The 57,671-nt window shown below is 73.6% G+C and carries 46 protein-coding genes and 1 pseudogene (1 of these 47 running past the window's edge); 17 read left to right on the top strand and 30 right to left on the bottom strand.

Annotated features, from left to right (window positions below; genetic code table 11):
* Positions 1-1,122 carry the 5' portion of a malto-oligosyltrehalose trehalohydrolase gene (gene treZ / locus I3F54_RS00225; protein ID WP_240116391.1) on the bottom strand. The gene continues 624 nt to the left of window position 1, outside the view, so 1,122 of the gene's 1,746 nt are visible here — the first part of the coding sequence; its start codon is at positions 1,120-1,122; its stop codon lies beyond the left edge, outside the window.
* 174 nt (positions 1,123-1,296) lie between these two features.
* On the opposite strand from treZ, the gene I3F54_RS00220 reads away from it, so the two are divergent.
* Positions 1,297-1,848, top strand: a complete 552-nt coding sequence (locus I3F54_RS00220; RefSeq protein ID WP_240116390.1) for a DUF1707 and FHA domain-containing protein — start codon at positions 1,297-1,299, stop codon at positions 1,846-1,848.
* Positions 1,849-1,995: 147 nt separating this feature from the next.
* Positions 1,996-3,318 (top strand): M14 family zinc carboxypeptidase, encoded by a 1,323-nt coding sequence (locus I3F54_RS00215; RefSeq protein ID WP_240116389.1) that lies wholly within the window; start codon positions 1,996-1,998, stop codon positions 3,316-3,318.
* Between the two features lie 85 nt (positions 3,319-3,403).
* On the opposite strand, the gene I3F54_RS00210 is transcribed toward I3F54_RS00215, so the two are convergent.
* The 3 genes from I3F54_RS00210 to glgX all read right to left on the bottom strand — a co-directional run bounded on the left by I3F54_RS00210 (position 3,404) and on the right by glgX (position 9,886).
* Complete coding sequence (locus I3F54_RS00210) at positions 3,404-4,654, bottom strand: M14 family zinc carboxypeptidase (protein WP_240116388.1); 1,251 nt, start codon at positions 4,652-4,654, stop codon at positions 3,404-3,406.
* Positions 4,655-5,133: 479 nt separating this feature from the next.
* Positions 5,134-7,497: a malto-oligosyltrehalose synthase gene (treY, locus tag I3F54_RS00205; RefSeq protein WP_240116387.1), complete on the bottom strand. Its 2,364-nt coding sequence runs from the start codon at positions 7,495-7,497 to the stop codon at positions 5,134-5,136.
* 280 nt (positions 7,498-7,777) lie between these two features.
* Positions 7,778-9,886 carry a glycogen debranching protein GlgX gene (gene glgX, locus I3F54_RS00200; RefSeq protein WP_240116386.1) on the bottom strand — a complete coding sequence of 703 codons (2,109 nt, stop codon included), beginning with the start codon at positions 9,884-9,886 and terminating at the stop codon, positions 7,778-7,780.
* Positions 9,887-10,554: 668 nt separating this feature from the next.
* Between glgX and I3F54_RS00195 the strand changes: the two genes are divergently transcribed.
* A complete protein-coding gene (locus I3F54_RS00195; RefSeq protein ID WP_240116385.1) occupies positions 10,555-11,793 on the top strand; it encodes an SAV2148 family HEPN domain-containing protein in 1,239 nt (412 codons plus the stop codon).
* Between the two features lie 133 nt (positions 11,794-11,926).
* A complete protein-coding gene (locus I3F54_RS00190; RefSeq protein ID WP_240116384.1) occupies positions 11,927-12,640 on the top strand; it encodes an exonuclease domain-containing protein in 714 nt (237 codons plus the stop codon).
* A 496-nt stretch (positions 12,641-13,136) separates the two neighbouring features.
* On the opposite strand, the pseudogene I3F54_RS00185 reads toward I3F54_RS00190, so the two are convergent.
* Positions 13,137-14,027 (bottom strand): annotated as a pseudogene (locus tag I3F54_RS00185) (DMT family transporter); the annotation flags it as partial.
* A 94-nt stretch (positions 14,028-14,121) separates the two neighbouring features.
* On the opposite strand from I3F54_RS00185, the gene I3F54_RS00180 reads away from it, so the two are divergent.
* The gene (locus I3F54_RS00180) at positions 14,122-15,036 is read left to right on the top strand and encodes a LysR family transcriptional regulator (protein WP_240116383.1); all 915 of its coding nucleotides are present in this window, start codon (positions 14,122-14,124) and stop codon (positions 15,034-15,036) included.
* Positions 15,037-15,134: 98 nt separating this feature from the next.
* On the opposite strand, the gene I3F54_RS00175 is transcribed toward I3F54_RS00180, so the two are convergent.
* On the bottom strand, positions 15,135-15,998 hold the full coding sequence (locus tag I3F54_RS00175) for a phosphotransferase enzyme family protein (RefSeq protein ID WP_240116382.1): 864 nt from the start codon (positions 15,996-15,998) through the stop codon (positions 15,135-15,137).
* 131 nt (positions 15,999-16,129) lie between these two features.
* Positions 16,130-18,391: an MMPL family transporter gene (locus tag I3F54_RS00170; RefSeq protein ID WP_240116381.1), complete on the bottom strand. Its 2,262-nt coding sequence runs from the start codon at positions 18,389-18,391 to the stop codon at positions 16,130-16,132.
* Positions 18,392-18,805: 414 nt separating this feature from the next.
* On the opposite strand from I3F54_RS00170, the gene I3F54_RS00165 reads away from it, so the two are divergent.
* Both I3F54_RS00165 and I3F54_RS00160 read left to right on the top strand, forming a co-directional pair.
* The gene (locus tag I3F54_RS00165) at positions 18,806-19,357 is read left to right on the top strand and encodes a DUF1697 domain-containing protein (RefSeq protein ID WP_240116380.1); all 552 of its coding nucleotides are present in this window, start codon (positions 18,806-18,808) and stop codon (positions 19,355-19,357) included.
* 86 nt (positions 19,358-19,443) lie between these two features.
* Entirely contained in the window at positions 19,444-20,061 is a 618-nt protein-coding gene (locus I3F54_RS00160) for a DsbA family protein (protein WP_240116379.1), read from the top strand.
* A 17-nt stretch (positions 20,062-20,078) separates the two neighbouring features.
* Here the strand turns inward: I3F54_RS00160 and I3F54_RS00155 are convergent, their stop codons facing one another.
* Positions 20,079-21,383 carry an MFS transporter gene (locus I3F54_RS00155; protein WP_240116378.1) on the bottom strand — a complete coding sequence of 435 codons (1,305 nt, stop codon included), beginning with the start codon at positions 21,381-21,383 and terminating at the stop codon, positions 20,079-20,081.
* Positions 21,384-21,439: 56 nt separating this feature from the next.
* Between I3F54_RS00155 and I3F54_RS00150 the strand changes: the two genes are divergently transcribed.
* Complete coding sequence (locus tag I3F54_RS00150) at positions 21,440-22,420, top strand: helix-turn-helix domain-containing protein (protein WP_240116377.1); 981 nt, start codon at positions 21,440-21,442, stop codon at positions 22,418-22,420.
* Positions 22,421-22,793: 373 nt separating this feature from the next.
* Positions 22,794-23,675 (top strand): GNAT family N-acetyltransferase, encoded by an 882-nt coding sequence (locus I3F54_RS00145; protein ID WP_240116376.1) that lies wholly within the window; start codon positions 22,794-22,796, stop codon positions 23,673-23,675.
* 237 nt (positions 23,676-23,912) lie between these two features.
* Here I3F54_RS00145 and I3F54_RS00140 read toward each other — a convergent pair whose 3' ends face one another.
* The 17 genes from I3F54_RS00140 to I3F54_RS00070 form a co-directional block, all read right to left on the bottom strand.
* A complete protein-coding gene (locus tag I3F54_RS00140) occupies positions 23,913-25,100 on the bottom strand; it encodes a cutinase family protein (RefSeq protein WP_240116375.1) in 1,188 nt (395 codons plus the stop codon).
* Between the two features lie 25 nt (positions 25,101-25,125).
* Entirely contained in the window at positions 25,126-25,419 is a 294-nt protein-coding gene (locus tag I3F54_RS32470) for a peptidoglycan-binding protein (RefSeq protein WP_374205833.1), read from the bottom strand.
* 455 nt (positions 25,420-25,874) lie between these two features.
* On the bottom strand, positions 25,875-26,612 hold the full coding sequence (locus tag I3F54_RS00135) for a sirohydrochlorin chelatase (RefSeq protein WP_240116374.1): 738 nt from the start codon (positions 26,610-26,612) through the stop codon (positions 25,875-25,877).
* An 8-nt stretch (positions 26,613-26,620) separates the two neighbouring features.
* Positions 26,621-27,526 carry an ABC transporter permease gene (locus I3F54_RS00130; RefSeq protein WP_240116373.1) on the bottom strand — a complete coding sequence of 302 codons (906 nt, stop codon included), beginning with the start codon at positions 27,524-27,526 and terminating at the stop codon, positions 26,621-26,623.
* Positions 27,513-28,304, bottom strand: a complete 792-nt coding sequence (locus I3F54_RS00125) for an ABC transporter ATP-binding protein (RefSeq protein ID WP_240116372.1) — start codon at positions 28,302-28,304, stop codon at positions 27,513-27,515. Before I3F54_RS00125 ends, I3F54_RS00130 begins: the two co-directional genes overlap by 14 nt.
* Positions 28,305-28,340: 36 nt before the next feature.
* Positions 28,341-29,447, bottom strand: coding sequence for an aliphatic sulfonate ABC transporter substrate-binding protein (locus tag I3F54_RS00120; protein WP_240116371.1), 1,107 nt, complete (start codon positions 29,445-29,447; stop codon positions 28,341-28,343).
* A gap of 227 nt (positions 29,448-29,674) precedes the next feature.
* On the bottom strand, positions 29,675-31,009 hold the full coding sequence (locus tag I3F54_RS00115) for a sulfate adenylyltransferase subunit 1 (RefSeq protein WP_240116370.1): 1,335 nt from the start codon (positions 31,007-31,009) through the stop codon (positions 29,675-29,677).
* Between the two features lie 2 nt (positions 31,010-31,011).
* Positions 31,012-31,947, bottom strand: a complete 936-nt coding sequence (gene cysD, locus I3F54_RS00110; RefSeq protein WP_240116369.1) for a sulfate adenylyltransferase subunit CysD — start codon at positions 31,945-31,947, stop codon at positions 31,012-31,014.
* Complete coding sequence (gene cysC / locus I3F54_RS00105; protein ID WP_240116368.1) at positions 31,944-32,507, bottom strand: adenylyl-sulfate kinase; 564 nt, start codon at positions 32,505-32,507, stop codon at positions 31,944-31,946. Before cysC ends, cysD begins: the two co-directional genes overlap by 4 nt.
* A complete protein-coding gene (locus tag I3F54_RS00100; RefSeq protein WP_240116367.1) occupies positions 32,504-33,214 on the bottom strand; it encodes a phosphoadenylyl-sulfate reductase in 711 nt (236 codons plus the stop codon). The genes cysC and I3F54_RS00100 overlap by 4 nt, the downstream gene beginning before the upstream one ends.
* Complete coding sequence (locus I3F54_RS00095; RefSeq protein WP_240116366.1) at positions 33,211-33,399, bottom strand: hypothetical protein; 189 nt, start codon at positions 33,397-33,399, stop codon at positions 33,211-33,213. Before I3F54_RS00095 ends, I3F54_RS00100 begins: the two co-directional genes overlap by 4 nt.
* Positions 33,396-35,093, bottom strand: a complete 1,698-nt coding sequence (locus I3F54_RS00090; RefSeq protein ID WP_240116365.1) for a nitrite/sulfite reductase — start codon at positions 35,091-35,093, stop codon at positions 33,396-33,398. The genes I3F54_RS00095 and I3F54_RS00090 overlap by 4 nt, the downstream gene beginning before the upstream one ends.
* A gap of 127 nt (positions 35,094-35,220) precedes the next feature.
* Positions 35,221-35,304 carry a putative leader peptide gene (locus tag I3F54_RS32465; RefSeq protein ID WP_310887545.1) on the bottom strand — a complete coding sequence of 28 codons (84 nt, stop codon included), beginning with the start codon at positions 35,302-35,304 and terminating at the stop codon, positions 35,221-35,223.
* 127 nt (positions 35,305-35,431) lie between these two features.
* Positions 35,432-36,004, bottom strand: a complete 573-nt coding sequence (locus I3F54_RS00085) for a GNAT family N-acetyltransferase (RefSeq protein WP_240116364.1) — start codon at positions 36,002-36,004, stop codon at positions 35,432-35,434.
* Between the two features lie 17 nt (positions 36,005-36,021).
* Positions 36,022-37,362, bottom strand: a complete 1,341-nt coding sequence (locus tag I3F54_RS00080) for a hypothetical protein (protein WP_240116363.1) — start codon at positions 37,360-37,362, stop codon at positions 36,022-36,024.
* Positions 37,363-37,537: 175 nt separating this feature from the next.
* A complete protein-coding gene (locus I3F54_RS00075) occupies positions 37,538-38,836 on the bottom strand; it encodes a GAF domain-containing protein (protein WP_240116362.1) in 1,299 nt (432 codons plus the stop codon).
* Positions 38,837-39,121: 285 nt separating this feature from the next.
* Positions 39,122-40,771, bottom strand: coding sequence for an acyl-CoA dehydrogenase family protein (locus tag I3F54_RS00070; protein WP_240116361.1), 1,650 nt, complete (start codon positions 40,769-40,771; stop codon positions 39,122-39,124).
* 124 nt (positions 40,772-40,895) lie between these two features.
* On the opposite strand from I3F54_RS00070, the gene I3F54_RS00065 reads away from it, so the two are divergent.
* Entirely contained in the window at positions 40,896-42,065 is a 1,170-nt protein-coding gene (locus I3F54_RS00065; RefSeq protein WP_240116360.1) for a YihY/virulence factor BrkB family protein, read from the top strand.
* A gap of 387 nt (positions 42,066-42,452) precedes the next feature.
* On the opposite strand, the gene I3F54_RS00060 is transcribed toward I3F54_RS00065, so the two are convergent.
* Entirely contained in the window at positions 42,453-43,301 is an 849-nt protein-coding gene (locus I3F54_RS00060) for an NmrA family NAD(P)-binding protein (RefSeq protein ID WP_240116359.1), read from the bottom strand.
* A 126-nt stretch (positions 43,302-43,427) separates the two neighbouring features.
* Here I3F54_RS00060 and I3F54_RS00055 point away from each other — a divergent pair, with 126 nt between their 5' ends.
* Complete coding sequence (locus I3F54_RS00055; protein ID WP_240116358.1) at positions 43,428-44,114, top strand: DUF6597 domain-containing transcriptional factor; 687 nt, start codon at positions 43,428-43,430, stop codon at positions 44,112-44,114.
* Here I3F54_RS00055 and I3F54_RS00050 read toward each other — a convergent pair.
* Positions 44,097-44,498: a VOC family protein gene (locus I3F54_RS00050; protein WP_240116357.1), complete on the bottom strand. Its 402-nt coding sequence runs from the start codon at positions 44,496-44,498 to the stop codon at positions 44,097-44,099. The two genes, I3F54_RS00055 and I3F54_RS00050, sit on opposite strands and share 18 nt — an antisense overlap.
* Positions 44,499-45,095: 597 nt before the next feature.
* Here I3F54_RS00050 and I3F54_RS00045 point away from each other — a divergent pair.
* Entirely contained in the window at positions 45,096-46,739 is a 1,644-nt protein-coding gene (locus I3F54_RS00045; RefSeq protein WP_240116356.1) for a carboxylesterase/lipase family protein, read from the top strand.
* A 262-nt stretch (positions 46,740-47,001) separates the two neighbouring features.
* Here I3F54_RS00045 and mmuM read toward each other — a convergent pair whose 3' ends face one another.
* Both mmuM and I3F54_RS00035 read right to left on the bottom strand, forming a co-directional pair.
* The gene (gene mmuM, locus I3F54_RS00040; RefSeq protein WP_240116355.1) at positions 47,002-47,928 is read right to left on the bottom strand and encodes a homocysteine S-methyltransferase; all 927 of its coding nucleotides are present in this window, start codon (positions 47,926-47,928) and stop codon (positions 47,002-47,004) included.
* A 375-nt stretch (positions 47,929-48,303) separates the two neighbouring features.
* On the bottom strand, positions 48,304-48,915 hold the full coding sequence (locus tag I3F54_RS00035; RefSeq protein WP_240116354.1) for a TetR/AcrR family transcriptional regulator: 612 nt from the start codon (positions 48,913-48,915) through the stop codon (positions 48,304-48,306).
* Between the two features lie 220 nt (positions 48,916-49,135).
* Here I3F54_RS00035 and I3F54_RS00030 point away from each other — a divergent pair, with 220 nt between their 5' ends.
* From I3F54_RS00030 to I3F54_RS00010, 5 genes are all read left to right on the top strand, one after another.
* Positions 49,136-50,467, top strand: a complete 1,332-nt coding sequence (locus I3F54_RS00030) for a radical SAM protein (protein ID WP_240116353.1) — start codon at positions 49,136-49,138, stop codon at positions 50,465-50,467.
* A 172-nt stretch (positions 50,468-50,639) separates the two neighbouring features.
* Positions 50,640-52,148: a cellulose-binding domain-containing protein gene (locus tag I3F54_RS00025; protein WP_240116352.1), complete on the top strand. Its 1,509-nt coding sequence runs from the start codon at positions 50,640-50,642 to the stop codon at positions 52,146-52,148.
* Between the two features lie 431 nt (positions 52,149-52,579).
* Positions 52,580-53,734, top strand: a complete 1,155-nt coding sequence (gene rsgA, locus I3F54_RS00020; protein WP_374205819.1) for a ribosome small subunit-dependent GTPase A — start codon at positions 52,580-52,582, stop codon at positions 53,732-53,734.
* A gap of 215 nt (positions 53,735-53,949) precedes the next feature.
* On the top strand, positions 53,950-55,341 hold the full coding sequence (locus tag I3F54_RS00015; protein ID WP_240116736.1) for a DNA-3-methyladenine glycosylase 2 family protein: 1,392 nt from the start codon (positions 53,950-53,952) through the stop codon (positions 55,339-55,341).
* The gene (locus I3F54_RS00010) at positions 55,338-55,826 is read left to right on the top strand and encodes a methylated-DNA--[protein]-cysteine S-methyltransferase (protein ID WP_240116351.1); all 489 of its coding nucleotides are present in this window, start codon (positions 55,338-55,340) and stop codon (positions 55,824-55,826) included. Before I3F54_RS00015 ends, I3F54_RS00010 begins: the two co-directional genes overlap by 4 nt.
* A 122-nt stretch (positions 55,827-55,948) precedes the next feature.
* On the opposite strand, the gene I3F54_RS00005 is transcribed toward I3F54_RS00010, so the two are convergent.
* Positions 55,949-56,431: a DUF456 domain-containing protein gene (locus tag I3F54_RS00005; protein WP_240116350.1), complete on the bottom strand. Its 483-nt coding sequence runs from the start codon at positions 56,429-56,431 to the stop codon at positions 55,949-55,951.
* Between the last annotated feature and the right edge of the window lie 1,240 nt (positions 56,432-57,671).

The following is a 57,671-nucleotide window of genomic DNA, read 5'->3' as shown; positions in this document are numbered from 1 at the left end:
GTAGCCGAGCAGCCGGTGCCCGGCGACGCGGGCGCGGTCCAGCGGGCGCCCGTGACGGCGTCCCCGGAAACCGGAGTACGTGCCGTCGTGGAAGTAGCCGCCCGTGAGGGTCTTGGCCACCGCGGCGAGAGGGGCGCGGGCGAAGTCGGCGTAGTACCCCTGCGACTCGCCGGTCAGCGCCGTGTGCAGGGCATGGTGGAAGTCGTCGTTCCACTGGGCCTGCAGCCCGAGGCCGTTCTCCTCGCGCACGGTGATCAGCCGCGGGTCGTTCCGATCGGACTCGGCGATCAGGAACAGCGGCCGGCCCGTCTCGGCCGCCAGTCCGTCCACGGCCGCCGCCAGCTCCTCGAGGAAGTGGCACGCGCGCGTGTCGACCAGCGCGTGCACCGCGTCCAGCCGGAGCCCGTCGATCCGGTAGTCCCGCAGCCACGCCAGCGCACTGCCCACGAGGAACGCGCGCACCTCGTCCGAGCCCGGCGCGTCCAGGTTCACCGCCGATCCCCAGGGCGTCTGGTGGGTGTCCGTGAAGTACGGGCCGAAGGCGGGCAGGTAGTTGCCCGAGGGGCCCAGGTGGTTGTGCACCACGTCCAGGACCACGCCGAGACCGAGTCCGTGCGCGCGGTCGACGAACCGCTTCAGCGCCCCGGGTCCGCCGTACGGTTCGTGCACCGCCCACAGGGACACTCCCTCGTACCCCCAGCCGTGCCGCCCGGGGAAGGGGCACAACGGCATCAACTCGACATGTGTCACGCCCAGTTCGGCGAGATGCCCGAGCCGCTCGGCTGCGGCGTCCAGCGTGCCCTCGCGGGTGTACGTGCCCACGTGCAGCTCGTACAGCACCGCCCCCGGCAGCGGACGGCCCGCCCACTCGGCCCGCCATGCGTACCGCCCGTGGTCGACGACGGCGCTCAGCCCGTCCGGCCCGTCGGGCTGGCGCCGCGAGCGCGGGTCGGGCAGCACCGGGCCGCCGTCCACCGCGAAGCCGTACCGTGAGCCGTCCCGCGCCTCGGCCCACCCGGTCCACCACCCCACCCGTTCCGGATCGCGCTCCAGCGCGTGCGTGGCGCCGTCGCACTCCAGCGACACGCGTTCGGCCTGCGGTGCCCACACCTCGAACTGCACGGACGGTTCCCCTTCGTCTGCTCACCGTGATGTAGCCCGTCCATGGTGCGTCAAACGAGATCAATCCGCTTTTGAATCATTCCCTTTGTGGCGGGTGTCGTCCCGGGTACGCGCGTGTGGCCCCGTTTCGCCGCCTTCTGGACACCCGGGATCCGCTGACCGACAATCGCCAGGGTGACGTCGTCCTTCGAGTTCCCCGCCTACCCCGCTCGGTTGTCCGACGCGGAGCGCGACCGAGCGCTGAAGGCGCTGCGCGAGGGCGTCGCCCTGGGCCGGCTGTCGCACGACACCTTCATCCGCCGGATGGAACTGGCGCTGGCGGCTCGCCGCTCGGACGAGCTCGCCGCCCTCACCGCCGACCTGCCCCGGGAGAACCGTCTCTCGCGCGCCGTGTTGGGTGCCGTCGAGGCCGTCTCCGGCTTCACGGTACGGCTGCGCAGCGCCTGGCGGGCCGAGCGGCTGCCCAAGCTGCTGCTGCCGCACCCCGGCGCCGGCCGGCCGCTGAGGATCGGCCGTGACCCGGTGAACGGCCTGCGGCTGAACCACGAGACGGTCTCGCGCGTGCACGCGGAACTCGGCCGCCAGGACGGCACGTGGGTGCTGCGGGACCTCGGCTCCACCAACGGCACCACCGTCAACGGCCGGCGTGTCCTCGGCGCCGTCGTCGTCCGCGAGGGCGACCAGGTGGGTTTCGGCAGTGTGGCGTTCCGGCTCTCCGCGACCTGAACCGCGCGGCGGCAAGATTCCCTCCCGGCGGTGGTGTTGACGTTCCTGCCGAGCCGTGACTGACTGTGCGTACACCACGGACACCAGGTGAACCGACGGCCCCGCACGTGGAGGTGTGCCCTGTCGCCGCTCCTCCGCTACCCGGCCGTGGACGAGCTGGCCGACCAGGCCGCCGCGCTCGTCGCCCGCCGTCCCCGGGACGCCCGGCTGCGGCGCGTCGGCACCTCCCGGGCGGGCGCTCCCCTGTGGCTGCTGTCCGTCGGCAACGGCAGTCGCCAGGCCCTCGTCGTCGCCGGGCCCCACGCGAACGAGCCCGTGGGCGGCGCCACCGTGCTCCGGCTCGCCGAACGGGCCCTCGCCGAGCCCAGGTTCACCGAGGGCGCCGACGCCACCTGGAATCTGCTGCTCTGCCTCGACCCCGACGGGCTGCGGCGCAACGAGGGCTGGCTGTCCGGCCCGTACACCCTCGGCCACTATTTCCGGCACTTCTTCCGTCCCGGCTTCCTGGAGCAGCCGGAGTGGCTGCCCGACGGTGCCGACGCGGCCGTACTGCCCGAGACACGGGCGCTGCTCGACCTCCAGGACCAACTGAAACCTTTCTTCCAGGCGTCCCTGCACGGAGTCGACGTCGGTGGCGGCTTCGTCGAACTCACCCACGACCTGCCCGGCCTCGCCCGCCACATGGCCCGGATCGCCGCCCGCCTCGGCGTCCCGCGCGAACTGGGCCCCTACGACACCCTGTACTGGCCGGGCCTCGGCCCCGCCGTCCACCTGATACCCCCGCCGCAGCGCGGCGACCTGGCCGCGGCCATCACCGAGGCCGCCGTCGAGTCGACGTGGTACCACCCGCACCGCCACGGCACGGTGACCGCGATCGTCGAGGCGCCCATGTGGGGCGTGGCCGCCGTGGAGGACGGTGCCCCGCCCGCCGACCGGGACGCGGCACTGCGCACCATCAGCCACACCCTGCGCCACGACGCCGCCACCCTGGAGCGGCTCCTGGCCCGCGTCCGCCCCCTGGTCGCGGGGGCGCCGGACGCCGGCCGGCTCCTCGCCCCGATCGGCGACTATTTACTCGTCTGCCCCGGCCTGGCCGACGCCTGGGACCCCGACACCGCCGCCCCGAGCCGGCCCCTGCCGTCCCTGCGCACCGCCCACCTCGCCGCCCTGCGGATCGCCGGACGGCGCCTCGCCCTGCGTACCGCCGGTCTGCTGCACCAGCTCGTCTCGGGCGCCGGTCCGGCGGCGGCCGGTGCGCTGCCCGAGCTGGACCGGCTCATCGACGCGTGGTGCACCGACTACCGCGACGGCTGCGGGGCACGCTGGATCCCGGTCGCACGACAGGTGGAGTACCAGTCGAGGGTGGTCCTCGCCGCGTTCGAACTGGCGGGCAGACACGCGCGCGGGGCGTCCCGCCCGGATGGGCCGGGCCGGTCCTGCGACACCGCCGTGCCGATGCACCAGGAGTGACGCGGGCGCCGGACCGCCCGGCGCGCCGGCGCGGGAGCTTCGGCGCCGCCCCGCACGGGCCGGCGCGCCGGACCCGTGTCGCGCCTCACCTCTCGGCCTCGCGCGCGTACCGGGCCGTGGCGACGACCGTGTCGGACTGGTGCTCCACCTGGTGCGCCAGGGGCACCCAACGGGCCCGGAAGCGTTCGGCGAAGGCACTGCTCCAGTCCGCCACGAGGTGCTGCAGCAGCGGAGCGGCCCGGTCGTCCGTCTCACGCAGCACTCTCAGCAGCATGGCCGCCGCCCGCAGCGGCAGCCGCCGTGCGAAGGCCTCCACACTCCCGACGTACGCGCGCGTGGTGTCCGCCGGCGGGGTGCCGGCCCAGTCCTCGGCGAGCCCCGGCATCAGGTCCAGCGCCCACCGCGCGGCCCGCAGCAACGGCCCCCCCGCCCCCTCCAGACGTGGCGCGGCCTCGGCGAACACCCGCTCCACCTGGAGGGCGTCGCACCGCAGCCGTTCCGCCAGCCCGCGCAGCGCCGCCTCCGGTGCCGGGTGCGGCGCCGGGTCGCCCACCAGGTCGCTCGCCCACATCGGCACCTCCACGATCGCGGTCAGGCCGCCGTAGCGGTGCGCGTGGTACCAGGTGCTGTGCCGGGCGTCGTCCGGCATGCTCGGGTAGGCCGCGCCCGCGCCGGGAGCGGGCATCACGTGCACACCCGGCCCGGCCGCCCGCCAGCCCGCCGCGTCCGAGGCCCCCGTCTCCACCGGGATGTGCAGCCGCGCCGCGGACTTCGCGAACGGCTCGGCCAGACCGGGGACGTCCCGGGTCAGCTGCACCCAGGTGCCGCCCAGATCGGTGCCGTGCAGGCTGACCTGGAGGTAGGGACGGAGTTCGTCGATGATCCCGGTCAGGGCCCGGGTCTCGGGCGGCAGCCGGTCCGGGGGAAGGACGGACGGCGACCACTCCGGCTGCTCGGGGCCGGCCGGACGGTAGAAGCCGAGGTGGTAGTCGAGCAGGTCGCGCGGTGCGGGGGTGACGTGCAGGCTCGCCCCGTCGGGGTCCGCGCACAGCAGGAAGTGCCAGGAGACGCCGTCCCGCAACGTCCGCTCGTGCGTGGCCCGTTCGGCCAGTGCCAGCAACGTGGAGCCGCCGGCCGGCTCATTGGCGTGGGCGCCGGCCACGACCAGTACCGCCCGCTGCGCCCGGCCCACGGACAGCAGATGCAAAGGCCTGCCCGCCCGGGAGGAACCCACCTGTCTCAGTGAACACAGGCCCGGCCACCGGGCAGTCAACTTCTTTGCGTTATGGACCAGTTCGGGAACACTGGGGTAGCGCAGCTCCGGCAGGAGACTCACCCCCCGACCTGTCCGCCCGGCTTCGCACCCGCAGTACCCCACGGCGCGGGAGAGCTGTCAAGCGGGCGGCAGGAACGCCCGGGGGCGCCCGGATGCGCCGCCGGGGCGGGGGGCGTTCACCGCCGGTGCGGGCCCCGGCCGGTGAGCGTCGGGAACGCCTCGTCGACCGCCTCCGGCACACCCCAGGGGTGTCAAGATCATGGCGTTTCACTCGTCGGTCGGCTCGCGCGCCCGGGTGAAACACCCGGCCCCCACGGCCGCCGTCGGCGTCGGGGTGTTCGGCGCGCCCGACACACGTCCCGCGGGGCGTGCCCGGCGAGGACGGTGCAGTGCCCGCGCCCGGCCCGCCGCGGACCGGCACTCCGAGCGTCCGCACCCGGGTTCCACCCACCGGAGCGGGCGTCGCCTTCGTGGGCCCGCCGCGCGGCACCCGGCGGGACGGCCGTCGCCCCGGCCGGCCGGGCCGGTGAGCCGCGCGGTCAGCCGCCGGCCGGGTCCCCGACCCGCTCCAGCAGTGCCACCGGCAGCCGGGTGAACAGGTCCGCCACGCGAGCGTGCCCGCTGAACACCCGGTCCGGGGACAGCACGTCGGCCCACCGTCCCGGCGGCAGCGCCAGCCGCGTGTCCTGCCATCCGCCCGCGTCCACCAGCCGCAGCGACAGCCGCGTCACGGCCGTGACGACCTCCCCGGAGCGGGCGAAGGCCAGACAGTGGGCCGCGGCGGGTCCCTCCGCGGCCAGCGGGACGTACGTCGCGGTGCCGCCGAAGACGTCCGGCCGCCGTCGGCGCAGCCGCAGTGCGGCCAGGGTCAGGGCGTCCTTGTCACCGGGATCCGGCGCGGGGAAGCGCGCGGGCCGCCGGTTGTCGGGGTCCACCAGCGCCCGGAACTCGCCCTCCGTGCCCTGATAGACGTCCGGAACGCCGGGCACGGTCAGGTGCAGCAGGGCCGTGCCCAGCACGTTCGCCCGGATGTGCGGCTCCACGGCGGCACGGAACGCCGTGATCTGCTCGCCCGGGGGTCCGCACGGCCCCGCCGCCGCGAACGCCGCCACCGCCTCCTCGTACGGCGGTTCCTGCTCCGTCCAGCTGGTGAACAGCCCCGCCTCGCGCGCATGCTTCAGCAGCGCCCCCTGAACCCGCGCGGGATCGGCCGGGCCCAGCCCGAACACCGTCTGCCAGGCCGCCCACGCCAGCTGCGCGTCGGGGCCGCCCGTACCGCTGCGGGTCGCCTCGGCCAGGACCTGCGCCCACTGCCGGGGGCACTCGGTGAGCACCGCCAGCGCGGCCCGCACGTCGGCGCTGCGTTTGGTGTCGTGGGTCGTCACCACGACCCCGGTGGCGGGCCAGTCCCGCTGAAGGCGTGCGCAGTACGCGTGGAAGTCCTCGGGGGACACCGCCGGGCTGCCGGGGTCGCCGCCCACCTCGTTCGCCGACAGCAGCGGCACGTAGCGGTAGAACGCGGTGTCCTCCACGGACTTGGCGCGCAGGGCGGACGCCGTCTGCGCGAAGCGGATCCGGAACTCCGCGTGCTCCGGCCCGTCGCCCGGCCGGCCGAGCACGAGCCCGCGCACCACGTCGACCGCGCCGGCCTCCTCCGGCACCGTGAAGGCGAGCCGGGCCTCGGCCGCCGCCTTCTCGGTCACGACCGACGCCGCGTCGCCGGGAAAGTAGGGCCGGTAGACCTCCAGCCGCACCAGCAGCTCCTGGAGTGCGGTGCGCAGCGCCCACGGCGCGCGGTCGCGCAGCGCGGGGTCGGGCGAGCCGTCGCACAGCCGGTGCGCCACCCGGGTCAGGCGCTCCACCTCGGTGGCCAGTTCGTGCGTGACCACCTTGTACGCCGCCCGCCGCGCAGTGGCCTCCCACTGGCCGCCCCGGTCCGTCTGCGGGGCCGCGAAGCGGCGGTACTGCCCGAGCAGTTCCCCGGCCCCCGCCGGATCGGCGAACAGGCCGTCGATGTGCCGCAGGGCGTCGTAGCCGGTGGTGCCCGCCACGGGCCAGGACGCCGGCAGGTGCTCGTGGTCCGCGAGGATCTTCTCCACCACGGTCCAGCGGCCGCCGGTCGCCTCGTGCAGCCGCCGCAGGTAGCCGCCGGGATCGGCGAGCCCGTCCGGATGGTCCACGCGCAGACCGTCGAGCACGCCCTCGTGCAGCAGCCGCAGAACGGTGGCGTGCGTGGCCTCGAAGACCTCCGGGTCCTCCACCCGCACACCGATCAGCTCCGAGATGCTGAAGAACCGCCGGTAGTTGAGTTCCGTGCGGGCGAGCCGCCACCACACCGGGCGGTACCACTGGGCGTCCAGCAGCTCCGGCAGCGGCAGGTCCTCGGTGCCCTCGCGCAGCGGGAAGGCGTGGTCGTGGTAGCGCAGTACGCCGTCCTCGACGCGCAGGCGGCCGATCTCCTCGCCGACCGGGCTGCCCAGGACCGGCAGCAACACCTGACCGCCCTGCGTCTCCCAGTCGATGTCGAACCACCGCGCGTACGGTGAGTCCGGACCCTCCCTCAGCACCTCCCACAGCGCGTGGTTGTGGCGCGGGGCCATCGCCATGTGGTTCGGCACGATGTCCACGACCAGCCCGAGACCGTGCTCCCGCGCGGTCCGCGACAGTGCCCGCAGCCCCTCCTCGCCACCCAGCTCTCCGCGCACGCGCGCGTGGTCGACGACGTCGTAGCCGTGCTGCGAACCGGGGACGGCCTCCAGGACCGGGGACAGGTGCAGGTGCGACACGCCGAGCGAGGCCAGGTACGGCACGGCGGCCGAGGCTGCGGCGAACGGGAATTCGGGCTGCAGCTGCAGCCGGTAGGTGGCCGTGGGCACCGCGGGAACGAGTCGCTCAGGTGTCATGAAAACGTACGTACCCGCCCGGCCGGCTTTCGTGTCATCGGCTCATCCGCCTGCGCGCGGTCGGCTTCGTGCAGCGCGCACCACGGGCCGGGCCCCGGCAGCGGAAGCCCGCCGCGAGGGACGGGCGGACCGGGGCGCCGCGTGCGAGCCACCGGGAGCTGCGGACGCAGCCCCCGGCACCCGCCCCGGGCACCCGCCCCCGGCCGCGTCCCGTGGAGCGCCACCACCACGGCGGCGTTCCGCCCCGCGGGCGGCGCCGCCGTGCCGAGGGGCGTGTCCGTCAGGCCGGACGCATCAGCACCGCCATGCTGCGGTCCACCAGCGTCAGCCGGTCCCCGGCCTCCACCTTCACGCCCGTACCGGGCGGCAGCCCCTCGTCGAGCGAGGTGTCCACGACGGCCTGCCACTGCCGGCCGTGGTCCACCGGCACCACGAACTCCAGGGCCCTGGGCGAGGCGTTGAACATCAGCAGGAAGGAGTCGTCGGCGATGCGCTCCCCGCGCGTCCCGGGCTCGGAGATGGCGTTTCCGTTGAGGAACACCGTCAGGGCCGAGGCGGGAGCCGACTCCCAGTCGCGCTGCTTCATCTCCCGGCCCTCCGGCGTGAACCAGGCGATGTCGGACAGGTCGTCGTGGGTGCCCTCCACCGGCCGCCCGTGGAAGAAGCGGCGCCGCCGGAAGACCGGATGGTCCTTGCGCAGCCACACCATCGCGCGCGTGAAGTCCAGCAGCGGGTGCTCCTCCTCGGGCCACCGCACCCACGCCAGCTCGCTGTCCTGGCAGTAGGCGTTGTTGTTGCCGTGCTGCGTCCGGGCGAACTCGTCACCGTGGCTGATCATGGGGACGCCCTGGGACAACATCAGCGTGGCGACGAAGTTCCGCATCTGCCGGGCCCGCAGGGCGAGCACCTCCGGATCGCCGGTCTCGCCCTCGGTCCCGCAGTTCCAGGACCGGTTGTGGCTCTCGCCGTCCCGGTTGTCCTCGCCGTTGGCCTCGTTGTGCTTGTGGTTGTACGAGACCATGTCGCGCAGGGTGAAGCCGTCGTGGCAGGTGACGAAGTTGATGGAGGCCAGCGGCCGGCGGCCGTCGTCCTGGTACAGGTCCGAGGATCCCGTCAGCCGTGAGGCGAATTCCGCGAGGGTGCGCGGCTCGCCCCGCCACAGGTCGCGCACGGTGTCGCGGTACTTGCCGTTCCACTCGGTCCACAGCGGTGGGAAGTTGCCCACCTGGTAGCCGCCCTCGCCCACGTCCCACGGCTCGGCGATCAGCTTCACCTGGGAGACCACCGGGTCCTGCTGCACCAGGTCGAAGAACGACGACAGCCGGTCCACCTCGTGGAACTGCCGGGCCAGGGTCGCCGCGAGGTCGAAGCGGAAGCCGTCCACGTGCATCTCGGTGACCCAGTACCGCAGCGAATCCATGATCATCTGCAGCACGTGCGGGGAGCGCATCAACAGGCTGTTGCCGGTGCCCGTGGTGTCCATGTAGTAGCGCTGGTCGTCGGTCAGGCGGTAGTAGCGCGGGTTGTCCAGGCCCCGGAAGGACAGGGTCGGGCCGAGATGGTTGCCCTCGGCGGTGTGGTTGTAGACCACGTCGAGGATGACCTCGATACCGGCCTCGTGCAGCGCCCGCACCGCCGACTTGAACTCCAGTACCTGCTGTCCGCGGTCGCCCCAGGAGGCGTAGGCGTTGTGCGGGGCGAAGAAGCCGATGGTGTTGTAGCCCCAGTAGTTGTTCAGGCCCATGTCGACCAGGCGGTGGTCGTTGACGAACTGGTGCACCGGCATCAGTTCCAGCGCCGTCGCCCCCAGCTCGGTCAGGTGCTCGATGACCGCCGGGTGGGCGAGCCCCGCGTAGGTGCCGCGCAACTCCTCCGGCAGCCCGGGATGGCGCATCGTCAGCCCTTTGACGTGGGCCTCGTAGATCACGGTGTGGTGGTAGTCGGTGCGCGGCCTGCGGTCGTCGCCCCAGTCGAAGTAGGGATTGACCACGACCGACGACATCGTGTGCGGCGCCGAGTCCAGGTCGTTGCGCCGGTCCGGCGCCCCGAAGTGGTAGCCGTACACCTCCTCGCCCCATTGGATCGAGCCGCTGATCGCACGCGCGTACGGATCCAGCAGGAGCTTCGCCGAATTGCAGCGCAGCCCGCGTTCGGGATCGTACGGACCGTGCGCACGGTAGCCGTAGCGCTGCCCGGGCATGATGCCCGGTACGTACGCGTGGCGGACGAACGCGTCGCTCTCGCGCAGCTCGATCGCCGTCTCCGAGCCGTCGTCGTGCAGCAGACACAGCTCTACTCGGTCCGCGGCCTCCGTGAAGACCGCGAAATTCGTGCCGGCGCCGTCATAGGTGGCACCGAGTGGATATGCCTCGCCAGGCCAGACCTGCATGGATACGACTCTTTCAGGTGTGCGGCGCCACGGGGAGCGCCTTCGGTCCGAGTCTCCCCGAAAGTGATGGAACCGTCCCCGCCGTGCCCCCCTCCTACCGTGCGGCCAGTCGGTAGCCGTGGTACGCCCGTGCACGGGCGTGCCGCTGGTGCGCGTGCACACTCCCGGGGACAGAGGTGGAGTGGCCGGATCCTGCGCACCCGATGGTGCACCGCCGCCCGCGTGTGGCGGCGGTCGGGCGCGGCTGCCGCGGTGGCGGGGGTCGCTGCGGCGGTCGCGACCGCCGCAGGGCGAGGTGGAGCGCGCCCCACCGCACCCGGCCCCGCTGTGTACGGCGCCCGCGGGCGGTCCGTGCCGCCGACGGCGCCCGCGGGGAAGCGGGACATCCGTACCTCCTGCCGTGCCGGTCCGGCACGGCCGCCTCCGCGCCCACGTTCGCACACATGTACGGACTGGGTCGTCCCGCCCCGGCGCCGCCCCCCTCCGCCCGCCGGGTGCCACTATGAATCCGCTCACTCCACCTGCCGACGGTGGTGGGAACGGACAAGCGGAATCGTGCAGTTGGGAAATGACCCTGTCCATCCGGCTGCATCGCCGACCGCTCCCGGAGTACGCTTCCTTGATCGTTGAGACGGGGTGTGCCCGGGGGACTGGAAGGCGGTGCGCGGGTGGGCTCGGGAGGGCTGGAGCTGCCCCCTGGTGACGAGGGTCACGAGGGGAACTCCACAGACGTCCCGCCCGGCACGGTGTCCCTGGCCAGGCCGATGGAGCCGAACTCCATCGGCCCGGAGCTGGACTGGGACGCCGACGCCTGGCGTGAGGTGCGCACGCGCGCCCAGCGCGCGGGGCGGGCGTACATATGGCTGAACCTGGTCGAGCAGCGGCTGCGCGCCGTGGTGACCGCCGTGCTGCGGCCCGTCTACGAGCCCGTCCACGGTGACGACTGGGTGGTCGCCGCGGCCGGACCCGCCGGCCAGGAGTGGGTCCAGCGCGCCGTCGCCGTCCGTGAGGTGAGCCGCCGCAAGGGCTACCTGCTCGACCCCGCCGACGACAACGTCATCAGCTTCCTCACCCTGCCCCAGCTGCGCGAGCTGATGGTGCAGCACTGGCCCTGCTTCGAACCGTACTTCGACGACCGCCGGGACCTCGAACTCGCCCTGGACGAGCTGGAGGTCACCCGCAACGTCGTCTCCCGCAACCGCGCCCTGTCCGAGACCGTGCTGAACCAGGCGGAACGGGCGTCCGCCCGGCTGCTGGAGATGCTCGGCACGGGCGGCGACGTGCCCTCCGCGCGCCGTCTCCCCGTCGACGCGGTCGAGGACCTCGTCGGTGACCGGTACGCGGACGTCGTCGCCGTGCACCCCGACCGGGTGCGGCTGCTGCGCCAGTTCCCGGCCGAGGACATCTTCGGCGGCGCGCGCCGCCTGGACGCGTTCGGGATCGGCCTCAACCTGCTCGTGCAGAACTTCTCCGGGCGGCGCCTGGTCCGGCTCGCCGAGGCCGGCTGCCGCGTGCGGCTGCTGTTCCTCAACCCGGCCTCCAGCGCGGTGAAGCGACGCGAACGGGAACTGGGCCTCAAGCGTGGGGAACTGAGCCGCTCGGTCGAGATGAACATCCTGCACATGCGCCGGGTCCGCTCCCGGCTGCGGGACCAGGGGGCATTCCAGATCCAGGTCTACGACGAGACGCCCCGGTTCACCGCCTACCTCGTCGACGGCGACGGCTCCGACGGCATCGCGGTCGTGCAGGCCTACCTGCGGCGGGCCCGCGGCATGGAGTCACCGGTGCTGGTCCTGCGCAACGGCGACCGGGTGGTCACGTCCGACGGGGCCGGCGAAGGGGGCCTGTTCTCCACCTATCGCGAGGAGTTCGAGCTGTCCTGGGCGGATTCGCGCCCTGTGTCGTGAACCGTCCGGCGGGCGTGCCGTGTCCGGGCTGTGTCCTGCCGGACCCCGAGCGGAACGCCCGCGTCGGACTGTCAGTGGCGCGTGCGAAGGTGGAGGCCACTGGGGGGAACGCACCACCACGAAGGGGGACGCCATGGCCTGGCACCGCGAGCTGCTGATCGGCTTCGACCTGGAGACGACCGGAACGGACGTCGAGGCGGACCGCATCGTCACCGCCGCGGTCGTGGCCCTGGAGCCGGACGGGACCGTGTCCTCGGAGCGGACGTGGCTGCTCGACCCCGGGGTGGCGATACCCGCCCAGGCGTCGGCGATCCACGGCATCTCCACGGACCATGCCCGCCGGCACGGACTCCCGGCCGCGTCCGCGATCGAGGACATAGCGGAGGCCGTCGCCGAGGTCCTGCGCTCGGGGACCCCACTGGTCGTGATGAACGCGCGCTACGACCTGTCGCTGCTGGACCGCGAGTGCCGGCGGTACGGGCTGCGGTCGATCACCGAGCGGCTCGGCACCACGCCCTCGCCGGTCGTCGACCCGCTCGTGATCGACAAGCATGTCGACCGCTACCGCAAGGGCAAGCGCGCCCTGTACGCGCTGTGCGCGCACTACGGCGTGGCGCTCGACGACGCGCACGACGCGAAGGCGGACGCCGTGGCCGCCGTCCGGGTGGTGCGGAGCATGGGGGAGAGACACCGGCCCGTCGGCGCGATGTCCCTGACGGACCTGCACGAACTCCAGGTGCGCGCGGCGGCTGCCCAGTCGGCCTCGCTTCAGGCGTACCTGAGGCGGACCACGAACCCGGCGGCCGTCGTGGAGCCGGCCTGGCCGGTCATTCCGCGCAGCCGGTGACCGGGGCACCGAAGGCCGCTTCGGGTGCGGGAGCCGGCCCGCGGAGGTGTCCGGGGCATGTTCCCGAGCGCCGCGGCAGGCAGCCGCAGCGCCGCCACGGCCCTGCTTGACCGAGCGCAATCGTGCATCACGGCCACGGGACGCGTCCCGGTCGAGGCGGTTCCTCGCCGGTGCCGCCGGTCCCGGGGCTGCGCGGTGGCCCTGCCGCAGAGCGGTCCGGTGACCGTCACACCCCGGTGCTCACCCCGGGCACCGGGCCGGTCCTCGCCCCGGGCACCGGGTCGGGCACCGGGCCGGGCGTCGGGTCGGCCGAAGAGGGACGCGCCGCCGCGCCGGGGTGACGGGCCGCCGGCAGCGCGGCCGCCCGGCCGGTGGGTTCCTCGACGGGTGGCACCGGGGCCGTGCCGGGACGCGCCCCGGGGGAGAGTCCCCGACAGCCGCTTCCGCGGTCACGGGCCTTCGCGGTACGGCGGACGGCCCGGTCCCGCGCGGCGCCCTCCTCGGCAGCCGTCCGCGCGGCCCGGTGGGCGCGTTCCACGGCCTGGGCCCGGTAGCCGGCGGCGATCATGAGCGCCGCGCCGAGGGCGGTGAGCGGGGTGAAGCGCTCCCCGGCGAGCGCGACGCCCACGGCCGCGGCCCACACGGGTTCCGTGCCCAGCAGGAGACTGGCCCGGCTTGCGGAGGTGCGCTGCACCGCCCAGGTCTGCACGAGGAAGGCGAAGACGCTGCAGAACAGGGCCAGGTAGACCAGCTGCCCCCAGGTCCCGCCCGATGCGCGGACCAGGTCCGGCAGTCCGCCCGCGGACAGCGGCAGGAACAGTGCCGTACCGACGAGGGTCTGCACCGCCGTCAGGTGCACCGGCCGCACCGTTCGCCGAGCGGTGATCCGCCCGACGAGCGCCACATGACCGGCCCGCACCCCGGCCGCGCCCAGCATCAGCAGATCGCCGAGGCGCGGCGCGTGGAAACCGTTGCCCGACATCAGCAGCGCGACGGCCGGGACGCACAGCCCGGCAGCGGCGTAGAAGGAGGCAGGGAGTCCGCCGGGATGCCCGGCGCGGTCCAGCAGCGGGGTGAGCACGATGGCCAGGCTGATGATCAGCCCCGCGTTGGCGGCGGTCGTGTGGGCGACCCCGTATGTCTCCACCACCAGCACCGCGGCCTGCGTCAGCCCCAGCGGCAGTCCGGCCCGCACCTCGTCCCGGGACCACCCGCTCCGCAGAGCCGCCACCATACCGAGACAGACGAGGGCGGCGAGGGCGTAGCGGGCGAACAGCACCGTGAGCACGGGCAGGGCCGCCGCAGCCGTCTGGGCGGACAGGTAACTGGAGCCCCAGACGAGGGCGACGAGCAGGAGTACCACGTCGGTACGGCGGGTGTCGGTCACCCGCCCACGGTGCACCGCCACCGACCGTGCAGCCCACTACCACTTACTGAAAGGATCTTTCAGTTCTCCTTCATCGGCCTCCTACACTGCGGGCATGGACGAACGGCAGCTGCGGATTCTGCGGGAACTGGGCGAACTGGGCAGCGTCAGCGCGGTCGCCGAGGCGATGCTGGTGACACCGTCGGCGATCTCACAGCAACTGCGGCTGCTCCAGCGCTCCCTTCCGGTGCCGCTCACCGAGAGGCAGGGCAGGCGGCTGGTGCTCACCGACGCCGGGCAGGCGCTGGCCGCCGCCGCTGTCGAGGTGGAGACCGCGCTGGCGCGGGCCCGGGGCGCCGTGGAGGAGTTCGCCGCCCGGCCCGACGGCGAGGTGTCGGTGGCGGCGTTCCACAGTGCGGGCGCGGCGTTCTTCCCGCTGCTGCTGCGCTCCCTGTCCGCACCCGGCATGCCGCGGGCAGCCCTCGCCGACGAGGACGTGGCGCAGGAGGACTTCCCGCGGCTCACCCGGGAGTACGACCTGGTGCTGGCCCACCGCCTCGACCACGCCCCGGCATGGCCGGGCACGGTGATCGCGACGACACTGCTGCGCGAGCCGCTCGACGTCGCCGTGCCGGCCGGTCACCGACTCGCGGCCAAGCGGCGCGTCGCCCCGCTCGACGTGGCCGACGAGCCGTGGGTCACCGTGCACGACGGCTTCCCGGTGCTGGCGACGATCGAGGCGATCGCCGCCGCGGCCGGCCGCCGGCTCCGGCTCGCGCACCGCATCAACGAGTTCGCGGTGGTCGCCGAGGTGGTGGCCGCCGGAGGAGGCATCGCCCTGATGCCGCGCTGGACCATGCGTGCCCACCCCGGTATCGTCCTTCGCCCCCTCAGCGGTGTGCGGGCCCGACGGCACATCGACGCCCTCCACCGCCCCGAGCGCACGGCCCGCGCGGCCGTCCGTACCGTCCTGACCCAACTGCGCCGGGCCGCCCGGACGATCCAGGACCGTGAGGCCCGGGCGCCGTAGGCGCCCGGCGTTCCGCGAGGCACCCCGGACGGGCCGTGGCCGCCCCCGCGCGGCCGGTACCTGCGGGACCGGTGCGCTCGATCCGCCGGGCCCGGCGATCAGAACGGATACCAGCGCACCGTCTCGTCCCCGTCCCGCAGGGACGCCACCCGCCGTTCGAACTCGGCCAGCGCGCCGGGGTTTCCCGGCGCGTGCTGGGCCACCCACGCGCAGCTCGCCGTCTCCCGCGCGCCCCGCAGTACCGGGCACCCCTCCCACTCCCGCACGTCCCAGCCGTAGGCCGCCGTGAACGAGTCGTACGCGGACGCCGGCAGCCCGTAGCGGTCGCGGGAGAGGGCCATCACCACCAGGTCGTGCTCGCGGAGATCGGCGGAGAAGGTCTCCAGGTCGACAAGGACCGGACCGTCGGGACCGATGTGCACATTGCGCGGCAGCGCGTCGCCGTGGATGGGCCCCGGCGGCAGCCGCGGGGTCAGGGCGGCGGCAGCCTCGGCGAAACCGTCGCGGCGCCGACGCAGATACGCGGCGTCCGCCGGGTCGATCGCCTCCCCCGCGAGGCGGAGCCAGCGCCCCACCCCGCCCAGCAGTTCGCGCGGCGGCAGGGCGAAGGAGGGCATGGGCAACGCGTGCACGCGCCGGAGCAGTGCGGCCAGGTCCTCCGGCTCGGCGGGCCGCAGCGGGTCGGGCAGCCGGTGCCACACCGTCACCGGGTGCCCCGCCACCAGCAGCGGCTTCGGTGCGGCGGCCCGGACGGCCGGCACGCCCTCCCCGGCGAGCCACAGCGCGACGTCCAGTTCCCGGCGTGCCCGGTCCAGCAGTTCGGCGTCCCGGCCCACCTTCACGACCAGGTCACCGGCGGCGAACACCGCGTTCTCCCCGAAGGCGAGCAGCCGCGCGTCCCCGGCCGGCCCCGGCAGCACCCGGGCCGCGGCCAGTACCTCCCGTGCGCGTGCCTCGTCCATGGTCCGCCTCCGTGTCCCGTTCCCGCGTCCCGCACCTGCGCGGTCGACGGTCAGTCTCGCACCGGCCGGGCGGCGGCCGGCGGCGGGCACGGCCGAGGGCCCACCGGAGACCGGCGGGCCCTCGGGGCGCGTCACACCCGCAGTGGTTCGCCCCGGTCGTCGCGGGGAACGGGACCGGCGATCGCCTCCGGCGCCTCGTCGTGGGTGAGGTCCGGCAGCCGGTGCAGCCACGACGGCAGGTACCAGTTGCGCTCGCCCAGCAGGGCCATCACCGCCGGCAGCAGCACGCCGCGGATGACGGTGGCGTCGATGAGCACCGCGGCGGCCAGGCCCACGCCCATCTGCTTCATCGACTGCATGGACAGTGTGCCGAAGATCGCGAAGACGGCGACCATGATGACGGCGGCACCGGTCACCACTCCGGCCGTGGTGACCACCCCGTGCGCGATCGCGTCCCTGGTCGTCCGGCCGCGCAGCCGCGCCTCGCGGATCCGGGAGACCACGAACACGTGGTAGTCCATCGAGAGGCCGAACAGGATCACGAAGAGGAACAGCGGCAGCCAGGTGACGATGGCGCCGACGCCCTGCGCGCCCACCAGTGACGCGCCCCAGCCGTGCTGGAACACGGCGGCGAGGATGCCGTACGCGGCGCCCACCGACAGCAGGTTGAGCAGGATCGACGTGATCGCGATCGTCAGCGAGCGGAACGACAGCAGCATCAGCAGGAAGGCGAACACCACGACGAACGCGAACACCGGCACCACCGAGCCGACGAGTTGGTCGTTGAAGTCGTGCGATCCCGCGACCTGCCCGGTGATCGGCGCCTGCACGCCCGCCACTCGGCCCAGCGTCGCCGGACGCACCTCGTCTCGCAGCTTCTCCAGGCTCGCGCCCGCGGCGTCCCGGTCGGAGCCGCCCACCAGCGGGACGTAGACGAAGGCCACGTCCTGCGCCTCGTGCACCCTGATGTCGACCGGCCCGCGTGAGGCGCCCGACGAGATCGCCCGTTCCCTGAACGCGGCCAGTGCCTCCCGCACCTGGGGCGCGTCGATGTCCCGGGCCTCGACGACGACCTCCGCGGGCTCGGTGCCGCCCGGGAAGGCGTCGTTGATCCGGTCGTACGTCTGCACGATGGGCAATGTGTCGCCGAACTCCTGGTCCAGTGTGAGCTGCTGGGTCTTCATGCCCAGCGCGGGCGCCGCCACGGCCAGCAGCGCACCACCCGCCGCGACCACCGAGACCACCGGGCGGGCCAGCACGCCGCGCAGCACCGCGCTCCAGAACCGGCTGCCGCTGTCGCCCATGCCGCCCCGGGTGCGTCGACGCCGCCCGAGGAAGGGGATCCGGCCCTTCTCGACACGCTCGCCGAGCAGCGAGAGCAGCGCGGGCAGCACCGTCACCGAGCCGACCATGGCCACGGCGACCACCATCAGGGAGGCCAGGCCCATCGCCTCGAACTCGGCGAGACCGGTGAACAGCATGCCCGCCATCGCCACGCACACCGTGACGCCGGACACCACGATCGCCCGGCCGCTGGTCGCGGCGGCGATGCGCAGCGCCGTCCCCGGATCCCGTCCCGCCTCCCGCTCCTCCCGTTCGCGGCGCAGGTAGAACAGGCAGTAGTCGACGCCGACCGCCATACCCACCAGCAGCATGACGGAGCCGGCGGTGTCGCTCATCGGCATCAGATGGCTGACGACACCCATCAGGCCCATCGTCGCCATGATCGCGGTGATCGCCAGCAGGACCGGCAGCAACGCCGCCACCAGCGCGCCGAAGGCGATCAGCAGAATGCCGAGGGCCACCGGCACGGCGGAGTACTCGGCCTTCCGGAAGTCGTCCCCGAAGGCGTCCTTGTACTGCTTCGTCATGCTCGCGCCGCCGATCTCCTCGATCCGCAGCGAGGAGTGGCCCCGCCCGACGCCCCGGACGGCCTTGAGGACCGGCTCCACCCGCTCGTGGGCGGTGTCGGCGGCACCGCGCATGTCGAACTGCACCAGCGCGCTGCGGCCGTCCTTCGAGATCGTCCGCGTGTCGTACGGGGACGTCACGTCCGTCGCCTGCCCGGTGCCCTCGACGGCTTGTACGACGTCCGCGACCGCGGCCCGGAACTCCGCGTCGGTGGCCTTCAGTTCACCGTTCCTCGCCTGGATCAGGACGCTCTCGCTCATGGGCTCGTCGATCCCCGCGTCCTCGATGATCCTCGCCGCGGTGTGCGTCTCGCCCCCGAGCTGGTCGCTGTCCTTGACGTCCACGCGGCCCGCCGCCGTCCCCAGCCCCATCGCCAGGGCGACGAACAGCAACCAGATACCGACGGCCGCCCACCGGTGCCGGGCGCTCCAGCCGCCGGCACGCGCGGCGAGACCCCGCACCCGCGTTTCTCCACTCCTCATGACGGGCCTGCCCCCTCGTGCGCGGCGACGACCCCGTGCCGTCACCTTCACCTACGAAGGTAGGGACGGAATAAGGCCATCTCGTCCTGCTGCCCGGTGAAGTCCGGTACCCCCGGCTCCTCTCCCCGGAGCGCGCGCCGTCCCCACCGGGGAGGAGCCTGGCCCCTACACGTACCTGCGGCGTCTCCGGGAACGGTGTCAGGGTCGCCGGTGTCCCGGTCCGCAACCGAGGCCCGCGGCGCCGGAACGCACGGTTGTCGAACAAGTCACAGCCGCCGGGAGATGTTGATCTGCGGCCGTCGACCCGTCAGAGTTTCGCGCATCCCGCCCCGGGAGGCCGGCGTCGCGTCCGTCCCCGGCACACGGCCGTCGTGCTCGCCCCCACGGAGCACGACGGCCGCCTAAGGTGAAGACGTGACGACGATGTACGCGGCGCTGCTGCGCGGAATCAATGTGGGTGGCAGCCGGAAGCTTCCCATGGCCGACCTGCGAACTCTGATGGAGGAGCTCGGCCACGCCCGCGTGCGTACCTATCTGCAGAGCGGCCAGGCCGTCTTCGGCGCCGACCGTGGCGATGAGGACGCCCTCGCCGCCGAGCTCGCCCGGGCGATCGAGGAACGGTTCGGCTTCCCCGTGGACGTGATCGTGCGCGACCACGCGTATCTGCGGGCCGTCGCCGAGGCCTGCCCGTTCCCCGCCGCCGAACTGGAGCCCAGGCAGTTGCACGTCACCTACTTCTCCGGGCCCGTCGCCGCCGAGCGCTACGCGTGCATCGACCCGGCCGCCCACCTGCCGGAGGAGTTCCGCCTCGGCGACCGCGTTCTGTACCTGTACGCCCCCGAGGGCCTCGGCCGCTCCAGACTCGCCGACGCGCTCTCCCGGGCCCGCGGGACCGACGCCCTGATCGCCACCAGCCGGAACTGGAACACCGTCACGAAGCTGGTGGAGCTGACCGAACCCGCGTAGCGGAGCGCAGCCCCGCAGGTGGACCATGCGGAACGCCGCCGATTGGGCCGGGACACCGCCCCAATCGGCCGCCTAGCGTCGCCTCCATGACCCACTCCTCGCCCACCCGCGTCGACTTCTTCTTCGACCCCGCCTGCCCCTTCGCCTGGATCACCTCCCGCTGGCTGCTGGAGGTCGAACGGCATCGACCGCTCGACCTGCGCTTCCGGGCGATGAGTCTGTACCTGCACAACCTCGGCAACGAGCTGCCCGACTGGTACCGCGAACTGGTCGACAAGTCGATCGGCCCGGTCCGGGTCGCCGTGACCGCCGCCGAGCAGCACGGCGAGAAGGTGCTCCGCGACCTGTACACCGCGTTCGGCACCCGCATCCACGAGCGGAAGCAGCAGGACTACGACGCCGTGGTCACCGAGTCCCTCACCGAACTCGGGCTCCCCGCCGACCTCGCCGCCGCCGCGCACGACCCGTCCCGCGACGCCGCCGTGCGCGCCGCCCACGAGGCCGGCGCCGAACCGGACTCCGGCGGGTACGTCGGCACCCCCACCCTCCACGTCGACGGCACGGTGTGGTTCGGGCCGGTGCTGCGGGCCGTCCCGCGCGGTGCGCGGGCCGCCGAACTCTTCGACAGCTTCCGCACGCTGGCCACCGACCCGGACTTCTTCGAACTCAAGAGGACCCGCACCGGCGGCCTGTCCTTCGGCTGAAACCCGCCCGGGCCGCCCTACGCCGTCTCGCCCCGCCACTCGCCGTCCCGGCGGGCCCACCGCACCGCCGGACCCATCGCGAGCCCCGCCACGGCGAACAGGACGCCCAGCACCGCCCAGCCCGCCGAGCCGTGGGCGATGGCGGTGACGGTCACCAGGGCCGGGCCGGCCATGAGGCCCGCCGACATGCCGGCGCCGAACACTCCCTGGTAGACACCGTGGGCGCGGGCGTCGGCGAGGGCGTAGCCCAGCGTCCAGCCGCCGGCGGCCGACAGCACCTCGGCGAAGACCTGGACCACCGCGCCCGCGGTCAGCGCGACCACCGCCCACACCGGGCACAGCCCGGACGACAGCGCGTACACCGCACAGGCCGCCGCCAGCAGCATCCCGGACCAGCCCATCGCCCGCACCGCGGACGGCACCTGGGCGGCGCGCCGAGCCACCCGCACCTGGAGCAGCGCCACCAGCACACAGTTGACGATCATCAGCAGGGCCGCCGTCCAGCGCGGCGCGTCGGTGCGCTCCACGATCCACAGCGGCAGCCCGACCTCCGCCAGCGAGTACTGCACGACCAGTACCGCGTTGAGGACGGTCACCGCCAGGAACGGCAGGTCCCGCACCGCCCGCCAGCGCTCCGCGCCCGGCACGGCGGAGTCCGGCGACAGCCGCTCGGCCACGTGCGGTGCCAACGGCAGCCGGGGCAGCAGCAGCGCCGGCCCTGCGAAGGTCACGGCGTTGACCAGGATGACCGTCACATACGCGGCCCGCGTGTCCAGTTGGAGCGCCACCGCACCGAACACGCCGCCCACACCCGTGCCGACGTTCACCACCATCCGCAGGTACGCCCGCGCCTCCACCCGGGTCGCAGCCGGCAGCACGTCCGCGTACAGTGCTCCCTGCACCCCACGGCTCGCCATCTGCAGCGCCGTCGCGCACACCACGGCGACGAGGAAACCGGCGTACGAGTGCACCAGCGCGTACGACGCCGTCGCCACCCCGGTACCGCCCCACAGCAACGCGCCGACCCGTCGTGCACCCCACCGGTCAGCGGTCCGGCCGGCCGGCACCCCGGCCGCCACGCCGACCAGCCCCGCGATCGTCAGCCCGGCACCGACCGCGGTCGTGTCCAGGCCGACGATGCGGGTGAAGTACAGCACGCCGAGAGGGAAGCAGAGTCCGTTGCCGACCGAGTTGACGAGCGTCAGCACGCTGGCGCGGCGCAGCACGGGATCGGCGGGCAGCAGCCCGGCCGTCCGGGTGGCCCGCTCGGGCGCGGGGGAGCCGGGCCGGCCGGAGGTCCGGGAGGCTGGTGTCGTGGTCATGCACACAGCCAACCCGGCCGCCCAACGGCATCGGCAATGATTTAGCGTGGGGCTCAATGATCGAATTCCGCTTCGCCGTCGGCGACCTCGCCACCACCTCCTTCGCCTACTCCCCGCTCCAGGAGGCGGTGTTCTCCCTGCGGTGCCTGCACGACCCTGCCCGCTACCCCCACCACCGGCCGTGGCTGCGCCGGATCCGCCCGCACCTGGACCTCCTCGACCGGGACCTGCTCACCGCGCTCGTCTCCCCCTGGCTGTGGATCCCGGACTTCCTCACCCCGCGCCCGCACCGGGCCCGTCCCGGCTTCGCCGAGGAACTCGACCGGCTCGCCGCCACCCCGCCGGACGTCGTCGACGCCGACTTCCGCGCGACCTACCGCACCCCGCAGGCCCTCCCGCCCGTCGTCGACCGGGGTCTCGCCGACCCCGGGGCGTTCCTCGACCGCATCACGACCGTCCTCGACGCCTACTGGCACACCTGCCTGGCCGCCGCCTGGTGGCCGCGCGCGCAGACCATCCTGGAGGCGGATCTCGCCCACCGCGGGCGGGTCCTGGCGGAACAGGGCGCGGGGGCGCTGTTCGCAGGGCTCGACGACCGACTCACCTGGACCTCGGGTCTGCTGCGCCTGTCCACCCGGGACACCCTGCCCGCGCCGTGGACCGACGTCGGCGTCGACGGCCGGGGCATGGTGCTGCTGCCCACGTTCTTCGCCCGCGGCGCCCAGCCGCTGCTCGACCCCACCCGCCCGCCTGTGCTCATGTACCCGGCCCGCGGACGGGCCCGGCTGTCCGAGGAACCTCCCCCGGTCACCGACGAGGCACTGGCACGCCTCCTCGGCCGCCCCCGCGCCCGCCTGCTCGTCCTGCTCGCCGAACCGGCCTCCACGACGGAGCTGGCCCACCGCCTCGACGTCACCCCCGGCGCCGTCAGTCAGCACCTGGCCGTCCTCTACGACGCGGGCCTGCTCACCCGCACCCGCAGCGGACGCGTCGTCCGCTACGCCCGCACCCCGCTCGGCGACGGGCTGTGCCGCTAGGCCGGGCATCGAGAGCGGATCCCAGGGTCCGATGACGGGGACCACAAGGGCCGGCGCGTGGGGAGCCCGGCAGCAACCGCCTCGAAAGGCCCCGCGAGGTGGGCTACCCACCACGTCGGGGTCGCGGTCCGCCACGAGGCGACGGTCCTCGTCGCGGCCGTCGCCGAGCGGCCGGGACCACACACCCGCACCGGCCTTCCACCAAGCCGTTTAATCCTTTGCCGAGGGCCGGGCGGTCCGGCTAGATTCGCCCCGCCGTCCACGTTGTTCCGGACCGGCACCGTCTACGAGGAGGTGTGGAGCACATGCGCAGGAGTGCCCGGCAGTTGAGCCCGCGTACCGGCCTTTTCCACCTCCTCACGACGGAGACACCTTGTCCCTCTGCATCACCCCACTGACCGACCCCGCTCACGGACCGCACAGCCGGCGCCAGGCGTGGCTGGCGTCCGACGCCGATTCCATCCCCGTCGGGACGGCCTTTCTGCGTCTGTTCGTCGCTCCCGGCCAGGAACACCTGGCCGAACTGACCCTCCAGGTCCATCCCGCGGAGCGACGCCGGGGCGTCGGTTCCCGGCTCCTCGACGCCGCCGTGGCCGCGGCCCGGGAAAACGCCCGACGCTGCGTCATCGCGCAGGCCGAGGCAGGATCGGCCGGCGACGACTTCGCGACGGCGCGCGGTTTCCGCAGGGTTCTCACCCTGATGTACTCCCGCCTGGCGCTGGCCGGCGTGGACACCACCGCACTCGCCGGGATCATCGCGCGTCCGTATCCCGGCTATCGGCTGGTGTCATGGCAGGGAACCGTTCCCGACCACCTTGCCCAGACGTTCGCCGCCTCACGTCGTGCCATGGACGACATGCCCATGGACGACACCGACTACGGCACGGTGACCTGGGACGTGGACCGGGTCCGGGCAGCCGCGAAGGCCGTCGAAGAGCGGGGCGACCGGCTGCACACCGTCGTCGCCGTCACCACCTCCGACGATTCGATCGCCGGGTTCACCGAACTCGTCGTCCCCGGCAACGGCACGGGTGACGGCCAGCACTACGGCACCGGGGTACTGCCCGAGCACCGTGGACACGGCCTCGGCCGATGGATGAAGGCGGAGTCGATCCGGCAGGCCCACGAGCGGTATCCGGAGCTCGGTGGCCTGCTGACCGACACCGCCAGCAGCAACACGCACATGAGACGGATCAACGACGGTCTCGGCTACACGCACGGGCACACGACACACCAGCACCAGTTCGACCTCTAGCGGCGAACGGACGGGCCGGACGCGGGCGTCGCCCCGCCCGGCCCGTCGGCGCTCCCGACACCCGCCTCAGGAAGGCGACCGGCGCATCTCAGCTTGATCCTCAACGTCTCGCATGGTCGCGCGGGTGGAGGGTGTTCGGGTCCGGGCCGGCGCCGGTGGCCGAGAACTACGGCCAGACCGGCGGTGCGTCACGGTCACGGGGTAGGTGAGCGAGATCCGGCTTCCCACCACGGTTGATCAACTGCACTTCAAGTGCTTGACGATCGATTGGCTTCTTGCGCCTGTTTCGGTGGTGATCCAAAACTCGACGTCTGATTCGTACTGCCGCGCCCCGCCACAGTCATGATTAAACGGGTAGTCAATTCTGCTCGTACTGTTCGCCGTCCCAAGTTTGACACGCCCGTATGACGGATCTGAGAACGTATGATTTTCCTCTGCCCATCCAGAGCCTTTGACGCCCTTGAAGCCGAAACCTTCTGCGTTTCCGCGGGGATCGGTGAAGTAGACGCTGATGTAAATAAGCGATCCTTCCTGGTACATTACCGTCTTCACGATATGGGGAAGGAGGTTCCGGCGCACGAGGCCTGCCAGGAACTCGCCGCCTTTCGCTGTCGCTCCAGGCGCGTACTGCTTGTGCGTGCAAGCGGGGGTCACGGCGCAAGCGGCAGCGAGTTCCAGACGGTGGTCCGCTGCTCCTGTTTGGGTGCCAGCGCCCCCGCATACGGGGTCGGCGGGAAGGCAGAAGCTCTTTACCCGGTCGGAGCCGAGTCTGGCAGCCGGGAGAGGGGCGACCGCAGTCTTGATTCCCCAGGCCCCCACCCGGGCGATGCCCTTCGCCGCGGTACCGTTTTCTTGGGGATCGCCGTAGAGTGCAACCCCGTCCACCTTGTCCAGGATTCTTGTACCCGCAGCATCCGCCAAGTACTTGTCGACGATCCATGCACCTGAAGAGTATCCGGAGAAAGCGAAGCGGGTAGTGTTTCCACACGCCTTGAAGTAGTCTGTAACTACGGTGCCAATTTCATCGACACCCTTGGATATTTTGGCGTTCCACTCGTCCGCGCGGAAGAGGTTGAAGTAATCCTGCAGCCTGATCTTTCCGTAATCAATGCTCACCTTTTCTATTGTGGTGCCACTGTTCAACTTTCCCTTGAGCGTCTCGTAGGTTTCGTTAATAACTGACGATTCGCCCGCTACTTCATCGGTCCCATGAACGCCGATGAAGGCAATGTCTGGGCAGTTTTGCCGTGTTTGTGGGGGACTCTCGGGTGCGGCGAGTGCATGGGTGCTGGGCACCACTGCAATCGCCAGCGCACTGCAGAGAGCAATCGGGAATCTGCGCGTGCCCGAGAGGGGACGGCTACGTCTCACGGCGCTTTCTCCCTCGTGGACAGTCCGGTGGCCGGCCACGGCAAATCGTCGCATGTGTTCCCTCCACGACCTGGTCCGGTCAACAGAAGGGAGCACCTGGCGCGTTGGCCCAGAAGGAAAGGAACGACCAGGTCTGGGCTCCGATGCGCCCGTCGACCACGATGTCGGCACATCGCTGGAATTCCTTTGTCGCGGCTCGGGTGACCCGGCCCAAGTCTCCGTCCTCGATCAGGTCAGCACCTATGGCCTGATTCAGGTAGCACTGGGCTTGTCTGACCGCGGGCCCGGACGACCCCAGGCGAAGGTTCGGCCGGCTTTTGGTGTAGTCGCATACGTCGTCAGGTCCCTGGGCCGCGAGACTTGTTGGAAGCATCAACTTGTGTGCGGCACTGGCGCTGGTCGCCGAGGTGGTCGTCGGAATGCCGTGCGACGCCGCTACAGCAGGTGCTCCTGCAAGGGAAATTGGAAGGGCCAGGGCCGCTACGGCGTTGAGTAGACGTCGCATTCGGATTACCTCCAGAGAGGTCGCCCTTCTCTCATCGTGCGCTTCCCGTAACCGGACTGCATCTCGGGGAGGGCTGTCGGCGCTGCCTGCATGCCTACCGCATTCGGACGTGGCTCCACTCGCGTTCGTCGCAATCTGATGCTACGAACTGTTCGCACACCGGTCCTTGAGCGGCGCGATGGCTCCCATGCCGAGAGCCCGCGGCTCCCGTCGCCGAGGGCCTCGTCACTGCGGGGCCGGTGGCACGTGGGCAGTGAAGCGCGACCTGCCGCCGCGCTGCCGCTGGCGGCGGGCGCGCCCCGCGACGCTGGCCGGTGGTCCGTTCAGGCGCCGACGGCCGTGAGGCCCGGTACCCGGGTCTCTTCGTAGCGCCGGAGCAGCAGCCGTGCCACCTCCGGTGCGGAGCCGAGGACGTCCGCGAGGACGTCCGCTCCGGCCGCGCCCCGGGCGATGCGGTCCGGGAGGAAGCCGGGGGCCAGGACGTACGGCGCGACGGCCACCCGCTCGCAGCCGTCGGCACGCAGCGCGCGCACCGCGTCCTGTGTGCGAGGCAGGGAGGCGGAGGCGAAGGCAGGCCGCACGGCGCACCAACCGGTGTGCCGCCACTCCCGCGCGATGTCAGCGATCACTGCCCTCGCCTCCGGGTCGCTCGACCCCGCCGAGGCCAGGACGACCCCGGTCGAGGACTTGTCGGCGGGCGACAGCCCCGCCTCGTACAGGCGCCGCTCCAGCGCCGCGAGCAGCAGCGGGGACGGGCCCAGCACCTCCGCCTGCCGGATCCGCAGCCGCGGCGGGGCCCCCCGCAGGACCGCGGGGATGTCCGCCTTGGCGTGGAAGGCGCGGGTCAGCAGCAGCGGCAGCGCCACGACGTCACGGACGCCCTCGGCCGCCAGGGCGTCGAGCACCCCGTGCACGGAGGGGATGTTGAAGTCCAGGAAGCCCGTCTCCACCCGCAGGCCGGGCCGGGACGTCCGCACCCGCTCCACCAGGGCGTGCACGGTCGCGGCGTGCCGCGGGTCGCGGCTGCCGTGGGCGATGACGAGCAGGACCGGAGCGCGCATGACGTACCTCAGTTCCTCACCAGCAGGCCGCGGCTGCGCAGCACCCACCGCTCCAGCGGACTGAAGATCAGCAGGTCGATCGCGATGCCGACGAACAGGATCAGGATGATCGCCTCGAACACCATGGCCATGGAGCTGGCGTTGCGGCCGTTCTCCAGCAGCGCGCCCAGGCCGATGCCCAGGTCGGGCGAGGAGGCGATGATCTCCGCGGCCATCAGCGACCGCCAGGAGAACGCCCAGCCCTGCTTCAGCCCGCCCAGGTAGCCCGGCAGGGCGGCCGGCATGACGATGTGCCAGGCGCCCCGCAGGCCTGTGGCGCCCATGGTGCGGCCCGCCCGCAGGAACAGCGGCGGCACCTGGTCGATGCCGGAGACCAGGCCGTTGGCGACCGACGGCACGGCCCCCAGCAGGATCACCGCGTACATCATCGAGTTGTTCAGACCCAGCCAGATCACCGCCGGCGGTACCCACGCCACGCTCGGCAGCGACTGGAGCCCGGACAGGATCGGCCCGATCGCGGCGCGCACGAACCTCACCCGGGCCACCAGCAGCCCCAGCGGGGTGCCGATGGCGAGCGCGAACAGGAAGCCGAGCAGACCGCGGGAGATGCTCGTCCAGACGAAGTCGAGCAGGGTGCCCTGCAGCCAGGCGTCCCTGAACTCGCCGGCCACGTCGGCCGGGGACGGCAGCCCGGCCGGGTCGTCGACGATCCGCAGCGAGATCAGGCCCTGCCACACCACCAGCACCACGGCGACGGCGACGACCGGCGGCAGGACCTTGTCGATCAGCGTTCTCCGGAACGGGGGGCGGCCCGCCTCGGAGGTCTCCAGGGCGTCGAGGCCGGCCTCCAGCCCGTCGAGGCCGTCCCCGGCGGACGCCTCCACCGGCGTATCGGTCGTCTCAGTGCTGGCCATGACGGCGGATCTCCCCACGCAGTACTTCGGTGATCTCACGGGACAGCTCGGCCACCGGGGCGTCCTCGATCCGGCGCGGCTGCGGGATGTCCACCCGCCACTCACGTGCGACCCGGCCGGGCCGGGACGCCAGCAGCACCACCCGCTGGGCCAGCCGCACGGCCTCCCGCACGTTGTGCGTGACGAACAGCACCGACAGGCCGGTCTCCGCCCAGATCCGGGTCAGCTCGTCGTGCAGCACGTCCCGGGTGATCGCGTCCAGTGCGGCGAACGGTTCGTCCATCAGCAGCAGCCGGCTGTCCTGGGCGAGGGCGCGGGCCATCGCCACCCGCTGGCGCATGCCACCGGACAGCTCGTGCACCCGCTTGCCGTACGAGCCCTTCAGACGCACCAGTTCGAGCAGTTCCTCGGCCCGGCCGCGCCGCTCGCTGCGGGGCACGCCCCGCAGCTTCAGAGCGAGTTCGACGTTCTTCCCGGCGGTCAGCCACGGGAACAGGGCGTGTTCCTGGAACATCAGGGCCGGGCGCCCGTCGGTGCCGATCTCACCCGAACTGGGCCGGTCCAGGCCGGCCACCAGATTCAGCAGCGTCGACTTGCCGCAGCCCGAGGCCCCCAGAAGGGTGACGAACTCGCCCGGCGCGACATCGAGGCTGATGTCGTCCAGCACGAGATGCTGTCCGGTGGGCCCGGCGAAGGACTTCGAGACGCGGTCGATCCGGGCGGCGTACTCGACTGCCTCGGCGCCGGCGCCCTCGGCCTTGACGATCGTCACGGCCATGGTCGTCACCTCCTGGGAATTGCGTGGTCTGGGGGCTTACCTGACACCGAGTCCGGCGTCGCCGACGGTGGGCTCGCCCATCGCCGTGAGGACCCGGTTGAGCGGAGCCACGTCGTAGATGCCGGCCAGCTCCGGCCGCTCCAGCAGCCCGGACCGCACGGCGTGCGCCGCCTGAGCGGCGAGGGTGCCGGCCAGCGGGTCGTCGGTGAACCGGATGGACTCCCATGCCGGGTCGAGGATCTCGTTCGGCAGCGCCTTTCCGGCGTCGGCCCGCAACTGGGCGTTGGCCGCGGCCTTCGCCTCCTGCGGATGGGCGTTGATCCACCGGTTGGTCTCGACCGACGCCTTCAGCACCGCCTCGACGGCCTGCGGGTGCTCCTTGAGGAACTTCTGCGACACGACGATGTTCGTGGTCACGAACTTCCTGTCCGGCCACAGGTCCGACTCGTCGAGCAGCACCTTCGCCCCCTCGGCGACCAGCCGCGACGCGGTCGGCTCCGGCACCCACGCGCCGTCGATCGACCCGGACCGGTAGGCGTCGGGCACGATCTTGTTGTCCGTGCGCACGACCGACACGTCGCCCTTGCCGCTCAGCGCGTCGACCTTCCAGCCCCGCTGCGCGATCCAGTCCAGGAGCGCCACGTCCTGGGTGTTGCCGAACTGCGGAGTGGCGATCCGGCGGCCCTTGACGTCGTCGAGGGTCCTGATCTTCTCCGGGTCGACCAGCAGCTTCACCCCGCCGGACGCGGAACCGCCGACGATGCGCAGGTTCCCGCCCTCCGACCTGGTGTAGCCGTTGATCGCCGGGGAAGGACCGATCCAGCCGACGTCGAGGGAGCCGGAGTTGATCGCCTCGATCTCGGACGGGCCGGCGTTGAACACCTGGTACCTGGCCCGGGTGCCGCCCAGCGCCCGCTGCAGGAAGCCCTCGTGGTGGCCGACCAGGGCCGTGCCGTGGGTCAGGCTGCCGAAGTAGCCGATCCGCACGGAGTCCAGTCCGTCGACCTTGGCCGCACCGGGCACGGCCTGCTGCCGCGCGGGGCCGTCGACGGCCCGGGAGCCGTATCCGCAGGCGGCGAGGGCCAGCAGCGGCAGAGCGGCGAGGACCACGAGGACGCGGCGGGGGACGGACGTGGCAGGCACGGGAGGGGTTCCTCTCGGTGGCCCGGCGGTCACGGCCTCAGGCCGTGGCCGGGAGATCGGCAGGGCGTTTTCGTCGGTGACGGGAGCGGCACGGGCACGGGGTCACGCACATCGCGCCACCCCGCCCCGCCCGCCGCCCGGCACGCCGGACCTCGTGCGGGGGCGCGTCCGGCCGATGCGGGCGCCCTCCGGCACGAACGCCGCGCCGGGGACGGCGGTGCTCTCCATCAGAAGTCCCACCCGTCGTCCTCGGCCGCGTCCTTGACCGGCTCCGGGGCGGCGAAGGACTCGCCGACCATGCCCGCGGTGAGCGTGGTGCCGTCGTTGGGGTCGATGAGGATGAAGGAGCCGGTGCGCCGCGAGTCGGCGTAGGAGTCGACGGGCAGCGGTTCGGCGGTGCGGATCTTCACCCGGCCGATGTCGTTGGCGACCAGCTGTCCCGGGTGCGGGTGCAGGGACAGGTCGTCCAGCGTCAGCCGGGACGGGATGTCCTTCACGATCGCCTTCACCGTGCGGGTGCCGTGCTTGAGCAGCACCCGGTGGCCGACCGTCAGCGGCTGGTCGGCGACGTGGCACACGGTCGCCTCCACGTCCTGTGTGGTGGCCGGCGCGTCCTTGCTGGGCACGAGCAGGTCGCCGCGGGAGATGTCGATGTCGTCCGCGAGCAGCAGGGTCACCGACTGAGGGGTCCAGGCCACCTCGACCGGCTCGCCCAGCAAGTCGATCCCGGTGACCGTGGTGGTCCGGCCGGACGGCAGGACGGTCACCTGCTCGCCGACCCGGAAGCTGCCGGCGGAGATCTGGCCCGCGTAGCCGCGGTAGTCGGGGTGCTCGGCGGTCTGCGGGCGGATCACGTACTGCACGGGAAGCCGGGCGTGGCAGTGCGCCAGGTCGTGGCTGACCGGGACGGTCTCCAGGTGCTCCAGCACGGTCGGGCCGCCGTACCAGTCCATGTTCGCGGAGGGTTCCACGACGTTGTCGCCCTCGAGGGCCGAGATCGGGATCGCGGTGATCTCGGGAATGCCCAGTTCGGTTGCGTAGGCGGTGAATTCCTCGGCGATGGTGGCGAAGACGGTTTCGCTGTGTCCGGCGAGGTCCATCTTGTTGACCGCGAGGACGACGTGGGGGACGCGCAGGAGGGCGGCGATGGCGGCGTGGCGGCGGGTCTGTTCGACGACGCCGTTGCGGGCGTCGACGAGGATGACGGTGAGTTCGGCGGTGGAGGCGCCGGTGACCATGTTGCGGGTGTACTGCACGTGGCCGGGGGTGTCGGCGAGGATGAAGCGGCGGCGGGGGGTGGCGAAGTAGCGGTAGGCGACGTCGATGGTGATGCCCTGTTCGCGTTCGGCACGCAGCCCGTCGGTGAGCAGGGCGAGGTCGGGGGCGTCCTGGCCGCGGTGGGCCGATGCCCTTTCCACCGCCTCCAGTTGGTCGGTGAGGACCGACTTGGAGTCGTGCAGGAGCCGGCCGACGAGGGTGGACTTGCCGTCGTCGACGGAGCCGGCGGTGGCGAACCGCAGGAGGGTGGTGGCCGAGAGCGCCTCGGTGGTGGTCGTGCTCATGGCTAGAAGTACCCTTCGCGCTTGCGGTCTTCCATCGCGGCCTCGGAGAGTCTGTCGTCGGCGCGGGTGGCGCCGCGTTCGGTCAGCCGGGAGGCGGCGATCTCGGCGATCACGGCGTCGAGCGTGGTGGCGTCGGAGTCGACGGCTCCGGTGCAGGACATGTCTCCGACGGTGCGGTAGCGCACGAGGCGCTTCTCGACCGTCTCGCCGTCGTCGGGTCCGCCCCAGTCGCCGGCGGTGAGCCACATGCCGCCGCGGCGGAACACCTCGCGTTCGTGTGCGAAGTAGATCCCGGGAAGGTCGACGTGTTCGCGGGCGATGTACTGCCAGACGTCGAGTTCGGTCCAGTTGGACAGGGGGAAGACGCGGACGTGTTCGCCGGGGGCGTGGCGGCCGTTGTAGAGGTTCCACAGCTCGGGGCGTTGGCGGCGGGGGTCCCACTGGGAGAACTCGTCGCGGAGGGAGAAGACGCGTTCCTTGGCGCGGGCCTTCTCCTCGTCGCGGCGTCCGCCGCCGAAGACGGCGTCGAACCGCTCGTTCTGGATCTTCTCGGTGAGGGGGAGTGTCTGGAGGGGGTTGCGGGTGCCGTCGGGGCGTTCCTTGAGGACGCCGCGGTCGATGTAGTCCTGTACGGAGGCGATGTGCAGGCGCAGACCGTGTGCGGCGACGACGCGGTCGCGGTAGGCGAGGACCTCGGGGAAGTTGTGGCCGGTGTCCACGTGGAGGAGGGAGAAGGGGACGGGTGCGGGGGTGAAGGCCTTCAGTGCCAGGTGCAGCATGAGGATGGAGTCCTTGCCGCCGGAGAAGAGGATCACCGGGTTCTCGAACTCGCCCGCGACCTCGCGGAAGATGTGCACCGCCTCGGACTCCAGAGCGTCCAGGTGGGAGAGCGCGTACGGGCTGCCGGTGCCCTCGGCGAGGGTGGCGACGGTGGTCATGCCAGTCCCCTTTCGCTGAGCAGGGTGTGGACCGCTGTCGCGGACTCCTGCACGGTCTGGTTCTGCGACTCGATCCGCAGGTCGGGCGTCTCGGGCTGCTCGTACGGGTCGTCGACACCGGTGAGCCCGGTCAGCTCGCCCGCGGCCTGCTTGGCGTACAGGCCCTTCACGTCGCGGACGGAGCACACCTCGACCGGCGTCGCCACGTGCACCTCCAGGTACGCCGTCCCGTGCGTGTCGTGCCGCTTGCGCACCGCCTCCCGGCTGTCGGAGTACGGCGCGATGACCGGGACGAGCGCCTTGACGCCGTTGCGGGCGAGCAGTTCGGCGACGAAGCCGATGCGCTGGACGTTGGTGTGCCGGTCCTCGCGGCTGAAGCCGAGCCCCGCGGAGATGAACTCGCGGATCTCGTCGCCGTCGAGCACCTCGACGCGGTGGCCCTCGGCGCGCAGCCGTCCGGCCAGTTCGTACGCGATGGTCGTCTTGCCGGCGCTCGGCAGACCCGTGAGCCAGACGGTGGCTCCGCTCGTCACGTCGGTCTCCTGATGGTTCGTCGTCATCCGTGCAGCCCGCACTCGGTCTTGGCGCGGCCCGCCCAGCGGCCGGCGCGCGCGTCCTCGCCCGCGAGGACGCGGCGGGTGCAGGGGGCGCAGCCGACGGAGGTGTAGCCGTCCATCAGCAGCGGGTTGGTCAGCACGCCGTGCTCGGCCACGTAGGCGTCGACGTCGTCCCGCGTCCAGCGGGCGATGGGGGAGACCTTGACCTTCCGCCGCCGGGCGTCCCAGCCGACCACCGGGGTGTTCGCCCGGGTCTCGGCCTCGTCCCGGCGCAGTCCGGTCGCCCAGGCCCGGTAGCCCTTCAGGCCCTCCTCCAGCGGCTGCACCTTGCGGAGCCTGCAGCACAGGTCCGGGTCGCGGTCGTGCAGCCGGGGACCGTACTCGGCGTCCTGCTCGGCGACCGTCCGACGCGGGGTCAGCGTGATGACGTTGACGTCCATCACGGCCTCCACCGCGTCCCGGGTGCCGAGGGTCTCCGGGAAGTGGTAGCCGGTGTCGAGGAACACCACGTCGACGCCCTTCATGGCGCGGGACGCCAGGTGTGCGACGACCGCGTCCTCCATGGAGGACGTCACGCAGAAGTCCTCGCCGAAGGTCTCGGCCGCCCACTGGAGGATCTCCAGCGCGGAGGCGTCCTCCAGGTCGCGGCCCGCCTGTTCGGCGAGTGCCTTCAACTCCTCGGCGTCACGGTCTTCCTGAGCCGTCGTCATCTGGGGTCCCCTCCGTTGTCGGCTCGCCGGACGCCCCGCGCGAGCAGCCCGAGGAACTTCAGCCGGAACGCGCGGTTGCAGGCCGCGCACTCCCAGGCGCCGTGGCCCCCCTCCGGGGCCTCGCTGGGACGCAGGTCCTCGTCCCCGCAGTACGGGCAGTAGAACGGGGCGGCACGTTCGCTCACGACAGGGCCTCCTCGGACGCCCGCGCCGCCCAGGCCGCGAAGCGCTCGCCGTCCGTGCGCTCGGCCTGGAACCGCTTGAGCACCCGCTCGACGTAGTCGGGCAGTTCCTCGGCGGTGACCTTCAGTCCGCGCACCTTGCGGCCGAAGCCCGGCTCCAGGCCGAGCGCGCCGCCCAGGTGCACCTGGAACCCCTCCACCTGCTCGCCCCGGTCGTCGACGACCAGCTGGCCCTTGAGACCGATGTCCGCGACCTGGATACGGGCGCAGGCGTTCGGGCAGCCGTTGATGTTGATGGTGATCGGCTCGTCGAACTCCGGCAGGCGGCGCTCCAGTTCGTCGATCAGCTGGGAGCCGCGCTGCTTGGTCTCGACGATGGCGAGCTTGCAGAACTCGATGCCGGTGCAGGCCAGCGTCCCGCGGCGGAAGGAGGACGGCCGGGCGGTGAGGTCCAGCGCCTCCAGGCCGTCCACGAGCGAGTCGACCCGGTCCTCCGCCACGTCGAGGATGATCATCTTCTGCTCGACGGTGGTGCGGATCCGGCCCGAGCCGTGCGCCTCCGCCAGGTCGGCGATCTTCGTCAGGGTGGCGCCGTCGACCCGGCCGACCCGCGGCGCGAGACCGACGTAGTAGCGGCCGTCCTTCTGGCGGTGCACGCCGACGTGGTCGCGCCACTGCTGCACCGGCTGCTCGGGGGCGGGGCCGTCGGTCAGGCGGCGTCCCAGGTACTCGTCCTCCAGTACCTGCCGGAACTTCTCCGCACCCCAGTCGGCGACGAGGAACTTCAGGCGGGCCCGGGTGCGCAGCCTGCGGTAGCCGTAGTCGCGGAAGATGGAGAGGACGCCCTCGTAGACGTCCGCGACCTCGTCGCGCGGTACCCAGGCGCCCAGCCGCACGCCCAGCTTGGGGTTGGTGGACAGGCCGCCGCCGACCCACACGTCGAAGCCCGGGCCGTGCTCGGGGTGCCGGACGCCGACGAACGCCACGTCGTTGATCTCGTGCACCACGTCCAGCAGCGGCGAGCCGGAGATCGCGGACTTGAACTTGCGGGGGAGGTTGGAGAACGCCTTGTTGTTCAGGACCCGGCGCTTGATCTCCTCCAGGGCCGGCGTGCCGTCGATGATCTCGTCCTCGGCGATGCCCGCGACCGGGGAGCCGATGATCACGCGCGGGGTGTCGCCGCAGGCGGTCACGGTGGACAGGCCCACGGACTCCAGGCGGTTCCAGATCTCGGGCACGTCCTCGATCCGGATCCAGTGGTACTGCACGTTCTGCCGGTCGGTGATGTCGGCGGTGCCGCGCGCGAACTCCTCGGAGATCTCGCCGACGACCCGGAGCTGCCGGGTGGTCAGCGCGCCGCCGTCGATGCGGACGCGGAGCATGAAGTACTCGTCGTCCAGTTCCTCCGGCTCCAGGATCGCGGTCTTGCCGCCGTCGACGCCGGGCTTGCGCTGGGTGTACAGGCCCCACCAGCGCATCCGGCCGCGCAGGTCGCTGGGGTCGATGGAGTCGAAGCCCCGCTTGGAGTACACCGTCTCAATGCGTGTCCGCACATTGAGACCGTCGTCGTCCTTCTTCAGCTGTTCGTTGCCGTTGAGCGGGGTGAAGTGCCCCGCGGCCCACTGACCCTCGCCGCGGTGTCGGCTCACCTTGCGGCGAGACGAGGAGGCGGCAGGGTTCTGCGGGGTGGCGGCCATGGCGGACACGTCCTTCGGGACAGGCGGAAAGCGACTCTGACCTGCCCTTTTGGCGCACGGAGGCACACGTGCGCGGCGTTGCGCAGGGCAGTCGGGAAGGGGAGCGGGAACGGAATGCTGGCGGCTGTCAGCGCGCCGGACAGATGGCGCTGGACATGCGGCCGAGGTCGACGTGCCGCCGACTCACCAAGGCGATTCCAGTTCCAGGCATGACGGAAGCGTGTCACGGCGATCTGGACACAGTCCAGCTTCGTCCAATATGCGGACACCCTTGTCCCGCTATATGGGACAAGGGTGTCGTCAGTCACACTGGCCGCAAAGGGCCTTGTCGATGCAGGTCAGGCAGGGTAGGCCCCGGGCCACGGGCCCGGCGTCGGCACCTCCGGCTCCTCCTCCACCTCGGTCTCGAAGAGCCGGAAGCCGCGCCGCAGGTAGTTGTCCATGGCGTACTCGCCGTCCTTGCTGCACGTGTGCAGCCACACCCGTTTCGTCTCCCCCCGTCCCGGCCAGCGGTCCGCCAGGTCCCAGGCGCGGGCGGCGCCGTACGACAGCAGATGCCCACCGATCCGCCGCCCGCGGAAGGCCGGGATCAGTCCGAAGTAGACGATCTCCACGACTCCGTCGTCCTGCGGCTCCAGCTCCACGAACCCGGCGGGGGTGCCCCGGTCGTAGGCCACCCAGGTCTCGACCCCGGGCCGGTCCAGGTACTCCTGCCACCGGGCGTGGCTCCAGCCGAGCCGGTCCGTCCACCGGATGTCCCCGCCGACAGAGGCGTACAGGAAGCGGCTGAACTCGGGGGAGGGCACCTCGCCGCGGATGATGCGGACGTCTCCCTCGGGCGCGGGGGCAGGCAGGAGGTCGGTCGGGGACGTCTGTTCGAGGGACCAGGTGGTGACGGGGATGTTGGCCATACCGGCCAGGGAACCATCTACCCCTGCGAGCTGTCGATCGCGTTCAGCCCCTGCGAGAACAGCATCCGCCCGGACTGCGACCAGACCGCTCCGGTCCCCTCCGCCAGCGTCAGCGATCCGGCGGGCGCGCTCCAGCACTGCCGGGTGTCGTCCGGCCCGCACCGCGCCGAGGTGCCGCCGCCGTCCTCCAGGCGCCACAGCATGCCGTGGCCGTCGGCGTTCTCCGCCGCACCGGTGACGTACCAGACCGGCCCCCGCGCCAGCACGCCGCGCACCTCGGTGACCTTCGTCTCGTACGCCGCGTCGGGGACCGCCCGTCCGCGCGGATCGACGGACGGCAGCCCGGCGCGCGCCGGGTCGAGGCTGAGGGAGTAGCGCCACAGCCGCGTGGGGCGCCGGCTGCCCTCGGGCACGGCCTCGCTCGCCACCAGGCTGTCCGGGGAGGTCGTGCGGTCCAGGGCGATGCTGCCGATCCGGGCGTCGCCGGTGAGCCGGTACGCGCCCACGGCCGGCAGTACGAACCGGGCTCCTCCCGCCGACCAGCCGCCCGGAACCCGGCCGACGGCGGTGCTGTCCACATCGGCGCGCTGGACGCGGTCCACGTCGTAGACGTACAGCGCGCGGTCGTCCCGCCCGCCGGCGGTGACCAGGAGCTTGTCGCCGTACCAGACCATGCCGGCGACGGGGGAGGACAGCGCCCGGTAGTCGCGCCCGCCGTCGACCGGCACCGCGAGCAGCGCCCAGGTGTAGGCGAGGCGGTCGGGGTCGGCGGCGTCGATGAAGGCGACGCGGGCCGGGCCCGCGCCGCCGGACGGCGCGGCGGAGGACGCGGCGTCCGTGCCGCCGGACGTCCCACCGGCCGGCCCGTCCTCCGCGGAGCGGGGGCGGGACCAGGCCGACACCAGTACGCGGCGGCCGTCCCAGCGGCCGTCGGCGCGGTCGCCGGGCAGGGCGACCGCGCCCGGCCGCCAGGACCGGGTGTCGGCGGCGCCGAAGCAGTACGCGCGCGTGGCCGCCGGCGCCGTGGGCAGCGAGCGCCGGTCGTCGGCCGGGCACGCGTCCGCGGTGCGCAGGGTGTGGTCGGCGCCCGCGAGGACCTCCGCGACCCCCACGGGCCGCCCCATCGCCGCCGCGAGCCGGTCCAGACCCGCCCGTGCCTCCGGTTCCTCGGCCAGTTGCAGTTGCTCCAGCTCGGCCGTGGAGGCGAGCCGGGTGAGCGGTCCCGGATCGTCGGTGACCGTGGCCTGGGAAGCGCTGATCATGGTGGCGGCGGCGGTGAGGGCCAGGGCGGTCCCCGTCAGGCACGCCCGCAGCGCCCTGCCCCGTCTGCGCCGGCGATGTCTCCCGCGATGCTTCATCGGTCCTCCCGAGACGAGCCAACTGCGCCTGGTGATCCGTGCATTGACCCGAGGAGCAGGTGGGGTGGCCCGTAGAGGATGCTACGGCAGCCGGGCCCCGAGGGGGACGAAGACCGCGCAAATACGCGGAAGATGCCCCCGTCGGTCCCCCTTCGGACCATGATGTCCCCGGCGGTCACGACACGGCGGCGGAGTCGCGCGCCCCGACGACGGCGGGTGCCGTGGAGTGCGGCAGCAGCGCACGCGGGTCCGCCGGCAGGAGCAGGTCCACCTCCGCGCCCTCGCAGAACCGGTACGGCCGGTGGGACAACCAGCACCCCAGGTACCTGCGCACCCGGGACATCTCGGCCCGCACGGTCACCGTCCGGGCCGGGTCGCCGAACATGTCCTCGGCCAGGCCCGCCGCACTGCGGCCGGCGCGGTGGACGGCCAGCAGGTACAGCAGTTCCGCGTGCCGGGGGCTGAGTTCGTGGCTCCAGGAGCCCGCGCCACCGGTGACCGTCACCGTCCAGCCGCGCTGCCGGGAGAGGTCCAGCACGATCCGGGCGGCCCCGTGCGACAGGGCGTCGCCGGCGTCGTCCAGGTGCCGCAGCAGCCAGCCCCCTGCCAGCGGCTCCACCGCGCAGAGGCCCAGGGCGGGCAGCCACCGGTGGCCCGCGGCGAGCGACTTCGGCAGGGCGACACGGCTCGCGTACGGCATCCCCGTCACCGCCGCCGTCCAGCCGTGCCGGTCCACCGCCACCGCCCGGCCGCCCAGCCGCGCCAGGAGCGGCGCCGAGGTCGCCCGCAGCCGTTCCAGGGACTCCAGGTGCCTCTCCCTCAGCCGCGCCTCGGCGAGCCGGGCCACCGAGTCGACCCAGGCGAGGGTCGCCGGATGCATCGTGTCCAGCGGCCCGCTGACGTCGACCACGCCGAGCATGCGCCCGTCGCGCGGATCGGTGATCGGGGCTCCCGCGCAGGTCCACGAGGCGTGCGAACGCACGAAGTGCTCAGCGGCGAACACCTGCACCGGCCGGTGCACCACCGCGGGCGTCCCCACCCCGTTGGTGCCGACGACGTCCTCCCGGCAGTCCGCCCCCGGCCCGAAACCGAACCCGTCCGCCTTGCGCAGCACCGCCGGGGAGCCCTCCCGCCACAGCACCCGCCCGTCGGCGTCCGCGACCACCATGATGTGCCGGGCGGGACCCGTCACCGACAGCAGGCCCCGCCGCAGCACCGGCAGCACATGCCTGAGCGGCGACTCCTCGCGCCGCCGTTGCACCTCCTCGTCCGTCAGCGTCCCCGACCGGAAGCCGTGTTCCGGGTCCACCCCGCTGCGCAGCACCCGTCCCCAGGACTCCTCTATGACCGGCCGCGGCGCGACGGTCGTGCGCCGCCCGGCCAGCGTCGCCTCGCGCACCCTGCTGAGCGCCCGCGCGGCACGCGCCGCGTCGACGGCGGCCAGATGCGTCACGTTCAAGGGCGTCTTCGCCACTGGATCCTCCCGGCAAGGACGTGCGACACGGATGTCAAGCCCTGCGGCCGATACTCTCCGGTCCTGTTCGGCTGGTGTCGCCGCGTGTCCCCATACTGCCGCCCGCCCGTGACGGAGGGGCACACTCCGCTCACGCGGGCCGACAAGTTGCAACCCCTTGCAACTCTGGTGGAGCGCTCGTGTGCTGACCGAGACTTGAGCCACGCCGTCCCGAGCGGCGTCCCCGGCGTCGAACGGGCCCACGCGGCGGGGGTGGTGCCGTGTCGGCGCAGCACCACCCCCGCGTCATCCGACCGGGCGGGCCCGCTCCACGACGGCCGCCAGGTCGAGTGCGGACGGCAGTGTCCCGAAGGCCGCGCCGCCGTCGCCGCCCAGCCGCGCCGCGCAGAACGCGTCCGCGACCTCGGACGGCGCGAACCGCACCAGCAGCGACCCCTGGAGCACCAGCGCGATCCGCTCGGCCAGCCGCCGGGCGCGTCCCTCGACGTCCTCCAGGCCTCCCAGCTCCGTCAGCAGGTTCTTCGCCGCGGTGTCCAGCCGGTGGTCGGCCCCGCGTGCCCGCCCGATCTCCACCAGGTAGGCGTCCAGGGACCGCGGCTCGCGCCGCAGCACCCGCAGCACGTCCAGCGCCTGCACGTTGCCCGCGCCCTCCCAGACCGAGTTCAGCGGCGACTCGCGCACCAGCCGGGGCAGCCCCGACTCCTCCACGTAGCCGTTCCCGCCCAGGCACTCGGCGGCCTCCACCGCCACCGGCGCACACCGCTTGGTCACCCAGTACTTCGCGGCCGGCAACGCGATCCGCAGCAGTGCCCGCTCCTGCTCGCCGCCGTCGTCGTACGCCGCCGCGAGCCGCAGCGCCAGCGTCGTCGCCGCCTCCGACTCGAGAGCCAGATCGGCCAGGACGTTGCGCATCAGCGGCTTGTCGACCAGCCGGCCGCCGAACGCCTCCCGGTACGTGCAGTGGTGCACCGCCTGCGCCACCGCCTGCCGCATCAGCCCCGCCGAGCCGAGTACGCAGTCCAGCCGGGTCGCCGCGACCATCCCCATGATGGTCGCCACCCCGCGCCCCTCCTCACCGACGCGGCGCGCCCAGGTGCCGTCGAACTCGACCTCCGCCGACGCGTTGGAGCGGTTGCCGAGCTTGTCCTTCAGACGCTGGATGAGAAAGACGTTGCGGGACCCGTCCGCCAGCACCCGCGGCACCAGGAAACAGGTCAGCCCCCCGGTTCCGGTCCCTGGGGCCGCCTGTGCGAGCACCAGGAAGGCGTCCGACATCGGCGCCGAGCAGAACCACTTGTGCCCGGTCAGCGCATACGTCCCGGCCTCGGCGAGCGGACGCGCGACGGTCGTGTTGGCGCGCACGTCGCTACCGCCCTGCTTCTCCGTCATGCCCATCCCGAACAGCACGCCCGCCTTCAGCCGCGCGGGCCGCAGTTCGCGGTCGTAGATCATGGACGTCAGCCGGGGCTCCCACTCGGCGGCCAGCTCCGGGTCGGTGCGCAGCGTGGGCACGGCCGCGTGGGTCATCGACAGCGGGCATCCGTTGCCGGCCTCGACCTGCGACCACACCAGGAACCCGGCCGCCCGCCGGACATGCCCGCCCGGCCGTGTCCACGCCGCGGTCAGGCCCGCCGCGACCCCCTTGCCGAGCAGCCGGTGCCAGGCCGGATGGAACTCCACCTCGTCGATCCGCCGCCCGTAGCGGTCGTGGGTGCGCAGCCGTGGCGGGAACGCGTTGGCCTGCACGCCCCACTCCTGGAGCTGCGCCGACCCCGCCGATCGGCCCAGTGCCGACAACTCCCCGCGCACCTCGCCGAGCAACTCGGGGTCCAGGTGCCGCTCGACCGCCGCCACCAGGGCACGGTCGGCGGAGAAGACGTCGTACCCGGTCAGCGGCTCGGGCTGGTTGCTCACCGTGTGCGTGCTGCCTGCCATGTCTCGCAACCTACCCGCCGGCGGGCCGGTCGAGACCGGCCCGACACGGCCAACCGCGGCCGGCGGACGACCCCCGGTGCCACCAGGGGTGAGTGCACCACGTCCCGGCGGATACCTTTAGGGCGTGCAGCCAGCAAGTCAGTCACCCGAGCCGCTCGGCAGCCCCTCCGGCCGTCTCCACCGGGCGCGTGCCCTGTACCGGAACGTCTCCAAGCGCAGGACCGCCTGGCTGCTGCTGAAGGACACCGTCAACTCCTGCATCGAGTACCGCATCCTCGGTCTCGCCGCGGAAGCGGCGTTCTTCACACTGCTGTCGGTGCCGCCGCTGCTGCTCAGTCTCATCGGCCTGCTCGGCTACGTCGACGACTGGACCGGTACCGACACCATCACCAGCCTGGAGAACAACCTGCTGGAGGCGTCCCGGACCGTCCTGTCCGACAAGGGCGTCCGGCAGATCGCGCAGCCGATCCTCGACGACGTGCTGGCCGGCGGCCGGCCCGATGTGATCTCCATCGGCTTCCTGTTCGCGCTGTGGTCCGGCTCCCGCGCGGTGAACGTCTTCGTCGACACGATCACGGTCATGTACGGCCTCGACGGGGTGCGGGGCATCGTCAGGACCCGGCTGATGGCGTTCCTGCTGTTCGTCGTGGCGCTGCTGATCGGCTCGATCGCGCTGCCTCTGATGGTCGCGGGCCCGGACGCGGTCGTGCGGATCGTGCCCTGGTCGGCGACGCTGGTCCAGGTCCTGTACTGGCCGGTCGTCATCGTCCTGTCCGTCGCCTTCCTGACGACGCTCTACCACGTGTCGGTCCCGGTCCGCTCCCCCTGGATCGAGGATGTGCCCGGTGCCCTGGTCGCGCTGGGCATGTGGGTGCTCGGCAGCTTCCTGCTGCGCATCTACCTCCAGCACACCATCGAGGGCGCGACGATCTACGGCTCGCTCGCCGCCGCCGTCGCCGTGCTGCTGTGGATCGGCATGTCGGCGTTCGCTGTGCTCGTGGGAGCCGCGGTCAACGCGGCGATCGACCGCGTGTGGCCGGCCGCCGCGACAGCCGCGGCCCGCGCCGCCAACGAGCGCCTGCGCGAGGAGGAGGCCGCCGAGTACGTCGCCCACCTCGCCGCCGTCCGCGCCCACGAGGATCCCGACGACCCCGCCGACATGCCCTCGGAGTTCCCCGAGCGCTGGTCGCGCTTCCTGCCACCGGAGGACCTGTCCGGCCGCCTGCGCACCCATGCGCGCAGTGCGCACCACGCACCGAAGGCCACCGCGGAGGACCCGTCCGCGGACAAGTGACGCCGGACCGCCGCCCCGGCCCGCGCCTCCGCCTTCGTCGCCACCCCGGCTCCGCCGCCCGGCGTCCCGCAGGCCCCGGGCAGGGCCGTTCCGCCACCGCCGACCCGGAGATCCGCCCCTGCCGTCGACGGCAGGCCAGGGGGCGGCGCCGCTTCAGCGGCCCGGGGCTCGTCCGCCCCGCGGGCCCGGGTCCGGTGGCCTCGCGACCCCGGCGGTCGGCGGGGCGCCACTCGCCGACTCGCCGACTCGCCGACTCGCCGACTCGCCGACTCGCCGACTCGCCGACTCGCCGACTCGCCGACTCGCCGACTCGCCGACTCGCCGACTCGCCGGCCCGCCGGTCCGTGGCTTCGGTGTGGGCGGCCGCCGGCTCGGGCCGGGCCGGGGTCAGGGCGTCCAGGCGCCCGCCGCGGCCGCCTCCCGCACCACGTCGGCGAAGTCCCGCGGTTCGCGTCCCAGCACCTGCCGCACGCCGTCCGACAGATAGGCGTTGCGCCCGTCCAGCAGCTGCTCGAACAGGTCCACCAGGAACCGGGTCTCCTCCGCCGGCATCCCGGCCTCCGCCAGCCGCCGGCCGTACTCGGGTGCCGGGACGGGCCGGTAACGCAGCTCCCGCCCGGTCGCCTCCGCCACGGCCGACACCGCCTCCCCGAACGTCAGCAGCCGTGGCCCCGACACCGCCAGCGCCTGCCCCGCGTACCGCTCGTCACCCAGTGCCGCGACCACCACCTCGGCGACGTCCCCGACGTCGACGAAAGGCTCACGTACCTCACCGGCCGGGAACACCAGCTCCCCGGTGCGCCGCAGCTCCTCGGCGAGCGGCCCCTCGCTGAAGTTCTGGGCGAACCACGCGGCCCGTACCACCGTCCAGTCCGCTCCGGACTCCCGGAGCGCCTCCTCGGCGGGGCGCGCGCCCTCCTCGCCGCGCGCCGACAGCAGCACCAGCCGCCGCACGCCGAGTGCCACCGCCCGGTGCGCCAGCAGACCGACGCCCAGCGCCGCCTCCGGCGCGCCCACGTCGAAGGGGTACACCAGGTAGGCCGCGTCCGCCCCGCGCAGCGTGTCGGCCCAGGTGGCGCGGTCGTGCCAGTCGAAGCCGTGGGCCCGGGAGGCGGGCCGCACGGTGGCTCCAGCGGCGTCGACGGCCTGCGCGACCCGCCGGCCCGTACGGCCGGACGCGCCGGTCACCACGACCGTCAGGTCGTTCACGTTCGTGTCCTTCGCAAGCTCTGTCATACCTCCAGTGAACTCCCGTCCACCGTCCGGGCCCATCGGTGAGCGCCTTCAGCCCGGGCGGTGCTCGACCGCCTCCCCGCCGCCGCGCCCCGGGTACCCGCGGGCGCGCGGCGTAGCCTGAGGCGCATGTACGCGGAGAGGCCGTCCCGGCCGGCCGGAGCGGTGGTGTGGACGAACACCCCGTCCGGGCCCTCGGGGCAGGACGTGCTGCCCGACGGCTGCATGGACCTGCTGTGGAGCGAGGGCCGGCTGCTGGTGGCGGGACCGGACACCCGGGCGTACGCCACCGCGAGCCCGCCCGTGACCTGGTCCGGGATACGGTTCCGCCCTGGTGTGGCACCCGCCCTGCTCGGCGTCCCCGCCCACGAACTGCGCGACCGGCGCGTGGATCTGGCCGATCTGTGGCCCGCGGGCAGGGCCCGGCGACTGGGCACGCTCGTCGAGGCGGCGGCCGACCCCGAGGCCGGCCTGGAGGCGGCGGCCCTCACGCTCGCGGCACAGGCCGACGTGTACGACCCCCTGCTCGGCGGGCTCGTCGCGGCCCTCGACGCGGGCCGTCCCGTGGCCGCCACGGCCGACGAGCTGGGCATCGGGGCGCGCCGGCTGCACCGCCGTTCGCTGGCGGCGTTCGGTTACGGGCCGAAGACCCTGGCCCGTATCCTCCGCTTCCGGCGTGCTCTCGCCCTGGCCCGCTCCGGGATGCCCGGGGCGGACACCGCCGTCCGCGCCGGGTACGCCGACCAGGCTCATCTCGCGCGCGACGTGAAGCAGCTGGCCGGCCGGACACTGAGCGAACTACTCGCCGGCCGCTAGCGGGGCGAACAGGTCCACGCCGTTGCCGTCCGGGTCGTGCACGACGGCGTACCGCTGCCCCCAGAAGGCGTCCCACGGTTTGAGCTCGCCATGGTGACCGGCGCCCACCAGCGCCTCGTACACCGTGTCGACCTCGCCCGGCCCGTCGCAGCGCAGCGCGAGCGACGCGCGCGGGCCGCCGGAGGGTGGACGCCAGCCGGGGTGGAAGGAGCGCACGCCCTCCTCGGTGTCCAGCAGCAGCCGTAGCCCGCCGGGCAGTTCGGCCTCGGCGTGCGGCTCCCGCTCGGCCCCCTCGGGGAAGGAGAACCCGAGCCGGCGGTAGAAGGAGACGGAGGCGGCCATGTCGGAGACGACCAGCCCGACGGCATCGAATCGTGGAGTCATACGGCCACCGTAGGCAGCGCCCGGCGGCCCGGTCTTGAACGAATCGGACAGCGGCCTGCACGGTCCGGCGGACGGGGCCGCCGACGGGCGCCCGCCCGGGGCGGACGCCGGGCGCGGCGTCGGGGTGCCTGCGGCCACCCGTCTGCTGGAACGCGGCATCCCCTGATTCCGCCCGGCCGCCGGGTACGGGTCAGGCGCCCGGGGCGAGGTGTGGACCGCGGCGGCGCCGGGAGGGGGGCCCGTGGGGAGGGCGACCCGCACAACGGCAGCGTCTCCGCCTGACCTGCGGGTCTCACGGTGGGTCCCCCCGGCCGCGGGGCGGCGGTGCTCACCGCGTCCCCCGTGCCGCGGACCTCCGGACCCACGGCGGCACGGCGGGCCGCGGCGGCGAGGCAGGCTGCGACCACGCGGGCCCGCCCGAGGCCCGTCCGAAGGTCCACCAGCGGGCAGAAAGCGATTGCTTCCCTGGTGGGGGACTTCCTCACGCGAACGGGCAGGGCGCCGCGGTTCCACCGGATCCGGGTGACGGAATACCCGGCTCCGGTGCCATGCTCTGGTGATACCGGTGCACGTGTGCTGCGAAGGGCTGGTGGGCACATGACGGCAGGCCAGGCTGACCCCGTGGTCAGGACCCCCTACGGGCGGGTGCGCGGCAGGTACGAGGACGGCATCGCCGTCTTCAGGGGTATCCCCTACGCGGCGCCTCCCTTCGGCCCCCGCCGGTTCCGCCCCCCTGAGCCGCCCGAGCCGTGGGGCGGCGTGCGCGACGCGGCGGCCTTCGGCCCGACGCCCCCGAAGCCCCCGTACTCCGAGGCCTTCGACAAGTACCTGTCCGACCCGGTCGTGCCCGGCGACGACTGTCTCAACCTCAACGTGTGGACGCCCGACCCCGGCCCCGGCGCCCGGCTGCCGGTCATGGTCTGGCTGCACGGCGGCGCCCTGACCCGCGGCTCCTCCGCCGTTCCCGTCTACGACGGCCGGGCCTTCGCCCGGGACGGCGTCGTCCTGGTCTCGGTCAACTACCGCCTGGGCGTCGAGGGCTACGGCCTGTTCCCGGACGCCCCCGCCAACCCGGGGCTGCGCGACCAGCTCGCCGCCCTGCAGTGGGTGCACGCCTCGATCACCGCCTTCGGCGGCGACCCCGGTCGGGTGACGCTGTGCGGGCAGTCGGCCGGTGCCATCAGCGTCGGCGCGCTGATGGCCGCCCCGCAGGCGCACGGTCTGTTCCGCCGGGTCGTCCTGCAGAGCGGGCCGCCGGAGGCCTTCGACCGGGACAAGGTGCGGCGCATGGTACGCCGCATGGCGACCCGGCTGAAGATCCCGGCGACCGCACAGGCCTTCGCCGAGGTCGACCGGGACCTGCTGCTGCGGACCCAGACCGAGGCCGGCCGGCTGAGCACCCCGGTGCTCGGCGGACCGTCCTTCGGCATCGTCGTCGACGGCGACCTGGTGCCGCGCGACCCGCTCCAGGCACTGATCGACGGCACCGTGGCGCCCGGCGCCGAACTGCTGATGGGCTGGACCCGGGACGAGTACCGGCTGTGGCTGGTGCCGGGCGGGCTGCTGGAGCGCGTGGACCGGCTCGGCCCGATGGCACTCGCCGGCGCCATGGCGCGCTGCCACTGCGGGCACGAGGTCCCACGCGGCTACCGCGCACTGAACCCGCGGGCCGGCACCGCCGAGATCGTCGGCCAGATGGTCACCGACCATCTCCTGCGCCTGCCGATGCACCGCCTGGCCGGGGCCCGGCCCGGATCGTCGTACGTCTACGAGTTCGCCTGGCCGTCGCGGCTGCCCGGCCTCGGCGCCTGCCACGCGCTGGAACTCGGGTTCGTCTTCGACACCGGCGAGACGCCGGAGTCCGCGAAGCTCGCGGGCCCGGGCGGTCCGCGCGAGCTGGCGGAACAGATGCACGGCGCCTGGGTCCGGTTCGCCGCCGGGGGAGACCCGGGCTGGGAGGCCTGGGACGCCACACACCCGGTACGGATCCTCGGTGAGGCCGCACCGACGGCGCCGGACGGCGGGCCCCGGGCAGACGGCTCCGGCCCGCGCGATCTCCGGGACCCCTACACCGCCCGCGGCCACCGGGACGCCGAACTCGCCCTGTGGGCCTCCGCCGAGCCCACCCCGGGGGAGTCCGTGCTCGCGTCGGGCCCGGACCCCGATTCGCCCGCGCGCGGCACGGAACGGCGTTCGGCGGTGCAGCGGCTCCGGCGCTCCGTCGGCGTCCGCCGGCACTGACCCCCGCACCCCGTCCGGCGGCTCCGGGCCCCGCGCACGCACCGCCGGGCGCCGCCGGCTGCACCGCGCCGCCGAGGTCCGCCGGGCCGCCACTTCGGGCGCCCTCGGTCCATCCCCGGCAGCGCATCGGCGGGTGCCCGCGCTCCGGCCGAGGGCGCCCGGCCGGGGCGAGAGCGCTGCACCGCCGGTCCCGGCCCGCGCCCACCCCGGTCGCGCCGCCGGCAGGCCACGCTCCGGCGCACCGCCGACCCGCCGTGACGTGTCACCCGGGTCGGTCCGCCAGGGCCCGTGCGATCGAGGCGATGGCCGCCGGCCCCACCCGGCAGCAGCCGCCGATCAGCCGCGCCCCCGCGTCCCGCCAGCCGAGGACCTGACCGGGGGTGAACGTGGAGCGGCCGTCCCAGCGGCGCGCCCCGGCGTCCCAGCCCTCACCGCTGTTGGGGTAGGCGACCACGGGCTTGCCCGTCACGCGCGCCGCGATCTCCACGGCGGTCCCGACGTCCCGCGGGGCACAGCAGTTGACGCCGACCGCGACGACGTCGTCCGCGTCCGCGGCCAGCGTGAAGGCCTCCTCCAGCGGCTGCCCCGCCCGGGTGCGGGTCCCGTTCACGGTGTACGACAGCCAGGCGGGCACACCGAGCCCGCGCACCGCCCGCAGCAGCGCCGCCGCCTCGTCCGTGTCCGGCACGGTCTCCAGGGCCAGCACGTCGGGCCCGGCCGCGGCCAGCACCTCCAGCCGGGGCCGGTGGAAACGCTCCAGCTCCCGCAGGCTCAGCCCGTAGCGCCCCCGGTACTCGGACCCGTCGGCGAGCATCGCTCCGTAGGGACCTGCGGACGCCGCCACCCACAGCGGCCGGGTCGTCCCCGCACCCCGGGCGTGTCGTACGGCCTGCCGCGCCAGCTCCACGGCGAGCGTGAGCAGCCGGGCCGCCTCCGCGCGGCCGATCCCGCGCCGGGCGAATCCCTCGAACGTGGCCTGGTAGCTCGCGGTGATCGCCACATCGGCGCCCGCCGCGAAGTAGGTCCCGTGCGCCTCGGCGATCGCCTCGGGCCGCTCCGCCAGCAGCCGCGCCGACCACAGCGCGTCGCTCAGGTCGTGCCCGGCCGCCTCCAGCTGGTTGGACAGGCCGCCGTCGAGGACGACCGTCCCGGCGGCGAGGGCCTCGGCGAGGGTGGGGCCGCAGGTCATGCCGTCGACGGTAGCCGAGTGAGCGCGGTCGCGGGCCATACGGTGGCCGGCTCCCCCGCGGGCCCGGGCGGCCGTCCCGGTGGCTGACCCGGGGACGCCGGGCCAGGGGGCGGGCCCGGGTGACGTCGGCTGCCGCCCGCATGCCGCTGCTTTCCCCTGTCCGCTTGGACGACCGCCCCGCACGATCCGCGCACGACCTCGCTGATCCGCCATGTGACGAGACAGCGGGAGACGGCTTCCCGGCAAGCGTCCGGACAACGGGGGCGGTACGACGCCGAGGACCCGGTCGTTCGCCCGGCGTACCCCTGGGGCCGGGCGGTGATGCCGCCGGCGCCGGATCCGAGGACGTACCCGAAGTCCACCGGTTCCTGCTGGTCAGGCGTGGCTCTCGGGCTTCCTGCCGCTCGGTCCGTGCCCGGCCTCGCGGGGCCAGTGGGTGAGGGCCGCGTGCAGGGCGTCCACGGCCTTGTCCCACGACCGTTGCACGTCGCGGGCAGCGGCGAAGCCGCCGGCCGCCTCCAGGGCGCAGTACCCGTGGAAGGTGCTGCGCAGCAGGCGCACCGCGTCGGTGAGGTCGGGCTCCTCCAGGCCGTAGGAGCGGAGCACGCCGTAGGTGATCTCGGCCGTACGGCGCATGACGGGCGTGCCGGCGAAGGCGGCCGGGTCGATGCGGATCTGGGTGGCGGCGTAGCGCCCCGGGTGGGTCAGGGCGTACTCCCGGTAGGCGTCGGCGAAGGCGGTCAGCGCCTCCTTGCCGGCGCGCCCGGCCACGGCGGCCGCGATCCGGTCGATCATCTCCCCGCCGGCCAGCAGGGCGATCCGCGTCCGCAGTTCCTGGAGGTTCCTGACGTGCGAGTAGAGGCTTGCGTCCCTCACCCCGAAGCCCCGTGCCAGCGCGGACAGGCTGACCTGGTCGAACCCGGCCTCGTCGGCGAGATCGGCCGCCGCCGCGACGAGACGGCCGACGGTGATACCGGCACGGGCCAAGGGGAACCTCCGAGAACCAGCAGAACCTAGGGCCTCTAGGCGGAAGCCTAGCCGACGAAGGGCTGATGGGGCCGTCAGGGCGGCCCCGGAGGCGGTGCCTGCGCTGCCGCCGGACACCCCCGTGCCGGGGGATGCCGCGCGACGCGAGGGGACCCGGCCCCGACGGCTCCGGAGACAGGGCATAACGTGAGGAGTCGTACGCCTGTGGGAGGAGAGACGGATGGGCAGCCGCACCGCGCTGGTCGAGGATCTGATGGAGCGCTTTCCGCATGTGCCGCGGGAGGCCGTCTTCAAGGAGGACCTGCTGCGCGGCGGGGTCGCCTTCGACCCCTCGGCGCTCAGTGACACCGCCAACGAGGCGGCCGGCGAGGTCAAGCCGAAGTCCTACTTCATCTTCTCCTTCGACCACGGCACCCTGCCCGAGCTGGGCGAGGCCGCGCTGCGCCGCCCGCCGGAGGAGATCATCCTCACCGGAGGCCCGTACGACCTGCGCCGGACCGTGGTGTCCGTCCGTGTGAACCCGGCGTCCCCCTACCGCGTCGCCGCAGACGAGGAGGGCATGCTCGGCCTGTACCTGGACGGCAGGCGCATCGCCGACGTCGGCGTGCCGCCGATGCCGGAGTACTACCGGCACACCCTCTCCAGCGGGAAGTCCGTGATGGAGGTGGCCCCCACCATCCAGTGGGGCTACCTGATCTACCTCACCGTCTTCCGGGTCTGCCAGTACTTCGGCGCCAAGGAGGAGTGCCAGTACTGCGACATCAACCACAACTGGCGCCAGCACAAGGCCGCCGGCCGCCCCTACACGGGCGTGAAGGACGTGGAGGAGGTCCTGGAGGCGCTGGAGATCATCGACCGGTACGACACCCAGAGGGCCTCCACCGCCTACACGCTCACCGGGGGTGCCATCACCAAGTCGGTCGCCGGACGCGACGAGGCCGACTTCTACGGCCACTACGCCAAGGCCATCGAGGAGCGCTTCCCGGGCCGCTGGATCGGCAAGGTCGTCGCGCAGGCGCTGCCCAAGGCGGACGTGCAGCGCTTCAAGGACTACGGCGTGCAGATCTACCACCCCAACTACGAGGTGTGGGACCGCCGGCTGTTCGAGCTGTACTGCCCGGGCAAGGAGCGGTACGTCGGACGGGACGAGTGGCACCGCAGGATCCTCGACTCGGCCGACGTGTTCGGTGCGCGCAACGTCATCCCGAACTTCGTGGCGGGCGTGGAGATGGCCGAGCCGTTCGGTTTCACCGACGTCGACGAGGCCATCGCCTCGACCACCGAGGGCCTGCGCTTCTTCATGTCGCACGGCATCACACCCCGGTTCACCACCTGGTGCCCGGAACCCACCACCCCGCTCGGCAAGGCCAATCCGCAGGGCGCGCCGCTGGAATACCACATCCGCCTGCTGGAGGCCTACCGCGCCACCATGGACGAGTTCGGCCTGTCCTCGCCCCCCGGCTACGGCCCGCCCGGCCCCGGTCACGCCGTCTTCTCCGTCAGCTCCTTCATGGACAGTCTCCCGGCGCAGGATCCGGCCGTGGCGCGATGAGCACCCCGCGGGCCGTCTCCGCGCACAGGGCGCGGAGACGGCCCGCGACATCTGAACAGGGCGCTTGTCAGTTGTGTCGGAGGCGTGAAAGGCTCGGACACCACTGCGAGGGTTCCCGCAACTCAGTTGCCAGTGCAGTGAGTTGACCTCGCCTGTGGATGCAGGAGACCCATTGCCCGACCTGCCGACTCCCCAGGACGCCACCGAGGCTGCGCAGTTCACCGAGTGCTGGGACGCCGTGCTGTCCTACGCCGACCTGTGCACGTCGGGCTCCGCCGCCGCGCAGGCCCTGGCCCGGGAGGCGTTCGCACTCGGCTTGCGCCAGGCACGCGACGCAGAGCCGGTCAACCGGCGCGCGCCCGGCCGCCGCCCCGACCGGCTGCCGCGGATCCCGCTGCTGCTGACGGCCGTCCGCACCACGGCAGCCGGCTGGGAGGCCGCGGGAGAGGGCCACCGGCTCGACCCCGACCTGCGCCTGTGGCTCAACTCGGGCCGGGCCGCCCGCTGCACCGGCCCGCCGCAGGGCCGTCCCCTCGCCCTGCGCGCGCTGCGCGACCTGCCGGAAACCGACGCCGAACTGCTCTGGGCGGCTGAGGTGGAGGCGCTGCCGCCGCACGTGGCCGCCCGTGGCCTCGGCCTCGACCCGGCCGCCGCGGCCGACGCCCTCGACCAGGCACGCACCCTGTTCCGGGACCGATGCCGCAGGGGCCACCTCGACGCCCGGCTCGCCGCCGAGTGCCGCAGCTACGCGCGGCTTCTCGACGCCGTCACCCGCCGGCCCGGCACCGACACCCCCGACGACCTCTCCCGGCACCTCGCGACCTGCGTCGACTGCGCCGAGGCCGCCGCCTGCCTGCGCCTGCACGACGGGACCCTGCCCGCGGCCCTGGCCGGGGGAGTCACCGGCTGGGGCGGACCGGCCTACCTCGAACGGCGCCGCCGCGCCGCCGAGGCGCGTCTGTGCGCGGGACGCCCCGAGGACCCGGCGGCCGACCGGCACGGCGAAGCGGACGCCGGAGCCCGCTTCGCCCGCGGCGGACTGCTCGTCACGGCCGGCCTGGTCTCCGTACTCGCGCTCGCCGTCTCCCTGATGCCGTTCGGCTCCGCGGACGACGCCGCGGCCCGCCCCGAAGACGTCGGCCGCCGGCAGGCCACCGACGCCATCCCCGGCCTGCCGCCCGCCTCGCCGACACCCGCCCGTACCCTCGCCCCCCGGTCCACCCCGTCCACGCCCACACCCCCGCCCACGACGCGCGCCACGCCCGCCACCGGTACGCCACCCGCCGGCCGTGAAGCCCCCGCCCCCGAGCCGCAGGGCACCACCGTGTCGACCGCCCCCGGCCAGGGCGGAGAGCCCTCTGCGGCAGCCGGCTGCGCGGTCGACTACCGCGTCCTCAACCAGTGGGCCAACGGCTTCCAGGCCGCCGTCACCCTCACCACCGCCGACGCGCTCGACGACTGGAGCGTCGCCTGGTCCTTCCCCGACGGCCAGCGCATCACCCAGATGTGGGACGCCCGTTTCTCCCAGTCCGGTCCCGGCGTCACCGTCGGCGCCACCGGCTACAGCACGCCCGTCCCGGTCGGCGGCACCGTATCCTTCGGCTTCCTCGGTACCTGGCAGGGCCGGAACGCGGACCCGAAGGGCTTCACCCTCAACGGGCAGACCTGCCGGGCGGGGTGAACGGGCGGTCATGACGAACGGGTGGTCACGACGAACCGGCCGCGCGGGCCGTGTCCTGGTACGGCCAGGGCGAACGGAGGCGCAGCGCGCCGTGCCGCCGGGATGCCGCGCCGGTGAGGCACGGCCCGGCCGCCGCGCCCCGAGCCGTACGGGACCGGGGCCCCGCGCGACCGGACGGAGGGAGCGCGCGGAAAAGCGGTTGACCCGGGACGCGGCGGTCCCGCTAGGGTGAGGGCGTTGCGCGCGGTGGCAGTCGGCCACCGCGGGCCGCGTACAGGGACGAGGAGGTGTCGACCGATGGCTGTCTTTGCGCCGGGCGCTGCCCGCAGCCAGGAATCCGTCCAGTCCACCTCCGTGGCCACCGGCTGACCTCACCCTGTTTCTCCGCGCCCGTCGGCGCGTGCCGGTGCCGCCCTCGTGAAGGGTCACCCTTGACTTCCAGCTCTTCCCGTTCATCCGGTTCTTCCGGTTCATCCGGTTCCCTCTCCTCCTCGCCCACGTCGTCCGCGGCTCCGCGCGACCTGACCGCGTACGGCTGGGACGAGGCCTGGGCCGAAGCGTTCGCCCTCCACGCCGCCGAGGGGCTGCTGCCCGGCCGCGTGATCCGGGTCGACCGCGGACAGTGCGACGTCGTCGGCGCCGGCGGTGTGCTGCGTGCGGACACCGCGTTCGTCACCCCGCACGACCCGATGCGGGTGGTGTGCACGGGCGACTGGGTCGCGGTCGAGCCGGGTGGCAACCCCCGCTACGTCCGGACCTGCCTGCCCCGCCGCACCGCCTTCGTCCGCTCCACCTCCTCCAAGCGGTCCGAGGGCCAGATCCTCGCCGCCAACGTCGACCACGCGATCATCGCGGTCTCCCTCGGCGCCGAACTCGACCTCGGCCGCATCGAGCGCTTCCTCGCCCTGGCCTGGGAGTCCGGGGCGCAACCCGTGGTCGTGCTCACCAAGGCCGATCTGGTCCCCGACGCGGTGACACGGTCGTACCTCGTCCAGGACGTCGAGACGACGGCTCCCGCAGTGCCGGTCCTCGCCGTCAGCGCGGCACGGGGCGAAGGCCTCGACGTGCTCACCGCGCTTGTCTCCGGCGGTACGTCCGTGCTGCTCGGGCAGTCCGGCGCGGGCAAGTCCACCCTCGCCAACGCGCTGCTCGGGGAGGACGTGATGGACGTGCAGGCCATCCGCGACATCGACGGAAAGGGCCGCCACACCACGACCACCCGCAACCTCCTCGCCCTCCGGGGCGGCGGCGTCCTGATCGACACCCCCGGCCTGCGCGGCGTGGGGTTGTGGGACGCAGAGACCGGAGTCGGGCAGGTCTTCTCCGAGATCGAGGAACTCGCCGCGCGGTGCCGGTTCCACGACTGCGCGCACGACAGCGAGCCGGGGTGCGCGGTGCGGGCGGCCATCGAGGACGGTGACCTTCCCGTGCGCCGGCTGGAGAGCTACCGCAAGCTGAAGCGCGAGAACCAGCGGATCGTCGCGAAGACCGACGCGCGACTCCGGGCTGAACTGCGCAAGGACTGGAAGCGGAAGGGGGCTCAGGGGCGGGCGGCGATGGAGGCCAAGCGGGGACGCCTGCGATAGCCGCACTCCGGTCCGGGCCCCGGTCCGGGCCGGACCTCACGGCGGGGGCCGGGTCCGGCCCCCGCCCCGGCCCGGACCGGCTCCTCCCGCCCTGGGAGGAGCCGCCCGCCCTCGCCGGACCCTCCCCGCACGGGTGCGCGGCGCGTCCCCGTCCCACCTTCACGTCCGAATCCCGCCGGTCCGGGCCGCGCCCCGGGCGCAGACTGGAAGACGTGATGGACGAGGACACCAGGTACGAGGCGGTGCGGAGCCGGGACGCCCGGTTCGACGGGGCGTTCTTCTTCGCCGTGACGACGACCGGCATCTACTGCCGGCCCAGCTGCCCCGCCGTCCCGCCGAAGCGGCGCAACGTGCGGTTCTTCGCCACGGCCGCCGCCGCGCAGGGCTCGGGGTTCCGGGCCTGCCGGCGGTGCCGGCCCGACGCGGTGCCGGGCTCGGCCGAGTGGAACGCCCGCGCCGACGTCGTCGGACGGGCCGTGCGGCTGATCGGCGACGGAGTCGTCGACCGGGAGGGCGTGAGCGGCCTGGCCGCCCGCCTGGGATACAGCGCCCGGCAGGTGCAGCGGCAGCTCACCGCCGAGCTGGGAGCCGGCCCGGTCGCCCTGGCCCGCGCCCAGCGAGCGCACACCGCACGCGTGCTGCTGCAGACCACCGGCCTGCCGATCACCCGGATCGCGTTCGCCGCCGGCTTCGCCAGCGTCCGCCAGTTCAACGACACCATCAGGGACGTGTACGCGGACACCCCGACCGGACTGCGCGCCGCCGCCCCCCGGGGCAGCCGTCCGGACACCCCGGGCGCCGGGATCCCGCTGCGGCTCGCGCACCGCGGGCCGTACCGGTCCGGCCCCGTCTTCGACCAGCTGCACCGCGAGGCCGTGGCCGGGGTCGAGGAGGTCACCGGCCCACCGGGAGAGCGGGTGTTCCGCAGGGTCCTGCGGCTGCCGTACGGCACCGGGACCGTCGCCGTCGACGAACGGCCCGGCATGCCGCGGCCCGGCCGCGGCGCCCACCCGGGCGGCTGGCTGGACGCGCGGCTGCACCTCACCGACCTGCGCGATCTGAGCACCGCGGTGCAACGGCTGCGCCGCCTCTTCGACCTCGACGCCGACCCGTACGCCGTCGACGAGCGGCTGGGCGCCGACCCCCGTCTCGCCCCGCTGGTCGCGGCGCGGCCCGGCCTGCGCGCGCCGGGCACCGCCGACCCCGAGGAGTTCGCCGTGCGGTCCCTGGTGGGCCGCGCCGAGGCCGAACGGCTGGTCCGGCGCTACGGCAAGGCCCTCGACGCCCCCTGCGGCAGCCTCACCCACCTCTTCCCCGAACCGGGCGTCCTCGCCGGCGCCGACCCCGACAGCCCACTGGGCGCACTCGGCGCCGCCCTCGCCGACGGCGCCGTACGGCTGGACGCCGGCGCCGACCGGGACGACGCGCAGCAGGCCCTGCTCGCCGTCCCCGGCGTCGGCGCCGCCACCGCCGCGGCCGTCCGTGCCCGCGCCCTGGGCGACCCCGACGTGGCGCCGCCCGGCGCCGACCTTCCCGACGGCTGGCGCCCCTGGCGCACCTACGCCGTACAACACCTGCGCATCGCAGGGGGACTGGAGTCTCCATGACCGCCCCGACCCACTGGACCGAGGTAGGCAGCCCGCTGGGCCCGCTCCTGCTGACCGCCGACCCGGACGGCCGGCTCACTTCGCTGTCCGTGCCCGGCCAGAAGGGCGGTCGCGTGCTCCGGGACGGCTGGGTGCACGCACCCGGACTGTTCACGGCGGCCCGGGAGCAGCTGGCCGCGTACTTCGCCGGCGACCTCAAGGAGTTCGCGCTGCCGCTGCGCCCGCACGGCACGGCCTTCCGCGAACAGGTGTGGACGGCCCTGGACACCGTGCCCTACGGGACGACCGTCACGTACGGCGAGATCGCCGCACGCATCGGTGCCTCCCGCGCCGCCGTGCGCGCCGTCGGCGGCGCGATCGGCGCCAATCCACTGCTGATCGTGCGGCCCTGCCACCGGGTGATCGGTGCCGACGGCTCGCTCACCGGCTACGCCGGCGGACTGGAGCGCAAGGTCCGGCTGCTCACCCTGGAGGGCGCGCTCTAGGAGACGTCGTCAAGGTGTCAGACCCCCCTCAGGAGCGATGCGAGGGTGACGCAGACCGGATCCCGGCCGCAGGACCCGGGGCCCACCACCCCCTCGGCCCCTCTCGGCCCCCCTCGCCCACCTCAGCCCCCGAACACCGCCCCCAGCCACGCCCCCACGATCAGCAGGCACGCGAACAGTTCCGCCAGGACGCTCCAGCCACCCGACCGCATCGCCGTGCGCAACGCGGACCGCGCCTGGCCGTGCCCGCCCAGACGCAGCCGCTCGGACAGGTAGATGCCGGCCAGGAAGCCCGGGACCGCGCCGACCACCGGGAGCAGGACGAAGCCGGCAACGGCACCGACCCCCGCGTACACGGCCATGCGAGGGGTGGCGCCGCTCGTGCGCAGCCGGCGCGGCGGCAGCGCCCACCGCACCACCTGCGCCAGCAGCAGCGCCGCGGTCGCCCCGACCAGGACGCTCCAGGCCACCGGCTGCGGGTCCTGCAGCGACCACCACAGGATCGCGGCCCACACGAGCCACGACCCCGGAACTCCGGGCACCAGCACTCCGCACAGGCCGAGCAGCAGCACCACGCCGATCAGCAGGAGTTCCCACGCTCCCATCTGCCCAGAGTGCCGGACGCGGGGAGAACGCGCAGGTGAAGGCGTACCCCCTCGGCCCCCTCCCGGGAAGAGGGAGGCTCCGGCGGGGACGGCTGCCCCGTCCGGGTCGCCCAGCCCCGTCCGCGGGCGTGCCAGCCCCGTGGCAGCAGGGTCGTCACGCCGGTCAGCTCGATCAGCCGCCTCACCCGGCGCCACACGGCCGGCAGCCCCGGCCGAGCCACTCGGCGACGCTCGCGGCGGTCAGCCCGGCCGTTCGGCGGGGAGAGGGTCTCCAGGCCGGTGCGGTCCGGACCCCGCGGACCCTGCCCGGTCACGCCGGACCGGCCGAACCGCAGCGGTGGCGCCTTGCGCCGCCAGGACGCGAACAGGCCCGACGACGCGGTCACCCGACACACCGTCCGGCGCGGACCGGCGTGCCGGATTTTCCCGATGCCCCGTTTCCACATGCCCCGCGCGGTGGACAATTAGGGGCATGAGCCAGCAGGGGGGTAGGCCCGCCGGGCAGGGGGACGACTGGTGGGCACAGCTGTACGACGACGTCACCGAGGACACGGGTGCCACGCCCACGCCCGACTCCCTGGACGACCGCTTCGCGTCCGCGGCCGGCACGCTGGGGCAGCCGCCGGTTCCCCCCGCGCCGCCGCCGGCGGATCCCGTTCCCCCGCGGCGGCACCCCCAGACGGGCCGTGCCGGCGGGGCCGAGCCACCCCCCGACGGCGCGCCCCGCTCCGGGACGGACCCCGGCACGGCCCGGCGCACCCGGCCGAGGGCTCCCTGGGAGCCGCCGCCCCCCACTCCCGAGGCCCCGGCGACCTTCCCTCCGGGGCCGATGCCCCCGGGATTCGCCGGGAGGGCGCCCGGAGGCCGCACGCCCCCTCCGGGCGCAGGAGCGCCCGTATCGGTGGATCCCGACACGGCCGCGGTGCCGGCCGACGCCGTGCCTGCGCCCCCGTGGCCGGACCCGCCGGACGTCCCACCGCGCCCCGGTGGCGCAGCCCGGGAGGACCGGACGCCGGCGCCCCGGGGACCGGCCCGGACCGATGGAGCCTCGGCAGGTGGTCCCCGTCCGGGGAGTCCCGCCGGCCGTGGTGCTGCGGGCGCCGGTGCGCCCTCCCGGCGCGGTCGCGCCGCCGAGCCCGCGCCGCCCGCCGGGAAGGAGGTCGCCGGGGAGGTCCCTCCCCCCGCCGGACCCCCCGCCCCGCAGACCGCCCCGGGGGGCCCCGGCGTCCCGGGTCCGCGG

It is taken from the genome of Streptomyces sp. MUM 2J, assembly GCF_022414535.1.
In the GTDB taxonomy this organism is placed as follows: domain Bacteria; phylum Actinomycetota; class Actinomycetes; order Streptomycetales; family Streptomycetaceae; genus Streptomyces.
The sequence above is the reverse complement of the archived record's forward strand: the minus strand, read 5'-3'. Positions and strand labels throughout refer to the sequence as shown.

What these genes read in the sequence shown, in the direction of transcription:
- I3F54_RS00150 (WP_240116377.1), top strand. Translation starts at nt 21,440, where the DNA reads ATGATCGAATTCCGCTTCGCCGTCGGCGACCTCGCCACCACCTCCTTC.
- cysC (WP_240116368.1), bottom strand. Translation starts at nt 32,507, where the DNA reads ATGACGACGAACCATCAGGAGACCGACGTGACGAGCGGAGCCACCGTC.
- I3F54_RS00115 (WP_240116370.1), bottom strand. Translation starts at nt 31,009, where the DNA reads ATGAGCACGACCACCACCGAGGCGCTCTCGGCCACCACCCTCCTGCGG.
- mmuM (WP_240116355.1), bottom strand. Translation starts at nt 47,928, where the DNA reads ATGACCTGCGGCCCCACCCTCGCCGAGGCCCTCGCCGCCGGGACGGTC.
- I3F54_RS00070 (WP_240116361.1), bottom strand. Translation starts at nt 40,771, where the DNA reads ATGGCAGGCAGCACGCACACGGTGAGCAACCAGCCCGAGCCGCTGACC.
- I3F54_RS00180 (WP_240116383.1), top strand. Translation starts at nt 14,122, where the DNA reads ATGGACGAACGGCAGCTGCGGATTCTGCGGGAACTGGGCGAACTGGGC.
- I3F54_RS00170 (WP_240116381.1), bottom strand. Translation starts at nt 18,391, where the DNA reads ATGAGGAGTGGAGAAACGCGGGTGCGGGGTCTCGCCGCGCGTGCCGGC.
- I3F54_RS00190 (WP_240116384.1), top strand. Translation starts at nt 11,927, where the DNA reads ATGGCCTGGCACCGCGAGCTGCTGATCGGCTTCGACCTGGAGACGACC.
- cysD (WP_240116369.1), bottom strand. Translation starts at nt 31,947, where the DNA reads ATGACCACCGTCGCCACCCTCGCCGAGGGCACCGGCAGCCCGTACGCG.
- I3F54_RS00015 (WP_240116736.1), top strand. Translation starts at nt 53,950, where the DNA reads ATGGACGAGGACACCAGGTACGAGGCGGTGCGGAGCCGGGACGCCCGG.
- I3F54_RS00085 (WP_240116364.1), bottom strand. Translation starts at nt 36,004, where the DNA reads ATGGCCAACATCCCCGTCACCACCTGGTCCCTCGAACAGACGTCCCCG.
- I3F54_RS00090 (WP_240116365.1), bottom strand. Translation starts at nt 35,093, where the DNA reads ATGGCCGCCACCCCGCAGAACCCTGCCGCCTCCTCGTCTCGCCGCAAG.
- I3F54_RS00140 (WP_240116375.1), bottom strand. Translation starts at nt 25,100, where the DNA reads ATGCGACGATTTGCCGTGGCCGGCCACCGGACTGTCCACGAGGGAGAA.
- I3F54_RS00100 (WP_240116367.1), bottom strand. Translation starts at nt 33,214, where the DNA reads ATGACGACGGCTCAGGAAGACCGTGACGCCGAGGAGTTGAAGGCACTC.
- I3F54_RS00125 (WP_240116372.1), bottom strand. Translation starts at nt 28,304, where the DNA reads ATGGCCGTGACGATCGTCAAGGCCGAGGGCGCCGGCGCCGAGGCAGTC.
- I3F54_RS00155 (WP_240116378.1), bottom strand. Translation starts at nt 21,383, where the DNA reads ATGACCACGACACCAGCCTCCCGGACCTCCGGCCGGCCCGGCTCCCCC.
- I3F54_RS00005 (WP_240116350.1), bottom strand. Translation starts at nt 56,431, where the DNA reads ATGGGAGCGTGGGAACTCCTGCTGATCGGCGTGGTGCTGCTGCTCGGC.
- I3F54_RS00045 (WP_240116356.1), top strand. Translation starts at nt 45,096, where the DNA reads ATGACGGCAGGCCAGGCTGACCCCGTGGTCAGGACCCCCTACGGGCGG.
- I3F54_RS00080 (WP_240116363.1), bottom strand. Translation starts at nt 37,362, where the DNA reads ATGAAGCATCGCGGGAGACATCGCCGGCGCAGACGGGGCAGGGCGCTG.
- I3F54_RS32465 (WP_310887545.1), bottom strand. Translation starts at nt 35,304, where the DNA reads ATGCCTGGAACTGGAATCGCCTTGGTGAGTCGGCGGCACGTCGACCTC.
- I3F54_RS00050 (WP_240116357.1), bottom strand. Translation starts at nt 44,498, where the DNA reads ATGACTCCACGATTCGATGCCGTCGGGCTGGTCGTCTCCGACATGGCC.
- I3F54_RS00135 (WP_240116374.1), bottom strand. Translation starts at nt 26,612, where the DNA reads ATGCGCGCTCCGGTCCTGCTCGTCATCGCCCACGGCAGCCGCGACCCG.
- I3F54_RS00175 (WP_240116382.1), bottom strand. Translation starts at nt 15,998, where the DNA reads ATGGACGAGGCACGCGCACGGGAGGTACTGGCCGCGGCCCGGGTGCTG.
- I3F54_RS00010 (WP_240116351.1), top strand. Translation starts at nt 55,338, where the DNA reads ATGACCGCCCCGACCCACTGGACCGAGGTAGGCAGCCCGCTGGGCCCG.
- glgX (WP_240116386.1), bottom strand. Translation starts at nt 9,886, where the DNA reads ATGCAGGTCTGGCCTGGCGAGGCATATCCACTCGGTGCCACCTATGAC.
- I3F54_RS00055 (WP_240116358.1), top strand. Translation starts at nt 43,428, where the DNA reads ATGTACGCGGAGAGGCCGTCCCGGCCGGCCGGAGCGGTGGTGTGGACG.
- I3F54_RS32470 (WP_374205833.1), bottom strand. Translation starts at nt 25,419, where the DNA reads ATGCTTCCAACAAGTCTCGCGGCCCAGGGACCTGACGACGTATGCGAC.
- I3F54_RS00030 (WP_240116353.1), top strand. Translation starts at nt 49,136, where the DNA reads ATGGGCAGCCGCACCGCGCTGGTCGAGGATCTGATGGAGCGCTTTCCG.
- I3F54_RS00160 (WP_240116379.1), top strand. Translation starts at nt 19,444, where the DNA reads ATGACCCACTCCTCGCCCACCCGCGTCGACTTCTTCTTCGACCCCGCC.
- I3F54_RS00060 (WP_240116359.1), bottom strand. Translation starts at nt 43,301, where the DNA reads ATGACAGAGCTTGCGAAGGACACGAACGTGAACGACCTGACGGTCGTG.
- I3F54_RS00130 (WP_240116373.1), bottom strand. Translation starts at nt 27,526, where the DNA reads ATGGCCAGCACTGAGACGACCGATACGCCGGTGGAGGCGTCCGCCGGG.
- treY (WP_240116387.1), bottom strand. Translation starts at nt 7,497, where the DNA reads ATGACACCTGAGCGACTCGTTCCCGCGGTGCCCACGGCCACCTACCGG.